The sequence below is a fragment of the Rhodococcus sp. NJ-530 genome, assembly GCF_003860625.1.
GTDB classification, from domain to species: Bacteria; Actinomycetota; Actinomycetes; order Mycobacteriales; family Mycobacteriaceae; genus Rhodococcus_F; species Rhodococcus_F qingshengii.
Window position 1 is genome coordinate 5,462,273 of the sequence record NZ_CP034152.1, and the last position, 57,219, is coordinate 5,519,491.

At 62.8% G+C, this 57,219-nt stretch carries 54 protein-coding genes and 1 pseudogene (1 of these 55 running past the window's edge); 26 read left to right on the forward strand and 29 right to left on the reverse strand.

Annotated elements, in window-relative coordinates; genetic code table 11:
- Positions 1-875 carry the 5' portion of a DUF5938 domain-containing protein gene (locus EHW12_RS25415; RefSeq protein WP_003940189.1) on the reverse strand. Its footprint begins 247 nt before the window's first position, so 875 of the gene's 1,122 nt are visible here — the first part of the coding sequence; the start codon lies at positions 873-875; its stop codon lies off the left edge, out of view.
- A 55-nt stretch (positions 876-930) separates the two neighbouring features.
- Positions 931-1,733: pseudogene (locus EHW12_RS25420) on the reverse strand (SDR family oxidoreductase).
- 325 nt (positions 1,734-2,058) lie between these two features.
- On the opposite strand from EHW12_RS25420, the gene EHW12_RS25425 reads away from it, so the two are divergent.
- A complete protein-coding gene (locus EHW12_RS25425) occupies positions 2,059-2,661 on the forward strand; it encodes a TetR/AcrR family transcriptional regulator (protein ID WP_042448650.1) in 603 nt (200 codons plus the stop codon).
- Here the strand turns inward: EHW12_RS25425 and EHW12_RS25430 are convergent, their stop codons facing one another.
- On the reverse strand, positions 2,662-3,255 hold the full coding sequence (locus EHW12_RS25430; RefSeq protein ID WP_003940428.1) for a TetR/AcrR family transcriptional regulator: 594 nt from the start codon (positions 3,253-3,255) through the stop codon (positions 2,662-2,664).
- A gap of 117 nt (positions 3,256-3,372) precedes the next feature.
- Here EHW12_RS25430 and EHW12_RS25435 point away from each other — a divergent pair, with 117 nt between their 5' ends.
- The 3 genes from EHW12_RS25435 to EHW12_RS25445 all read left to right on the forward strand — a co-directional run bounded on the left by EHW12_RS25435 (position 3,373) and on the right by EHW12_RS25445 (position 6,242).
- Positions 3,373-4,134, forward strand: coding sequence for an enoyl-CoA hydratase-related protein (locus EHW12_RS25435; RefSeq protein ID WP_003940058.1), 762 nt, complete (start codon positions 3,373-3,375; stop codon positions 4,132-4,134).
- Between the two features lie 241 nt (positions 4,135-4,375).
- Positions 4,376-4,891, forward strand: coding sequence for an OsmC family protein (locus EHW12_RS25440; RefSeq protein ID WP_007732784.1), 516 nt, complete (start codon positions 4,376-4,378; stop codon positions 4,889-4,891).
- Positions 4,892-4,928: 37 nt separating this feature from the next.
- Positions 4,929-6,242, forward strand: a complete 1,314-nt coding sequence (locus tag EHW12_RS25445) for a bifunctional o-acetylhomoserine/o-acetylserine sulfhydrylase (RefSeq protein ID WP_003939848.1) — start codon at positions 4,929-4,931, stop codon at positions 6,240-6,242.
- Positions 6,243-6,307: 65 nt separating this feature from the next.
- Here EHW12_RS25445 and bphC read toward each other — a convergent pair whose 3' ends face one another.
- From bphC to EHW12_RS25465, 4 genes are all read right to left on the reverse strand, one after another.
- Positions 6,308-7,228 carry a biphenyl-2,3-diol 1,2-dioxygenase gene (gene bphC, locus EHW12_RS25450; protein WP_003940493.1) on the reverse strand — a complete coding sequence of 307 codons (921 nt, stop codon included), beginning with the start codon at positions 7,226-7,228 and terminating at the stop codon, positions 6,308-6,310.
- A 34-nt stretch (positions 7,229-7,262) separates the two neighbouring features.
- Entirely contained in the window at positions 7,263-8,441 is a 1,179-nt protein-coding gene (locus tag EHW12_RS25455) for an acyl-CoA dehydrogenase family protein (protein WP_125052032.1), read from the reverse strand.
- A 171-nt stretch (positions 8,442-8,612) separates the two neighbouring features.
- On the reverse strand, positions 8,613-9,482 hold the full coding sequence (locus tag EHW12_RS25460; protein ID WP_125052034.1) for an alpha/beta fold hydrolase: 870 nt from the start codon (positions 9,480-9,482) through the stop codon (positions 8,613-8,615).
- Positions 9,483-9,558: 76 nt separating this feature from the next.
- The gene (locus EHW12_RS25465; protein ID WP_003940451.1) at positions 9,559-10,467 is read right to left on the reverse strand and encodes an IclR family transcriptional regulator; all 909 of its coding nucleotides are present in this window, start codon (positions 10,465-10,467) and stop codon (positions 9,559-9,561) included.
- A gap of 138 nt (positions 10,468-10,605) precedes the next feature.
- On the opposite strand from EHW12_RS25465, the gene EHW12_RS25470 reads away from it, so the two are divergent.
- The 3 genes from EHW12_RS25470 (at position 10,606) to EHW12_RS25480 (ending at position 13,382) form a co-directional block, all read left to right on the forward strand.
- On the forward strand, positions 10,606-11,481 hold the full coding sequence (locus tag EHW12_RS25470) for a TIGR03619 family F420-dependent LLM class oxidoreductase (RefSeq protein ID WP_083056640.1): 876 nt from the start codon (positions 10,606-10,608) through the stop codon (positions 11,479-11,481).
- A 32-nt stretch (positions 11,482-11,513) separates the two neighbouring features.
- Positions 11,514-12,005 (forward strand): nuclear transport factor 2 family protein, encoded by a 492-nt coding sequence (locus tag EHW12_RS25475; RefSeq protein WP_003939809.1) that lies wholly within the window; start codon positions 11,514-11,516, stop codon positions 12,003-12,005.
- Between the two features lie 129 nt (positions 12,006-12,134).
- Complete coding sequence (locus tag EHW12_RS25480) at positions 12,135-13,382, forward strand: Nramp family divalent metal transporter (protein WP_007729446.1); 1,248 nt, start codon at positions 12,135-12,137, stop codon at positions 13,380-13,382.
- A 56-nt stretch (positions 13,383-13,438) separates the two neighbouring features.
- Here EHW12_RS25480 and EHW12_RS25485 read toward each other — a convergent pair whose 3' ends face one another.
- On the reverse strand, positions 13,439-15,034 hold the full coding sequence (locus EHW12_RS25485) for an acyl-CoA synthetase (RefSeq protein WP_007729448.1): 1,596 nt from the start codon (positions 15,032-15,034) through the stop codon (positions 13,439-13,441).
- A gap of 370 nt (positions 15,035-15,404) precedes the next feature.
- Here EHW12_RS25485 and EHW12_RS25490 point away from each other — a divergent pair, with 370 nt between their 5' ends.
- Together EHW12_RS25490 and EHW12_RS25495 are read left to right on the forward strand one after the other, a co-directional pair.
- A complete protein-coding gene (locus tag EHW12_RS25490) occupies positions 15,405-16,343 on the forward strand; it encodes a 3-oxoacyl-ACP reductase (RefSeq protein ID WP_007729451.1) in 939 nt (312 codons plus the stop codon).
- Between the two features lie 27 nt (positions 16,344-16,370).
- The gene (locus EHW12_RS25495; RefSeq protein ID WP_019745385.1) at positions 16,371-17,114 is read left to right on the forward strand and encodes an SDR family oxidoreductase; all 744 of its coding nucleotides are present in this window, start codon (positions 16,371-16,373) and stop codon (positions 17,112-17,114) included.
- A gap of 21 nt (positions 17,115-17,135) precedes the next feature.
- On the opposite strand, the gene EHW12_RS25500 is transcribed toward EHW12_RS25495, so the two are convergent.
- The gene (locus EHW12_RS25500; protein ID WP_020970853.1) at positions 17,136-18,071 is read right to left on the reverse strand and encodes an amidohydrolase family protein; all 936 of its coding nucleotides are present in this window, start codon (positions 18,069-18,071) and stop codon (positions 17,136-17,138) included.
- 95 nt (positions 18,072-18,166) lie between these two features.
- Here EHW12_RS25500 and EHW12_RS25505 point away from each other — a divergent pair, with 95 nt between their 5' ends.
- The 3 genes from EHW12_RS25505 to EHW12_RS25515 all read left to right on the forward strand — a co-directional run bounded on the left by EHW12_RS25505 (position 18,167) and on the right by EHW12_RS25515 (position 20,911).
- Entirely contained in the window at positions 18,167-18,694 is a 528-nt protein-coding gene (locus EHW12_RS25505; protein WP_003939692.1) for a nuclear transport factor 2 family protein, read from the forward strand.
- Between the two features lie 4 nt (positions 18,695-18,698).
- Positions 18,699-19,832, forward strand: coding sequence for a 12-oxophytodienoate reductase (locus EHW12_RS25510; protein WP_003940612.1), 1,134 nt, complete (start codon positions 18,699-18,701; stop codon positions 19,830-19,832).
- A gap of 80 nt (positions 19,833-19,912) precedes the next feature.
- On the forward strand, positions 19,913-20,911 hold the full coding sequence (locus tag EHW12_RS25515) for an MDR family oxidoreductase (protein WP_042923998.1): 999 nt from the start codon (positions 19,913-19,915) through the stop codon (positions 20,909-20,911).
- Between the two features lie 5 nt (positions 20,912-20,916).
- Here EHW12_RS25515 and EHW12_RS25520 read toward each other — a convergent pair whose 3' ends face one another.
- Positions 20,917-21,468, reverse strand: coding sequence for a ribonuclease H (locus EHW12_RS25520; RefSeq protein ID WP_054188389.1), 552 nt, complete (start codon positions 21,466-21,468; stop codon positions 20,917-20,919).
- Between the two features lie 45 nt (positions 21,469-21,513).
- On the opposite strand from EHW12_RS25520, the gene EHW12_RS25525 reads away from it, so the two are divergent.
- The 3 genes from EHW12_RS25525 to EHW12_RS25535 all read left to right on the forward strand — a co-directional run bounded on the left by EHW12_RS25525 (position 21,514) and on the right by EHW12_RS25535 (position 23,744).
- Entirely contained in the window at positions 21,514-22,467 is a 954-nt protein-coding gene (locus EHW12_RS25525) for a DNA-3-methyladenine glycosylase (protein WP_125052036.1), read from the forward strand.
- Positions 22,468-22,484: 17 nt separating this feature from the next.
- Positions 22,485-23,135 carry a pyridoxamine 5'-phosphate oxidase family protein gene (locus EHW12_RS25530; RefSeq protein ID WP_003940212.1) on the forward strand — a complete coding sequence of 217 codons (651 nt, stop codon included), beginning with the start codon at positions 22,485-22,487 and terminating at the stop codon, positions 23,133-23,135.
- A 111-nt stretch (positions 23,136-23,246) separates the two neighbouring features.
- Positions 23,247-23,744, forward strand: a complete 498-nt coding sequence (locus EHW12_RS25535; protein WP_003940625.1) for a hypothetical protein — start codon at positions 23,247-23,249, stop codon at positions 23,742-23,744.
- Positions 23,745-23,751: 7 nt separating this feature from the next.
- Here EHW12_RS25535 and EHW12_RS25540 read toward each other — a convergent pair whose 3' ends face one another.
- The 5 genes from EHW12_RS25540 to EHW12_RS25560 all read right to left on the reverse strand — a co-directional run bounded on the left by EHW12_RS25540 (position 23,752) and on the right by EHW12_RS25560 (position 27,888).
- The gene (locus EHW12_RS25540) at positions 23,752-24,141 is read right to left on the reverse strand and encodes a metalloregulator ArsR/SmtB family transcription factor (RefSeq protein ID WP_003940184.1); all 390 of its coding nucleotides are present in this window, start codon (positions 24,139-24,141) and stop codon (positions 23,752-23,754) included.
- A gap of 60 nt (positions 24,142-24,201) precedes the next feature.
- Entirely contained in the window at positions 24,202-25,398 is a 1,197-nt protein-coding gene (locus tag EHW12_RS25545; RefSeq protein ID WP_125052038.1) for an acetyl-CoA C-acetyltransferase, read from the reverse strand.
- Between the two features lie 40 nt (positions 25,399-25,438).
- On the reverse strand, positions 25,439-25,891 hold the full coding sequence (locus tag EHW12_RS25550; RefSeq protein WP_003940415.1) for a MaoC family dehydratase: 453 nt from the start codon (positions 25,889-25,891) through the stop codon (positions 25,439-25,441).
- A 67-nt stretch (positions 25,892-25,958) separates the two neighbouring features.
- On the reverse strand, positions 25,959-26,705 hold the full coding sequence (locus EHW12_RS25555; RefSeq protein ID WP_003940169.1) for a GntR family transcriptional regulator: 747 nt from the start codon (positions 26,703-26,705) through the stop codon (positions 25,959-25,961).
- 31 nt (positions 26,706-26,736) lie between these two features.
- On the reverse strand, positions 26,737-27,888 hold the full coding sequence (locus tag EHW12_RS25560; RefSeq protein ID WP_003940468.1) for an acyl-CoA dehydrogenase family protein: 1,152 nt from the start codon (positions 27,886-27,888) through the stop codon (positions 26,737-26,739).
- Between the two features lie 200 nt (positions 27,889-28,088).
- On the opposite strand from EHW12_RS25560, the gene EHW12_RS25565 reads away from it, so the two are divergent.
- From EHW12_RS25565 to EHW12_RS25575, 3 genes are read left to right on the forward strand one after another with little or no spacing between them, the layout of a single operon-like run.
- Positions 28,089-28,964, forward strand: coding sequence for a CoA ester lyase (locus tag EHW12_RS25565; RefSeq protein WP_125052040.1), 876 nt, complete (start codon positions 28,089-28,091; stop codon positions 28,962-28,964).
- Complete coding sequence (locus tag EHW12_RS25570; protein ID WP_073513349.1) at positions 28,961-29,959, forward strand: MaoC family dehydratase; 999 nt, start codon at positions 28,961-28,963, stop codon at positions 29,957-29,959. The genes EHW12_RS25565 and EHW12_RS25570 overlap by 4 nt, the downstream gene beginning before the upstream one ends.
- Positions 29,960-29,990: 31 nt before the next feature.
- Positions 29,991-31,211: a CoA transferase gene (locus tag EHW12_RS25575; protein WP_054188392.1), complete on the forward strand. Its 1,221-nt coding sequence runs from the start codon at positions 29,991-29,993 to the stop codon at positions 31,209-31,211.
- Positions 31,212-31,277: 66 nt separating this feature from the next.
- Here EHW12_RS25575 and EHW12_RS25580 read toward each other — a convergent pair whose 3' ends face one another.
- Positions 31,278-32,435 (reverse strand): acyl-CoA dehydrogenase family protein, encoded by a 1,158-nt coding sequence (locus tag EHW12_RS25580; protein ID WP_003940617.1) that lies wholly within the window; start codon positions 32,433-32,435, stop codon positions 31,278-31,280.
- 195 nt (positions 32,436-32,630) lie between these two features.
- Here EHW12_RS25580 and EHW12_RS25585 point away from each other — a divergent pair, with 195 nt between their 5' ends.
- The 5 genes from EHW12_RS25585 (at position 32,631) to EHW12_RS25605 (ending at position 38,834) form a co-directional block, all read left to right on the forward strand.
- Positions 32,631-34,094, forward strand: coding sequence for an MFS transporter (locus tag EHW12_RS25585; protein ID WP_174519483.1), 1,464 nt, complete (start codon positions 32,631-32,633; stop codon positions 34,092-34,094).
- Between the two features lie 134 nt (positions 34,095-34,228).
- Positions 34,229-35,359, forward strand: a complete 1,131-nt coding sequence (locus EHW12_RS25590; protein WP_003939840.1) for a thiolase family protein — start codon at positions 34,229-34,231, stop codon at positions 35,357-35,359.
- A gap of 54 nt (positions 35,360-35,413) precedes the next feature.
- On the forward strand, positions 35,414-36,178 hold the full coding sequence (locus EHW12_RS25595) for an SDR family NAD(P)-dependent oxidoreductase (RefSeq protein WP_125052042.1): 765 nt from the start codon (positions 35,414-35,416) through the stop codon (positions 36,176-36,178).
- A 41-nt stretch (positions 36,179-36,219) separates the two neighbouring features.
- A complete protein-coding gene (locus EHW12_RS25600; RefSeq protein WP_164490636.1) occupies positions 36,220-37,875 on the forward strand; it encodes an AMP-binding protein in 1,656 nt (551 codons plus the stop codon).
- Positions 37,872-38,834, forward strand: coding sequence for a nitronate monooxygenase family protein (locus tag EHW12_RS25605; RefSeq protein WP_125052046.1), 963 nt, complete (start codon positions 37,872-37,874; stop codon positions 38,832-38,834). The genes EHW12_RS25600 and EHW12_RS25605 overlap by 4 nt, the downstream gene beginning before the upstream one ends.
- On the opposite strand, the gene EHW12_RS25610 is transcribed toward EHW12_RS25605, so the two are convergent.
- The 6 genes from EHW12_RS25610 to EHW12_RS25635 are packed head-to-tail and all read right to left on the reverse strand — an operon-like array spanning position 38,831 to position 44,874.
- Positions 38,831-39,727 (reverse strand): LysR family transcriptional regulator, encoded by an 897-nt coding sequence (locus EHW12_RS25610; RefSeq protein WP_003939949.1) that lies wholly within the window; start codon positions 39,725-39,727, stop codon positions 38,831-38,833. The two genes, EHW12_RS25605 and EHW12_RS25610, sit on opposite strands and share 4 nt — an antisense overlap.
- A 3-nt stretch (positions 39,728-39,730) precedes the next feature.
- A complete protein-coding gene (locus EHW12_RS25615) occupies positions 39,731-40,633 on the reverse strand; it encodes a LysR family transcriptional regulator (protein WP_007729501.1) in 903 nt (300 codons plus the stop codon).
- A gap of 30 nt (positions 40,634-40,663) precedes the next feature.
- Positions 40,664-41,476 carry an enoyl-CoA hydratase-related protein gene (locus EHW12_RS25620; RefSeq protein ID WP_030537193.1) on the reverse strand — a complete coding sequence of 271 codons (813 nt, stop codon included), beginning with the start codon at positions 41,474-41,476 and terminating at the stop codon, positions 40,664-40,666.
- Positions 41,473-42,234: a crotonase/enoyl-CoA hydratase family protein gene (locus tag EHW12_RS25625; protein WP_065351440.1), complete on the reverse strand. Its 762-nt coding sequence runs from the start codon at positions 42,232-42,234 to the stop codon at positions 41,473-41,475. The genes EHW12_RS25620 and EHW12_RS25625 overlap by 4 nt, the downstream gene beginning before the upstream one ends.
- A gap of 37 nt (positions 42,235-42,271) precedes the next feature.
- On the reverse strand, positions 42,272-43,318 hold the full coding sequence (locus tag EHW12_RS25630) for an MBL fold metallo-hydrolase (protein WP_003940131.1): 1,047 nt from the start codon (positions 43,316-43,318) through the stop codon (positions 42,272-42,274).
- Positions 43,315-44,874 carry a long-chain-fatty-acid--CoA ligase gene (locus EHW12_RS25635; protein ID WP_125052048.1) on the reverse strand — a complete coding sequence of 520 codons (1,560 nt, stop codon included), beginning with the start codon at positions 44,872-44,874 and terminating at the stop codon, positions 43,315-43,317. The genes EHW12_RS25630 and EHW12_RS25635 overlap by 4 nt, the downstream gene beginning before the upstream one ends.
- Before the next feature lie 187 nt (positions 44,875-45,061).
- Between EHW12_RS25635 and EHW12_RS25640 the strand changes: the two genes are divergently transcribed.
- Entirely contained in the window at positions 45,062-46,006 is a 945-nt protein-coding gene (locus EHW12_RS25640; RefSeq protein WP_042923979.1) for a LysR family transcriptional regulator, read from the forward strand.
- On the opposite strand, the gene EHW12_RS25645 is transcribed toward EHW12_RS25640, so the two are convergent.
- Positions 45,940-46,830 (reverse strand): LysR family transcriptional regulator, encoded by an 891-nt coding sequence (locus EHW12_RS25645; RefSeq protein ID WP_030537198.1) that lies wholly within the window; start codon positions 46,828-46,830, stop codon positions 45,940-45,942. The genes EHW12_RS25640 and EHW12_RS25645 overlap by 67 nt on opposite strands.
- 182 nt (positions 46,831-47,012) lie before the next feature.
- On the opposite strand from EHW12_RS25645, the gene EHW12_RS25650 reads away from it, so the two are divergent.
- Positions 47,013-48,683 carry a chitobiase/beta-hexosaminidase C-terminal domain-containing protein gene (locus tag EHW12_RS25650; protein WP_007729525.1) on the forward strand — a complete coding sequence of 557 codons (1,671 nt, stop codon included), beginning with the start codon at positions 47,013-47,015 and terminating at the stop codon, positions 48,681-48,683.
- Between the two features lie 50 nt (positions 48,684-48,733).
- Here the strand turns inward: EHW12_RS25650 and EHW12_RS25655 are convergent, their stop codons facing one another.
- On the reverse strand, positions 48,734-49,924 hold the full coding sequence (locus EHW12_RS25655) for an acyl-CoA dehydrogenase family protein (RefSeq protein WP_007729528.1): 1,191 nt from the start codon (positions 49,922-49,924) through the stop codon (positions 48,734-48,736).
- A gap of 310 nt (positions 49,925-50,234) precedes the next feature.
- On the opposite strand from EHW12_RS25655, the gene EHW12_RS25660 reads away from it, so the two are divergent.
- Complete coding sequence (locus EHW12_RS25660; RefSeq protein WP_007729531.1) at positions 50,235-51,455, forward strand: acetyl-CoA C-acetyltransferase; 1,221 nt, start codon at positions 50,235-50,237, stop codon at positions 51,453-51,455.
- A gap of 5 nt (positions 51,456-51,460) precedes the next feature.
- Here EHW12_RS25660 and EHW12_RS25665 read toward each other — a convergent pair whose 3' ends face one another.
- The 5 genes from EHW12_RS25665 to EHW12_RS25685 all read right to left on the reverse strand — a co-directional run bounded on the left by EHW12_RS25665 (position 51,461) and on the right by EHW12_RS25685 (position 57,163).
- A complete protein-coding gene (locus EHW12_RS25665; RefSeq protein WP_007729534.1) occupies positions 51,461-52,657 on the reverse strand; it encodes a CaiB/BaiF CoA-transferase family protein in 1,197 nt (398 codons plus the stop codon).
- Between the two features lie 72 nt (positions 52,658-52,729).
- Positions 52,730-53,470 carry a 3-oxoacyl-ACP reductase FabG gene (gene fabG, locus EHW12_RS25670; RefSeq protein WP_003940214.1) on the reverse strand — a complete coding sequence of 247 codons (741 nt, stop codon included), beginning with the start codon at positions 53,468-53,470 and terminating at the stop codon, positions 52,730-52,732.
- Between the two features lie 42 nt (positions 53,471-53,512).
- A complete protein-coding gene (locus tag EHW12_RS25675) occupies positions 53,513-54,679 on the reverse strand; it encodes an acyl-CoA dehydrogenase family protein (RefSeq protein ID WP_007729538.1) in 1,167 nt (388 codons plus the stop codon).
- A gap of 120 nt (positions 54,680-54,799) precedes the next feature.
- On the reverse strand, positions 54,800-56,320 hold the full coding sequence (locus tag EHW12_RS25680) for an acyl-CoA synthetase (protein WP_003940405.1): 1,521 nt from the start codon (positions 56,318-56,320) through the stop codon (positions 54,800-54,802).
- A gap of 45 nt (positions 56,321-56,365) precedes the next feature.
- Positions 56,366-57,163, reverse strand: coding sequence for an enoyl-CoA hydratase (locus EHW12_RS25685; protein WP_003939812.1), 798 nt, complete (start codon positions 57,161-57,163; stop codon positions 56,366-56,368).
- Positions 57,164-57,219 lie beyond the last annotated feature (56 nt).

Consider the following 57,219-nt stretch of genomic DNA (forward strand, 5'->3'; position numbering starts at 1 on the left):
ATGCGCGGATTTTCACGAGGGGGCATACCGGCCTGAACCGATCCGGCGATCTCGGCCAAGGCGGCTTCCTGCTCGTCGGCGGGCAGGGTCTTGATCTGCTCCTCCACGATCTTCTGCGTCGCGACAACGCCTTCCATCACGGTGCGGTCGAACACTCCGCCCGCAGCCTTGACGTTGGAAACTCGCGGATCGTTCTTGAACCACACCGGGTGGCACGTTCCGCCCCACGGCAATGCAAGCGCAGTTTCGTGCTGGCCCGGAACGACGACGTCGAAAGTCTGGCCGGGCGCCCACTGCACGTACTTGTTCTGCTCGAGGTAGTACCAGTTTGCCTTGAGGATGGTGAAGATCGTCTGAGTGGACGCGTAGGTGGGAAATCCCTTCCACAGCACGAGGATGTCGAGCGTATCGAGGCCCGGCGTTTCCAGTGCGATATTGGCCGCGATCTCACCGGTGGTGTACATCTGCGCGATACCGGGCGAGAGAAGCAGGCCCTTCTCCTGATACTTGTCGCTGAACTTCTCCTGGACGTCGAGTACCCAGTCCTGCTCACCGGTGGTATCCATGTAGTGGCAACCGGCATTCAACGCGGCCTCGACGACGGTGCCGCCGAGCTTGATGAACGGGCCGACCATATTACTGACAACCTGTGCGCCGGTGAACAATTCGGTGAGAGCCTCGACCGTGTGCTCGACCTCGACGACTTCGTGATCGACGGTGTCCAAACCAGGGATCTTGTCGAGGACCTCTTGGATGCGAGCGGCGTCGCGGCCGGCTGCGATGAACGGGATGTTGAACTCGCGCAGGTATTCACACACCAGACGGCCGGTGTACCCGGAGACGCCGTAAACGATGACGGGCTTCTTTTCGGACATGTTCGTGGAACCTTTCGAAGACGTGAGAAGGGTGTACGTACGAATGAAGGGCGAGTTACATGCCCATGCCACCGTCGACGGGGAGGCCGATACCGGTGATGAATCGCGCGGCGTCGGAGGACAAGAACACAACGGCGTCAGCCATGTCGTTCACTTCACCGAGGCGGCCGAGCGGGGTGAGGCCGATGACGTCTCCGACTGCTGCTTCGGCGCTGGGCCAGAGACCGAGCTTCTCCATGTCCGCCGCGAGTCCGAGACCCATCTCCGTGGCGACAAGACCCGGGTAGATGCAGTTGACGCGGACTCCGTAGCCGAGCTTGCCCGACTCGGCGGCGGCAACTCTGGTGAAGCGATCGACCGCGGACTTGGTCGCGGAGTATCCACTGATCCCGGGAAACGGAATGGTTGCGGCCACTGAAGAGATGTTGATGACGGAACCGCCGGTTCCGGCTACGCCACCCGGACGCATGCTGCGCAGTCCGTGTTTGGTTCCGAGCGCTGTTCCGAGGATGTTGACCTCACACATACGGCGGATGTCATTCGGATCGAGGTCGACCACCAGCGAGGAAATCTCGATGCCTGCGTTGTTGACGAGGATGTCGAAGCCGCCGAGGGTCTCCGCGGTGGCGGCGACTGCCTCTTCCCAGTTGGCGTCGTCGGTGACGTCCAGCTTTACGAAGCCGGTTTTGACTCCGCCCGAACCAACAGCCTCTGCGGTGGCACGACCCTCGTCTTCGAGAACGTCGCCGATCATCACTGACGCCCCGCCTTCGCCAACGCCTCAGCCATTCCGGCTCCGAGCCCCTTGGCACCACCTGTGACCAGTGCTTTTCGTCCCTCGAGATCAAACACGCTCATTTTCGACTGCCTCCATGACTGAAACGACTCTCGCGATGCCACCGTTCACAGCGACGCTGCCAAGTGGTGTGAGTCACAGAGTATTCAACTTTGGACGAGTGTCAAGAGAAATCTTGACGACTGTCAAGATTTTGTTACACGCTCGTCAAAGACCAGGGGTTACACTGATTCGGACGCGGTGATCGTGCCGCTGTGGAAACCGCAGGGAACAGGACGTGCCATCGTGACCACGACAGTCGAGAAGCCTAGTGAGGCAGGGAAAAAGGCTGCACCTAGCTCACCGGGCCAGCAGTCCGACTCCGCCAAGCGGTCCAACGCAGACAAAGTGTCGCGTCGCCAGGTCGACAAATTCTCCGAGCGACGTGATCAACTCGCCGAGGCCGCACTGCAAACCCTGGCCGAATTGGGCTACGCACGCACGAGCCTGCGCGAAATCGCCCAGAATTCGGAGTTCTCCCACGGCGTCCTGCACTACTACTTCAGCGACAAGGTCGATCTCATCACCCACTGCGTGCGCCACTACAAGGCACGCTGCGTCACCCGCTACGACGGCATCGTCGCCACCGCGAAGACACCGGAGGAACTGAAAACCGGTTTCGGCGCACTGCTCGCCGAGACCATGATCGAAGAACCCACGATGCACCGCCTCTGGTACGACCTGCGCGCGCAGTCGATGTTCGAGGAGTCGTTCCGAGCCGACGTCGCCGCGATCGACGAGAGTCTCGAAAACATGATCTGGCGCATCGTTTCTCGCTACGCCGAGCTTCTCGACGTAGAGGCATCGGTCACCTCGGCGGCGATGTACGCAATCTTCGACGGCCTGTTCCAGCAGAGCCTGCTGCGCCATCTGTCCGGCGATCAGACTGCCGCAAACTATCTTTCGGAGAGCGTCCAGCAGATGCTGCCTCTGGTAGTGCCCACTCCCTGATCAGCGAGCAGCGATGCCTTCCGCGACGTACCTGGCTCCGCGATCGAATTCTCCGACCACGTCGTAATCGGCGTCTTGCCGCCAGAAGCGGACCAACGCTCCGTACGTACCACCGATCATCTGTGCGAGAAAGAGCGGCGGGTAGTCCGATCTCACTTCGCCGGCTTCGATACCGGCAGTGACGATCCGCAGAAGTTCCACGTGGAACCGATGATCGTGGGCCGCCCCCGCTCCGGAGGAGGCGAAGTCGCGCTCGAGTTCTGCAGTCACCATGCGCAGATAGCGCGGGTGCATGATCGCTTGCTGCGCAAAGTCCTGAAAAATCCGGGAGATCCGATCAGAAGTCGGCATCGGCGATTCCATGAGCTGATCCACCAGTGCCGCAAGCTGATCGAGATGATCACTGTGCAACGCCTCGAGAACCGAGTCCTTGCCCTGGAAGTAATTGAAGAAGGTGGCTCGCGACACCTCGGCTCGCTCGGCGATGTCGTCGACGGTCGTGCTGGCGAAACCCTGCGCCGAGAACAGAATTCGAGCAGCCGAGAGCAACCTGTCGTTGGTGTCGCGCTTGTTCTGTTCTCGTTTGGAAATCACGTCGACCTGCCCTTCTCCGCCTCAGAACACAGTCTTCGCCACAGTCCGGAATGTGTCCAATGTCCGTCCCGTCAGGTGACGCACCTCCGCCTCCGATAGGTGGACTACAGTCCAATTATGTCGACTGTTTCCACCGAACGCCATGACCGCGTTCTCATCGTCAGGATCGAACGCGAAGAACGCCGTAACGCGATCAACCGTGAGACTGCCGAGGGAATCGAAGCCGCGCTGAATCTTCTCGACGACGACCCTGATCTGTGGGTCGGCATCATCACCGGAACCCCCAATATCTTTTGCGCCGGAACCGATATCCGAGAGCGGGCCGACCTTCGCATGCCTCGCGGCGGTGAGTACGGCGTCATTCGGCGCCGGCGGAACAAGCCCCTGATCGCTGCAGTCGAGGGCTACGCGCTTGGTGGCGGTTTCGAAATCGCACTGGCCTGCGATCTGATCGTCGCCTCTGCCACAGCGCAATTCGGCCTTCCCGAAACCAAACGCGGTCTGGTTGCGACGTCCGGCGCACTCTTTCGGGCTCCTCGCGCGCTTCCGATCAACGTCGCCCGTGAACTCTTGATCACCGGCCGCACACTCGATCCCGAACGGGCAAAGGACCTCGGCGTCGTCAATGCAGTCACTGCCCCTGGTAAGGCACTCGACGAGGCACTGGTGATGGCAGCGGAGATCTGCGAGTCCTCCCCCACCTCCGTGAGTCTGAGTCTGAAGGCCATCGAGGCTCTCTACGCCGACGCCGACGCCGACGGATGGAAGGTCACCGACGACGCCAAGGACGCAGTGTTGCGCTCTCCGGACATCGCCGAAGGACTCGACGCTTTCGCCACTCGTCGGACACCCCGGTGGAGCGGACTGCCGCCCGCATGACAGACCACAATCCGAGACAGATTTCCTATACGTCTGGTCGGAAAGGGTATGAACCGGTTACAGTCTCTCCTGTGACGGGAATCGGCGCATACGAGACGGGCACGCTGCTGACGCGGCGGCGCCATGTCGACTTTGCGCATGTCTGTACATCCGGGTGTCCGATCTACTGATCGGACCTACGACGTGAGCGCCGCTCACGTCGATACTCGTATGTACACCCAGATCAGGGGACATTTCTGTCATGACCACCGCCTCCATCTCACACCTGAGTTCCGTCGTAGCAGCCAACGCCGACGCCATCGACAAAGACGCGAGCAAAGCGCACGTCGTCTTCAAGGCTTCCGCCCAGGCGCACGACGCCGTTGCCAGCACTATTTCTCTCGGTAAGTACAGCGTCGAGGTCGACGAGCCGCCGGCCCTCGGCGGCGAGAACACCGCAGCCAATCCTGTCGAGTACTACCTTGCTTCCCTGCTCTCGTGCCAGGTGGTCACCTACCGCGTCTGGGCGGACAAACTCGGTATCGCTCTCGACGACATCTCGGCCAGAGCCGAAGGTGACCTCGACGTTCGTGGATTCTTCGGCTTCGACGACGCCGTCCGTCCGGGATTCTCCGAGGTCCGCGTGGTCGTCACCCTGACCGGCCCCGAAACCCGCGAGCGCTACCTGGAACTGCAGGAAACGGTCGACGCACACTGCCCCGTACTCGATCTCACCCGCAATCCCGTCCCAGTGCATACAGTCGTCGAAACCGCCTGACCCGCACCAACCCACCTTCACCACGGAGTATGAATTCATGAGCGAGAACACCCCCGTCGATACCGATCCGACCGCCGATTGGTCGTTCGAAACCAAGCAGGTCCACGCCGGACAGGGCCCGGACAGCGCCACCAACGCTCGGGCGCTTCCGATCTACCAGACCACCAGCTACGTCTTCGACAACACCGACCATGCGGCGGCGCTCTTCGGCCTCGCCGAGCCGGGCAACATCTACACCCGCATCATGAACCCGACGCAGGACGCCGTCGAGCAGCGCATCGCCGCCCTCGAAGGCGGAGTCGCGGCTCTGCTGGTTGCGTCCGGTCAGGCCGCCGAATCCTTCGCGATCCTCAACCTCGCCGAGGCCGGGGACCACATCGTCTCAAGCCCTCGCCTGTACGGCGGCACGTACAACCTCTTCCACTACACGCTGCCCAAGCTCGGTATCACCGTCGACTTCGTCGAGGACCCGGACAACCTCGATCACTGGCGTGAGGCAATCCGTCCGAACACCAAGGCGTTCTACGGCGAAACCATCTCCAACCCCAAGAACGACGTGTTCGACATCCCCGGCATCAGCGCAGTCGCCCATGAGCACGGCATCCCACTGATCGTGGACAACACGGTCGCAACTCCGTATCTCATTCAGCCGCTGAAGCACGGCGCCGACATCGTCGTCCACTCCGCCACCAAATACCTTGGCGGACACGGCACCGCGATCGCCGGCGTCATCGTCGACGGTGGCACCTTCGACTGGACCCAGGGACGCCACACCAACTTCACGACCCCCGACCCCAGCTACCACGGCGTCACCTTCGCCGATCTCGGCGCACCCGCCTACGCCCTCAAGGCACGCGTTCAGCTTCTGCGCGACCTCGGCTCGGCCATCGCACCGTTCAACGCCTTCCTCATCTCGCAGGGTATCGAGACACTGAGCCTGCGCATCGAGCGCCACGTGTCCAACGCCCAGAAGGTCGCGGAATTCCTCGAGGGCCGCGCCGAGGTCACGTCGGTCGCGTACGCCGGACTGGAATCCTCGCCCTGGCACGAGCGCGGAAAGCAGCTGGCTCCCAAGGGAACCGGCGCCATCGTCGCGTTCGAGCTCGCCGGTGGAGTCGACGCAGGCAAGAAGTTCGTCAACGCACTGACGTTGCACAGCCACGTCGCCAACATCGGTGACGTTCGCTCACTCGTCATCCACCCCGCGTCGACGACGCACTCGCAGCTCACCCCCGAGGAGCAGCTCGCTTCGGGCGTCACCCCGGGGCTCGTCCGCCTTGCGGTCGGCATCGAAGGGATCGACGACATTCTCGCCGACCTCGAAACCGGTTTGGCCGCAGCAGCTTCCTGATCTATCGCACGAAAAAGCTCGGCCCCGATATGCCATTGGGACCGAGCTTTTTCGTTGCGTAAGAGCTAGCTCTTGGGAGTGAACGCGGCCAGCGGTTCACTCTCGGACCAGTCATGGCCCCAGTAGCTGTCGGCCGTGATTTCCTCAGCGGTGTAGAAGGCTTCGTCGACAAGCATGCCTTCGCAACCGAACTCCAGATCCCATCCACCCGGTGCGCGCACGTAGAACGACACCATCTTGTCGTTCGTGTGGCGACCCAACGTCGAGGAGATCGAGAAGCCGAGCTTGGCAACACGATCGAGAGCCTGACCGACGGCGTCGAGAGTCTCGGCTTCCATCATCAGGTGCACGAGACCGGGCTCGTCAACCGGCGGCGCCGGGCACAACGCCAGGCTGTGGTGGCGCTGGTTGACACCCATGAAGCGAACGCGGCGAGCCGGCGGCGGCGCATCGATACCGCCGAGACGGATGGAACCGCGCGGGAGGAATCCGAGCACCTCGGTGTAGAAGGTGTATGCCTCGTCGAAACGCGTAACCGGAAGCACCACATGGCCGAGGCCCTGATCGCCGGTGACGAAACGGCCGCCGTGCGGGGTGACCAACGGGCTGTGGTCGAGTACCGGTCCGAAGAAGACCTCGACTCGGTTGCCGTTGGGATCGTCGAATGCGATGACCTGCTCGGCATCGCGGTAGCTGGCGTCGACCTCGGAGAGAACCTCGACCTCGACTCCGGCCTTCTCCACTGCTTCACGAACACGCTGGAGCGCGAACTGATCTCGCACTTCCCAACCCACTGCGAGAGCCTTGTCCGTCTCACCGGGCAGGACGATCAGTCGCGCACGACGCTCGTCCAGGCGCAAGTAGAGGCCGTCGGCTTCCGGGCCACTACCGACCGCGAGGCCGAGTCCGTCGACCACGAGCTCGCGCCAGCGAGCCACGTCCTGCGTTTGGATCCTGAGATACCCCAGGCCCCTAATTTCAGTCATGCCTAACCGTCCTTGCTTCGAAAGTATTTGTGGACTAGATCATCGAGCGGTGGATACCCTGCGGTTCGCCGCCGAGCTGCGAGAGCGTCGACGCATGGAAGATGGAGCCAGGCACATGAATCGCATGTGCCAAACCGGCATGAGCATCACGCCAGAACCGCTGCATCGGCGTGCTCAACTGCAAAGCCCCACCACCGGAACGAGCAAAGATCTCGTCCACCGCACGCACCGCACGCCACGCGGCAGCAGTCTGCGTACGGCGACCGATCGCACGAAGCTCGAACGAAACTTCCTGCCCCTTCTCGGTCATGTCCCAGAAACGATCCACCGTCTCCAAGATCGCAGCCCGAGAAGCAGCGATCTCGGCCGCCGCCTCACCGATCGCGAACAGCACGTACGGATCTTCCTTGATCGGAACACCACTGACCGTCACACGCTCACGCTGCGCCGCCATATTGCACGCCAACGCACCTTCGGCGATACCGATCAACGACGAGGTGATCCCCAACGGGAAAATGCACGAGAACGGGAACTTGTACAACGTCTCCGTACGGCCCGCTTCCTTCCACGCCGTCCCGTCGTACACCTTTCCGGCGTCGATCGTGCGGTAGGTGGGCAGGAATGCGTCCTTGACGATCAGGTCCTTCGACCCGGTTCCGCGCAGGCCCACGACATTCCAGCTGTCCTGGTCGATGTCGTAATCGGAGCGCGGCAGCAGTACGTGCAGGTGCTTCGGCGGCATCAACGGCTTACCGGACTCGTCACCGACCATCGCGCCGATCATGATCCAGTCACAGTGATCGGTACCGGACGAGAACGACCAACGACCGTTGAGGATGTACCCACCCTCGACCGGCCTCGCCACACCCATCGGCGCATACGGCGACGCCATCCACGTATCGGGATCGGTTCCCCACACCTCTTCCTGAGCCTTGCGGTCGAAGAACGCAAGCTCCCACGGATGCACACCGACGATGCCGCTGACCCAGCCCGTGGCACCGTCCATCGCGCCGATAGCCATTGCCGTCTCGGCGAATTCACGCGGATGCGCCTCGAGGCCTCCGAACTCCTTCGGCTGGAACATCCGGATGACGCCGGAGTCGCGCAAGCGCTTCGCGCTGCCGTCCGTCAAGCGCATCAGCTTGTCACCCTCGACTCCGTCGGCGCGGATCTCGTCGGCGAACTGTGAGATGTTGTCCAGAACCTGACCCATGATTTTTCCGGCTTTCTGGTTTCGCTACCCGGCGAGTGCCTGGGCAGAATGAAAATCTGTTGGTGAAACGGTGGCAGGTAGCCCACCGAAGTGCAGAAACGCTTCCCGGTGAGTGGGAGCACCCCTGTGCGCCTTTTTGGTAGTGGGGGCTACCAAAAAGGCGCACGGGCCTTACTTGCCTTCTGGACGCGTCAGAAATGCCAGAACGGACGCGACCCAGGCGTCGCGAGCTTCGATCATCGTCCAGTGTCCGCAGTTGGGGAAGATGTGAACTTCGCCGTTGGGGATGTCGCGCATCGGCAGAATCGCCATGTCCACGGGGCTGACGCGGTCATCGCGTCCCCAGGTCAACAGCGTCGGCGCCTTGATCTTGTTCAGCTGCGCCCAGTACGGCACGGCGGTCGACGCAGCGGCAGCCGCGCCCATGGCGGCCATGGCCTTGCTGCTGTACATACGACGGGCGATCTCGAGCGTCGTCGGCTCGGTGGCCAGGGCCCAACGCTCTTCGATGAGCTGCTCGGTGACGACGGCACGGTCGAAGACCATCGAATGCAACCAGCGGACCAGGGCTTCGCGGGTGGGGTTGTCGGTGAACTCCATGAGAAGTTTGATGCCTTCACCGGGCCCCGGCGAGAAGGTGTTCTTTCCCATGCCGCCGATGGTGACGAGCTTGCTCACCCGGTGCGGCTCGTCGATCGCGACCTTGGTGGCGACGATGCCGCCCATGGAGTTACCGATCATGTGGACCGGGCCGAGGCCGAGGCCGTCGAGGAACATCCCGACCGACGCCTGCGCCATCATCATCGGATGGTCGGGGCCGGGATCGCTGACGCCGAATCCGGGAAACTCGAGAACGTAGCAGTGGAAGTGCTCCGCGAAGTGCGCGAGAACGCCGCGGTAGTTACGCCAACCGGTGACGCCGGGGCCCGATCCGTGCAGCAGCAGGAGCGGCGGGCCGTCGCCGGCTTCGTGGTACCGGAGCGCACCGAGATCGGTCTGCAGTTCCTTCAGAGTTCCCTCGTAGCTCAGTTCAGTCGTCATGGTCCGAACGGTGCCATCAGTACCGCTGAGCTGCTATGACTCGTCCCGATCAGCGAGACAAGTCGATCAAAATACGTCAGATCCAGTGGTCGGACGACGCTGCCAGCAGGCGATCCATCGTCTCCGCCGAGAACGTATTGGTCGGAACGGGAGGCGTTTTGCGGCCGCGGCGAGGAGCACCCAGTTCGGGGTACAGCGTCCGTGAGACCTCGCGAGCCGCGTCGACGACCAGCGGAGCAACTCGCTCGAGCTGAGCGGTCCGCATGTCACCACACAACGCGATGCTGCCGACGGGACCCTCGTGTCCGCGAATTGCCGAAGCCACACAAGCGACTCCACGCGCCGACTCCCCGCGTTCGAAGGCCAGTCCCCGACGCTGACGGATGCGGTTCAGTTCCTGGTGGAGCACAGCGACGTCGGTGATCGTGTTCTCGGTACAGCGGGGAAGAGAAGACCCGAACAGAGCGTCGACGCGCTCGGGGTCGATCCACGCCAGCATCGCCTTGCCACCAGCCGTCGAATGAGCGAGCACTCTGCCGCCGACGCGGGACGGGAGCGCCGCGGCGAATCGTCCGCCGACCTTGTCGAGATAGACGCTCTCGCGTCCGTCGAGCACCGACAGGTGAACGACCATGCCGGTCTGCAGGTGCAGTTCGTGCAGAAGCGGTGCAGCGGCTTCGCGGATCTGGCTGTGGCCGCCGTCGCCACCACCGAGGCCGAGCGCGCGACGCCCGAGGCAGTAGCCGAACGATGCGTGATCGACCCAGTCCAGCTTGACCAGCTGATCGAGAATGCGGTGGACCGTGGAGCGCGGCAACTGAGTACGGCACGCGACCTCTTCCAGCGTCAGCCGCGCGGCGCGGCCGTCGAAGGCGTCGAGAATCAGTGTCATCCGCTCGACCATCGACGGCGGCAGATCCTTCTTGGGTTGCCCACCGGCAGTCTGGACGGTGGACAGTGTGTCGTTCATGTCAACAATGGTCATGGACGCCTCCCGAAAACTGGAATTGATTCTACCGACTATAACCCAGGTCACAGTTTCTGGAAAGTGAATCGATCTTTTCGATCCCGATCAGCGGTAATTCACCTGCCACCGGGCGAGTGGGGACGCTATAAACGCCCGATGCACCTGGGAATCGTCACACCGGTCCTGATTCAGCACCCGAGCACGCGCTCGGAGTGGGAGGCAAGTGCTGACATCGGCGAGATCGCCACAGTGGCCGCCACGGCGGATCGACTCGGTTTCCATCATCTGACCTGCAGTGAACACGTGGCGGTCCCCGAGGAGATTGCCGCCGAGCGCGGCGGAACCTACTGGGATCCGCTCGCCACCCTTGGTTTTCTCGCCGCGCGTACATCACGAATCCTGCTGGCGACCCAGGTGCTGGTGTTGGGCTACCACCACCCCCTCGAGATCGCCAAGCGTTACGGAACGCTTGATCGCGTCAGCAATGGACGCCTGATACTCGGCCTCGGGGTGGGGACTCTGAAACAAGAATTCGATCTCATAAATGCTCCATTTGCCGACCGAGGAGCGCGCGCTGACGATGCCTTGGCCGCACTTCGGGCATCACTGTCGACGCCGACTCCGGAGTATCACGGCGAGTTCTACGACTACTCCGGATTTGTCGTCGAACCCCACGCCGTCCAGAAACGGGTGCCGCTGTGGATCGGCGGCCGGACCAAGAGATCGCTGCGCCGGGCCACCACACACGGCGACGGGTGGGTGCCGTTCGGGCTGCGATTCTCCGAACTGAAGGAAATGCTCGACGCCACGACGCTCCCCGACGGATTCGACGTGGTGCTTCCCGCCGGTGCGCCGCTCGATCCTCTCGGCAATCGCGAATCCACCCTTCGCGCCTTGACTCGCGTCCGTGACGCCGGGGCGACCATCGCCAGCTGCTCGGTCGGCGCTCGAAGCGTCGAGCACTACTGCGAACAACTCGAAGAACTTCACCGAATCGCCCTCACCGAGGGCTTCTCTTTCACCACTTCCTGATTCCCCGACAATCCAATGCAAAGGACGTACCGATGACCGACTCGACCGCCCTGATCGAATCCCTGCTCGCCCGAGTGGAATTGCTCGAGGACAAGCTCGCGATCACCGAACTGCTGACCACATACAGCCCTGCCGTCGACAGCGGATCAGCCGACGAGGTCGCGAACCTGTGGCTCGAGGACGGCGTCTACGACGTCGATACCGGTGCGATGCACGGCCGCGGCGAACTGCGCGCGATGGTTCACAGCGCCTCACACCAGAACTGGATCATGAACGGCGCGGCCCACATGATGACACCCGCGCACATCCGCATCGACGGCAACAAGGCCGTCGCGACCTGCCATTCGCAGTTGGTCATCAAAGACCCCGAGAACCCGACGGGATTCAAGGTCCTCCGCATCACCGCGAACCGCTGGGAACTGATCAAGACGGACGGCGAGTGGAAGGTCGAACTGCGTACCAACGCCCTCCTCGACGGCCGACCCGAGGCTCGCGCTCTCCTGGCTGCCGGCGTGACGGCCTAACCGGCCTGTGCGCGGTTAGGGACCCTCTGCGGTCGCTAACCGCGCACAGCTGTTGAAAGTTCGGCTCCCCGAACTCTATAGTTCACTTATTCGAACCAACAGGTCCGAGTACGTGTGACCAGGAGACCGATGAGCACCAGTACGCAAGAGCCGACGACTCCGCGCCGACGACCCACGGGGAGATCCATCGCCCTGCTCGGTCCGGCGTTCGTCGCGGCAATCGCGTACGTCGATCCGGGCAACGTCGCCGCCAACCTCACCGCCGGCGCCAAGTACGGCTACCTCCTCATCTGGGTACTCGTACTCGCCAACGCGATGGCCGTCCTCGTGCAGTATCTGTCCGCGAAACTCGGTCTCGTCTCCGGCAGATCCCTGCCCGAAATGCTGGGTCAGCGCCTGCGTAAGAACAACCGCCGCGCCTTCTGGCTCCAGGCCGAGATGATGGCGATCGCGACCGACGTCGCCGAAGTCATCGGCGGCGCCATCGCACTCAACCTGCTCTTCAACATCCCGCTCTTCCTCGGCGGGCTGATCACCGGATGCGTGTCGATGGTGATCCTGACGATCCAAAGTCGGCGCGGACAGCGCACTTTCGAGTTCGTGGTGATGGGATTGCTGGCCATCATCACCATCGGCTTCCTGACCGGGCTCGCCTTCACCGACGTCTCCGGCAGCGAAGCGGTCGCCGGACTGGTCCCCCGCTTCGAAGGAACCGAGACCGTACTGCTCGCCGCCAGCATGCTCGGAGCAACGGTCATGCCGCACGCGATCTACCTTCACTCCGCATTGGCACGTGATCGCCACGGCCACATCAAACCCGGCCCACGGTTGCAGCGATTACTCAAAGTCACCCGTTGGGATGTCGTCGTCGCGTTGATCATCGCCGGTGGCGTGAACATCGGCATGCTGCTGCTGGCCGCTTCGGCGCTGCGCGGAGTACCCGGCACCGACACCATCGACGGCGCGCATGCCGCGATCGAGAATTCGCTCGGCCCGGGCGTAGCCGTGGTGTTCGCGATCGGCCTCCTCGCCTCCGGACTCGCGTCGACCTCCGTGGGATGCGCGGCCGGCGCCGAGATCATGCATGGCCTTCTGGCCATTCGGATTCCGGTGATCACACGCCGGATCGTCACGCTCGTCCCGGCGCTGATCGTGCTCGGACTCGGCGTCGACCCGACGCTGGCGCTCGTGCTCAGCCAAGTGGTCTTGAGCCTGTGCATCCCCTTCGCGATCATCCCACTGGTGCGAATGACCTCGGACCCCGAACTCATGGGCGACGCTCGCAATGCCCCGCTCACGACCGTCGCGGCGTGGATTGCGGCGGGCTTGATCGTTGCACTCAACGTCGCTCTGCTGGTTCTGACGGTGACAGGCTAGAGCACCGGAGCCACCCAACGCGTCCCTCACAAACGCGCTGGACGGCTCCGGCCGGACTAGGAGACTTGCTCGGCGAGAGTGGCCTTGGCCCAGCGATAGTCGGCCTTTCCGCTGGGAGAACGCCTGATCGACGGAACGTTCATGACGGTGCGCGGCACTTTGTACCGAGCGACCTGCGACGCGCAATGCTCACCGATCTCGGCAGCGTCCGGGACGTCGAAGCCTTCGCGGGTCGTGATGACCGCAGCGACGCGCTCACCGAACTTCGCATCCGGAATTCCCGCGACCAAAGCGTCGAGCACCGCCGGGTGACTCTTGAGCGCCTGCTCGACCTCTTCCGGATACACCTTCTCCCCGCCGGTGTTGATGCACTGAGAACCACGTCCCAGCAGGACGATCGAGCCGTCGGCTTCCACGCGTCCGACGTCGCCGAGCACCGACATCCGCACCCCGTCGATCACCGGGAACGTAGCCGCGGTCTTGACCGGATCATTGAAGTAGCCGACCGGCACGTGACCGCTGCGAGCGATGTAGCCGGTCTCGGGCGATCCCGGCTCCAGCGGCCGCATCCTTTCGTCCACGACGCGGGTCTCGTCGCGAGCGGCGATGCGCATCAGGCCGTCTTCGCCGATCTCCAGATTGCCGTCGACGCCCGACTCCGAGGAGCCGAATCCGTCGCGGATCACCAGGTTCGGAAGCATCGACTTGAGCTGCTCCCGCAGTGAGAGCGAGAACAAGGCTCCGCCGGACGAGACCATTCCGACCGTGCTGAGGTCGTAATCTGCTGCGTTTGCTGCCAATTCGTCTGCGAGCGGACGTGCCATCGCGTCTCCGACGACGGTGATGGAGACGGCCTTCTCACTTCCGGCGAGCTGCAGCGTCGCCTTCGCGTCGAACCGCGCCATGAGAATTGCGTTGGCGCCCATGAAGAATCCGGTGAACAGCGAGTACGACGCCGCACCGTGCATCAGGGGTGCGGTACTGAGCATGTTCATCGCGGGAACGTTCGGCACCGCGGCGAACAGAGCCTCAGCGGTCGTATGCGGCGGACCGAACGGATTTCCGCCGGTGAGCGCCGCGAAGTAGAAGTCTTCATGACGCCACATGACACCCTTGGGCATCCCCGTCGTGCCGCCGGTGTAGATGACGAAGAGGTCGTCGTTGCTGCGGGGCGCGAAGTCACGAGTAGCGGGCTGCTCCGCGGCAGCGTCGGCGTATCCAACGACGTCGACACCTTCGATATCGCGGACCACGGACTTGCCGACGACAACGACGTGTTTGATGCCGGGCGCGGCCGGGAGAACCGTCTCCACGACGGAAACGAACTCCTCGTCCACGATCAGTGCCACCGACTGCGAATCGTTGTACAGATAGGTCAGTTCGGCGTCGACGTAGCGATAGTTGACGTTGATCGGGACCGCACGAATCTTGAGGCAGCCGAGCAAACTCTCGACGAACTCGATGCTGTTGCGCATGTGCAGAGCAACGTGATCGCCGGGCCCGACACCGACGCTCGCCAGGTGGCGGGCGATGCGATTCGAGCCCTCGTCCAGCTCGACGTAGGTGCGACGACGACCATCGCACACGAGCGCCGTGCGGTCCGGAATCAGATCCGAGATGCCCTCGTACAGATCTGCCAAATTCAGTGACACTGCTGGTGCCTTCCTTGATGTCCGGCCCGGTGAATTCGGGGCCGACCGTACTGCGTTTTCGGTGGGAACTATCCGACCCTGGAGCCGACGAATGCGGCCGAGACCTGAGCGGATCGGTGGTGACGCAAACGCGTACGCGGTGGGATCGCCGCGTCGCCCCAAGGTGGCATGCAGCGCTCGTGACCCAGATCACCGCTCCCGCTGAGTGAGACTCCTCCTCAGTCGGCCAAACTTCTGTTCAAAACTAGAACTAATTCTGATTTCGCTCGAATGATTTTTTCGGAACCGACTACCGAACTCTCGACTTCAAATTAGAATGAATACTAATTCTGCAAGACGTACCCGACCGCCCGGATCGAAGGAGCACGACATGACGCAATCACTGAGCTTGGAAGGCAAAGTTGCCGCCGTCACCGGCGCCGGCGCCGGCCTGGGTCGCGCCGAAGCACTCGGACTCGCGGCTGCCGGTGCAGCCGTCATCGTCAACGACATGGGTGCAGCGGCCAACGACGTGGTCGACGAGATCAAGGCCGCAGGTGGACAGGCACTCGCCATCACCGGCGACGTCTCCGACTGGTCGCTCGGCGGGCGCATCATCGAAGAGGCTGTCAAGAACTTCGGATCCTTCGACATCCTCGTCAACAATGCAGGCATCCTGCGCGACAAGATGATCTTCAACCTGACCGAATCCGATTGGGACGACGTCATCCGTGTGCACCTCAAGGGCCACGCCGCCACCTCGCACGCAGCCGCAGTCCACTGGCGCGCAGCCAGCAAGGCAGCCGACGCACCGGTCTACGGCCGCATCATCAACACCTCTTCCGAGGCCTTCCTCTTCGGCAGCGCCGGACAGCCCAACTACTCGGCAGCCAAGGCCGGCATCACCGCTCTGACGCTCTCGAGCGCAGCAGGTCTCTCCCGCTACGGCGTCCGCACCAACGCGATCTGCCCCCGCGCGCGCACCGCCATGACGGCAGAAGCCTTCGGCGAGAACAACACCGGCGTCGTCGGCCTCGATCCGCTTGCACCCGAGCGCGTCGCGACCCTGGTCAGCTACCTCGCATCCCCCGATTCCGACGAGATCAACGGACAGGTCTTCGTCGTCTACGGCAAGATGGTGGCGTTGATGGAAGCACCCAAGGTCGAGAACCGTTTCGACGCAGCCGGATCCGCGTTCACCGTCGAAGAGCTCGGTGGCCAGCTCTCGTCTTACTTCTCCGGCCGTGGGCCGTACGAGACCTACGCCGCCTACAGCATCGCCGGCCTCGAAAAGATTGCACTTGCAGTCGACGAGACCGCAACAGTTTGAGCAGCACTTACGAAGAGGAGCGTTTTCATGAGGTTGAACGGCAAGGTAGCGATCGTCACCGGCGGCGCCGGTGGAATCGGTCGCGCTATCACCCGAGTCTTCGCCCGTGAAGGCGCGAAGGTCCTGTTCGTCGACATCAACGACGAGCAGGGCCAGGCCCTCGAACAAGAACTGGCCGGCTCCGGCAAGTTCCTGAACGTCGACCTTGCTGCCGCCGGTTCGGCCGAGCAGATCCGTGACGCCGCACTCGAGGCTTTCGGCAAGCTCGACATCCTGGTGAACAACGCTCACGCGTCCCGTCAGGCTCCGTTGCTCGAAACCACGCAGGACATGTTCGACCTGTCCTTCAACACCGGTTTCTACCCCGTTGTCCACCTCATGCAGGCGTGCCACGACGAACTCGCGAAGACCAAGGGTTCGGTCGTCAACTTCGCATCGGGTTCAGGTTTGGACGGAATGCCCACCCAGACGTCCTACGCTGCGGCCAAGGAAGCTGTGCGAGGCCTGACGCGCGTCGTCGCCAACGAGTGGGCGCCGGAAGGCATTCGGGTCAACGTGGTCTGCCCGTTCGCCGCCACCGAAGGCGTCGTCAAGTGGCAGGAAGCCTTCCCCGAGCGCGCAGCCGCATCGGTTGCCAAGGTACCTCTCGGACGCATCGGTGATCCCGAAACCGACATCGCTCCCGTCGTGGTATTCCTGGCGAGCGAGGATTCCAAGTACATGACCGGACAGACGTTGATGGCCGACGGCGGCAGCATCAAATTGCGCTGAGCGAAATACTTCTCGGTGGGCTCAGCTCACCGAGAAGAGTTTCGCAGCGTTGTCGTGCACGACGGCTCGCAACCATTCGTCTCCGAGATCGAAACGCGTAACCGCTTGCAAAGCCGTGAGATACGGGTACGGAATGTTCGGGAAGTCGCTACCGAACAGAATCCGGTCCTGCATGTCGACGAGCCGTGAAACGTCCGCCTTCGGGAAGGCACACTGCTCTTCCGTGAAATCGGTGAACGCCATGGTCGTATCCAGGCGGACGTTGCCGTAAGCCTCTGCCAGATCGAGGAATTCGCTGTACTCGGGCATCCCCATGTGGGCGACGATCAACGACAGGCGCGGGTACCGTGCGAGCAGCGAAGCAATGCGATCAGGTCCCGTGTACTCCCCCGGCGCCGGTCCCGAACCACAGTGGATCACGATGGGCGTCTCGGAGTCCTCGAGTTGCCCCCAGACCTTGTCGAGCAGAGGGTCGTTCGGATCGTAGTTTCCGACCTGAATGTGGGACTTGAAGATTCGCGCGCCCGACTCCAATGCCTTGCCGACGTACGACGCCGCCGACTCCTCGGGATAGAACGTGGCCGTGTGCAGGCAATCGGGCGTTTGCGCGGCAAATTCGACGGCCCACTGATTGAGCCACTCGGCCATCGCGTGCTTGTGCGGGTAGATCATCGACGTGAAAGCCCGGACACCGAACTCGCGGAGACGGTGTACCCGCTCCTCCTCGGCAAGTCGGTACGCGATCGGCCAAGGTCGACCGATCATCGGTCCCGCCGAATCGAAGTAGCCCCACACCTTGTCCATGACGCTCTTCGGCATGAAATGGGTATGGACGTCGATCACGCCAGGAACACCCAACTCGCGCCAAAAAGCCCGAACCTCGGCGATCTCCTCCGGTCCAGTCGATGGGACCTCTTCGGTACACACGTCTGACACCCCTTTCGTTCGCTCGACCATACCGAGTGCCGTCGCGCTCACCGGGACAGGTCGTTGACGGCCCGCCCGGAGCACCCGAATGTGAACCCATCTTGCCGATCACCGTTGGAGGTTGAATGTCTCAGGCCGAGTCCGAAGTGGGGTCGATCAGTGCCGTCGAGGAACTGCTCGCAATCGAGGAAATCAAGCGTGTGTTCGCCGCGCGCCTACGCTGCATGGACACCAAGCAGTGGCACGTCTACCCAACCCTGCACACCGCAGACGTCGTCAGCGAGACGTGGGGCGGACTCCCGACAGATAAGCAACCCAAGACCGGCGACACCTCGAACCAGGTAGTGGGCATCGACAAACTCACCGCGGCAATTCGGAACATGCTCGACGGCGACATCCCCCTCACCACGGCGCACCACGCACACACTCCCGAAATCGTGCTGACCTCGCCCACCACCGCAACCGGCATCTGGGCGATGGAGGACATGCTGTGGTGGAACGACGGCGAAAAAGAACTGCACCTACACGGCTACGGCCACTACCACGAGAAATACCGCAAAGAAGACGGCAAGTGGCTGATCAGCTACCGAACCCTCACCCGGCTCCGTGTCGACCAGGACCCCGGATTCTTCCGATTCATGAAAGCGCTGTGACGAAGTGACCAACCCGCTGTTCCAACCGCTCCGCATCCGTTCGCTCGAACTGTCCAACCGCATAGTCATGTCGCCGATGACGCGCACGTACTCTATCGAAGGTGTGCCCGGCCGCGACGTTGCCGACTACTACCGCCGACGAGCTGAGGGCGGCACCGGACTGATCGTCACCGAAGGCGTCGCGATCGATCACGAGACTGCTGTCGACCACGCCAACGTCCCCAACCTCCACACTCCCGCTGCTCAGGCCGGATGGCGGAAGGTAGTCGACGACGTGCACGCTGCGGGCGGCAAGATCGTGCCTCAGCTCTGGCACGTCGGACCTCTGTGGGGCGCGATGACGCAGATGGACCCCTCACTCAAGCCGATGCGCCCCTCTGGCGAATGGGGCCCGCTCGGCGTCACCTCGTACTCCGCTGCCTACGTCGAACGCGCACAGGCCAGCACCGAAGCGATGACCGAGCAGGACATCCAGGACGTCATCGACGCGTACGTCCGTAGCGCGAAGCACGCCGTCGAACTCGGCTTCGACGGCATCGCGATCCACGGCGGTCACGGCTACCTCCTCGATTCCTTCTTCTGGGAGGGCACCAACCAGCGCGACGACGCGTGGGGAGGCGACCTGGAGCGTCGTACCAGGTTCCCGGCCGCCGTCGTCGCCGCGATCCGCGCGGCCATCGGACCGGATCTGCCGATCATCTACCGTTTCTCACAGCACAAGCAGCAAGATTTCACCGCGAAGATCGCCGAAACCCCCGAAGAGTTGGGCGTCATCCTGGGCGCGCTGGTCGACGCCGGAGTCGACGTTCTCGACGCCAGCATCAGGCGTTTCGACGTGCCGGCCTTCGAAGGCAGCGATCTCTCGTTGGCGGGTTGGGCGAAGAAGCTGACCGGCGCCGTCACGATGGCCGTCGGCAGCGTCGGTATCGGAAAGTCGCTGCGGGACAGCCGCATCGAAGGCGTCGCACCTGTAGTCGACAACATCCCACAGCTCGAGGAGCGCATCGGCAGCGGAGAGTTCGATCTGATCGCGATCGGCCGTCTCCATCTCGCCGATCCTGCATTGGCAACTACCCTGCGCGCCGGTGGCCCGCTACCGGCGTTCGATCGAGCGGTGCATGAGGGCAGCTTGATCTAGGGGCTCCGCCCCTGTGCGCCTTTTCGGTAGTGCGCACTACCGAAAAGGCGCACAGGGCCGAAGGCCTTTATGTTCGACCCATGACTACTTTCAACGCCTGGGTCGCCCGCGACAGCGACGGCACCATCGACTTCGCCCCCGAAACCGTCGACGAATCCTTCCTCCCGGCAGGTGAGGTCACCATTCGCGTCGAGTATTCGAGCGTCAACTACAAGGACGCGCTCGCGGTCACGCCGAAAGGCGGGGTGGTTCGCGAGTACCCGATCGTCCCCGGCATCGACGTCGCCGGCGAGGTCATTGCCTCCGAGTCCGACGCATTCGCCCCGGGAGACAAGGTCGTCGCACATGGCTACGAGATCGGGACCGCCCGCAACGGCGGCTACGCCGAGATCGCCCGTTTGCCTGCCGAGTGGGTCGTGAAGCTCGACGGCATTTCCACCGCCGACGCTGCCGCGATCGGCACGGCAGGATTCACCGCAGCCATGAGCGTCCAAGCCATTCTGGCCAGCGGAGTGAAGCCAGCCGACGGTCCCGTCCTGGTGACGGGTGCGAGCGGCGGAGTCGGCACCGTCAGCGTCGACCTTCTGGCAAGCGCAGGCTTCGACGTGGTCGCCTCCAGCGGTAAGCCAGGCGCGGCAGACCTTCTGACGTCACTCGGTGCGTCTTCGGTGATCGGCCGGCTCCCCGAAGATCCCGACGCCAAGCCTCGCCCGCTCGGAAAATCTCAGTGGGCGGCGGCCGTCGACTGCGTCGGTGGAAAGACCCTCGCTCACGTTCTGAGCACGATCAACTACGGCGGTGTTGTCGCTGCCAGCGGATTGACCGGCGGCGCCGCGCTGCCTACGACCGTGCTGCCGTTCATTCTCCGCGGAGTCTCACTGCTGGGCATGGACTCGGTATTGATGCCGATCGAACCCCGTCGCGCGCTGTGGGCCCGTCTGGGCTCCGACTTGGCCCCACGTCATCTGAAGGAGATCACGAACCTCGTTGCCGTCCGCGACGTCGTCTCGGTGATCGATCAGGTACGCGAAGGCAAGTACACCGGCCGGGCGCTGGTTCAGGTTGCCGACGGATTCTGAACCGCTCAGAAAAGTGTGAACAGATCTGCCGGTTCTTCGACCGTCGTGGACTTCTCCTTGTAAGGAGAGTTCACGGCGGTCGGTTCCTTCTTCACCGGGGCAGCAAGCGGGACCGATGCGATGTCCCCCGAGACGATGGCGCGTGCGGCTTCGCCGGCCAGCTTGTCTGCCATTTCGTTGTAGTGGTTGCCGACGTGCCCGCGCACCCAGCGAAAGCGCACCGGACCGACTCGATCGGTGATGGCTCGATCGATACTCTGCACCAGTTCGAGGTTCTTGACCGCCCCGCCGCTCGCGGTCTTCCAGCCCTTGCGCTTCCAACTGGGCAACCATTCGGAAGCGCACTTGATGGCGTACTGCGAGTCGGATTCGATGAGCAGAGGATCAGCACCGGGATGGGCGACGACGGCCTCGAACAGAGCACGCAACTCTGCAATCTGGTTGGTGCCGGACGCTTCTCCGCCGGACATGCTCGGACCCTCGTGATTGACCCACGCCCAGCCGATAGCCCCACCGGGGTTTCGCAGACAGGATCCGTCGGTGCTCACGATGATCATGGCTCGGACAATACGTTGCGCCACCGACACACGCCTTAACGGAGGATGGACGGTGGCGATACGCTGACCTCGATGACGCCGCTATCTCCGGTCGACGAAGTCACGGTGACTTCTCAGCGACCGCTCGATGCCGCGCTGACGCTCAGCCCGCATCAGCGCGGACCCGGCGACCCCGCACATCGACGGTCAGCCGACGGAGCGATCTGGCGAGTTTCCCGCCAACTTTCGGGTCCTGTGACCTACCGCATCACCCAGTCGGATCGCCATACGGTCCGGGTACAGGCCTGGGGTCCCGGCGCCACGGAATTCCTGAACGGCGCCGAAGCGCTGCTCGGTCTCGACGACGAAGCCGAAGATTTTGCCCCCGAACATCCCAAGCTCGCCGAAGCTCATCGACGCTTCCCTCATCTGCGCATCGGCCGCACCGGCCGCGTCATGGAAGCTCTCGTTCCCGCGATCCTCGAGCAACGAGTCCACGGCATCGACGCATTCGCCGCGTGGCGCCGCCTGCTGACCAAGTTCGGGGAGCGCCCACCCGGCCCCGCGCCCGACGGAATGCGGGTTCCACTCACCGCGGACCAATGGCGTCGAATGCCGTCATGGGAATTCCATCGCGCGAACGTCGATCCAGCGAGGTCCAAGACGATCGTTCAGTGCGCTCGCGTCGCCGACCGCCTCGAGCAGGCATCCGCGTTCCCCAGGACCGAGGCGACCAAACGGTTGCGAGCGGTACCCGGCGTCGGGATCTGGACTGCCGCCGAAGTGGCTCAGCGTGCATTCGGCGATTCAGATGCACTCTCGGTCGGCGACTACCACCTCGCTGCCGTCGTCGGGTGGTCACTGCTGGGTGAACCGATCGACGACGCCGAGATGGTGCAGTACCTCGCTCCCCTTCAACCGCATCGATACCGCGCCGTGAGGCTCCTGCAGGTCAGCGGGCAAGCCGTCAAACCCAAGTTCGGTCCGCGAACTGCCGTTGCCGACCACCGTTGGCACTGAGCATCAGGAGTTGGAAAATGTCGACCCGATACGCACACATCGCCTTCTCCCCCGCTGCGGTGGAGCGTCAGCGGTCGACCGGAAGTTTCACCGTGTACGGTTCGAAACTCGATCAGCCCGACGAAGGCCCGATGGAATTCGATTTCCGCGCGCAGGGATTCGTGAAATCCGTGGATTCCTTCTTCATGTCCACGGTGACGCCCGACGGTTGGCCGTACGTCCAACATCGCGGCGGCCCGCGCGGATTCCTGCATGTGTTGGGCCCGAATCGAATCGGATTCGCCGATCTCCCCGGCAATCAGCAATTCGTGACGCTCGGCAATCTGGAAGAGAACAATCGCATCTCGCTGTTCGTCATCGATTACCCGACGCGAACGAGATTGAAGATCTACGGGCGTGCGCAGGTGATCGAAGCGGACGAGGACCCTGCACTACTGCAACAGCTCTTGCAAGTCCCCGGCGGCACCATGACGGCAAAAGCCCAGCGTTCCATCGTCATCGACGTCGAAGCGTTCGACTGGAACTGCAGTCGAAACATCACGCCACGCTTCGACAAGGAGCGCATGGACGAATCCCTCGCTCTGGCACGCCAACCCCTGCAAGCCGAGGTAGATCGGCTTACTGCCGAGGTCGAAGAATTGCGTGCGCGGTTGTCGAAAAACGAATGAGACTAGGCGGTTTCAGGGCACTCGGAGTCGGGTAGCCACCAAACACGGCCCGTCGCGCGGAGACGACGGGTCCCGTTGTGCCCGAGGAGGTCCGCACGATCGATCCAGACGGTGGAGTTCTGGTTAACGAACTGCACCGCCACCATTCACGACTGGTTCCACACAGACAGATTGGCCGTCCCCATGAAACTGTCCCGAACTCTCACCATGTCCGTTCTCGTCGTCGCCGCAGTCGGCGCCGGAGCCGGCACCGCGGTCGCAGCGCCCCCGAATGCGGGCTTCGATCCGTCCCAACCCCTACTGACACCGACCGCAGAGTCGAACAGCCAGGCGGCGTTGATGCTCTTCCCCGGTAACGATCCGAAGCAGGCCGCGTTCGACACGATGGCCAACGAGGTCAATATCGGCTGGAACAACGGTGGTCTGCAGTCGACCCTGATCGGAGCCAACCTCGGCGTCGGAATCGGCTGCCTGTCGATCTTCCCGAACTTCATCGCCGGCTGCATCGTCGGTGGAGTCATCGGCACGGTTGCCGGAGTCGGCGCAGGAATCACCAACGGAAACCCGAACGCTGCGCCGGCCGTCGAGAAGTTCTTCGCGACTCCTTGAGTAGCGCTCAGCTGTGCGTGTGCCCGGGGGTGGGTGTCTCGTCGTGAAAATGTGTGGCGCCGATCGAATGCAGCAGCTGGTGAACGGTGTCGTCCGCCAGTTGGTATCGCATCGATCGGCCGTCGCGGGTCGCGCTCACCCACCCCTGGCTACGCAGTAGCCGCAGCGCATGTGAGACGGCTGTGCCGCTCATCCCCAGCGCCACGGACAAATCCGTGACGCAGATACCCGGTGCGTGATGAAGGCAGAGCAACAGACGCAGACGATTGGTGTCGGAGAGAAGCTCGAAGCGACCGGACCAACTGGTGACGTCCAAACCCTCGAGTGCGGCCCTGGCGCGACGAACATCCTCGACGCTCAGCGCGCCACTGGTGTCTGCTGCGCCTGCATTCGTCAACCGACTGCCTCCGTAGAACTTCCGATCCCCCGCCGCAAGTGTACCCAGAAGCGAACCTCGTCAGGCAGACTCCACCACGGCCGCCATACCCTGGCCACCGCCGATACACATGGTCAACAGCGCTTTTCCGCCGCCGCGTCGGCCGAGTTCGTGAAGCGCGGTTGTTGCCATACGCGCACCCGTCGCTCCCACGGGGTGCCCGAGCGAGATGCCGGAACCGTTGACGTTCAGGCGATCGAGGTCCTCGAATCCCCATTCCTTCACGACGCCGAGAACCTGGCACGCAAACGCCTCGTTCAGCTCGACCAGATCGAAATCGGCAAAGCCTGCCCCGGTGCGAGCAAACAGTTTCGAGACGGCGGCAACCGGCCCGAGGCCCATCAGCGCCGGTTCACAACCGGCCGCGGCCCAACTGTCGAGGAACCCGATGGGTTCCAGCCCCAGCTCGTCCAGACGATCCTCGGCGACAACCAACATCGCTGCCGCAGCGTCGTTCTGCTGGCTGGCGTTACCGGCGGTCACGACGCCTCCCTCGGTTACCGCACGCAGCCGTGCCAGGGTTTCGAGTGAGGTATCCGGACGGATCCCCTCGTCAGCACGAAACTGTGTGACGTTCCCTTTTCGATCCGTCTGTTCGACGGCGACGATTTCGGCATCGAAGCGGCCGGATTCTCTTGCCAGTGTTGCCTTTCGGTGGCTGTCGACGGCGAAGGTGTCCGACTCTTCCCGCGTGATCCCGCAGCGTGTCGCGACGTTCTCGGCCGTTTCGATCATTCCGCTGATCCGACCGAATCGCCACTCGGGTTGCGAGCGCTCGCGGCCACGATCGAGGCGGTCGAACAGTTGCAGCCCACCGGATCTGGTGCCCCACCGCGCTCCGGTGGTGTAGTGCTCGATCCCGCTCATCGATTCGACGCCACCCGCGAGAACCACGTCGGCCGCACCCGTCTGGACCATCATGGCCGCGGTAACGATGGCCTGCAGACCCGTTCCACATCGGCGATCCGTCTGGAAGCCGGCTACCGAAATCGGCAACCCGGCCTCGAGCGCCGCCCACCTTCCGATGCACGGCGCCTCCGAATTGGCATACGACTGCCCCATCGCGACGTCGTCGATGCGGGACGGATCGATTCCGCTACGACGCACGGTCTCCTTGACGACAGTGGCAGCCAAACTTTCCGCAGGCACGTCACGAAGTGCCCCTCCGAAACGGCCCACCGCGGTTCTGACCGGCGCGACCAATGCTGCTCGTTTCACAACTGACCTCGAATCTCGTTCTGGAAGAATGGAAAAGGATTCAGGAGACCAACAGGCGCACGGTATCCGCTACCAGCGCAGGTTTACCCGCTCCTTCGATTTCGATCGTGTACCGCACGACTATCGTCGCGCCCTTCGCGGTGCGCTCGAAGGAAAGAATCTCCGCACCTGCCCGCACCGAAGAACCGACCTTGACCGGTTCGGGGAATCGCACCTTGTTGCTTCCGTAGTTCACGGTCATGGAGATTCCGTCGACACGCATCACCTGAGCGCCGAGCACCGGCAACAACGAAAGAGTCAGATAGCCGTGGGCGATGGTGCCGCCGTACGGACCCTGCGCTGCGCGCTCGGGATCCACGTGAATCCACTGGTGATCCTCGGTGGCGTCGGCGAACTTGTCGATCCGATCCTGTGTGACCGGGAACCACGCGCTGTAGCCCAAGTGCTCACCGACAGCCGTCTCTACTTCGTCGATTCCGTTGAAAATTCGCATAGTTCTCTCCTGAAAGGTGTTGAACAGCAAAGAAAAGTGCAGCGCTAATGTGCGCCGCGGCGCAGCGTCAATGTGCGCCGCGGCGCAGCGTGACCCGATACGTGTACTGCTCCGGCAAGAAATAGCTCACCGACAACTCGTTGGCAACGCCCTGCGCGTTGGAGTACAAACGGTCCACCCGCAACATGGCGTGGCCGATTTCGCAATCGACGTCCCTGGCAACGTCCGCCGTGGCCGGGGACACCGTGATCGATTGTGCTGCTTCGACAATCGGACTGTCGATCAGCGGTTCCAGCAAGCCGATCACCGTATTGGCGCTCACCGCACCGGCCGCCATGGCGGGCAGGTCGATGATCTGCCGCGCGATCGCCTCCGGCAGATGCGCCGTCGTCTGCACGAACGGAACTCCCTCGTGTATCCGCCGGAAGACCACGGTGTACACGACGTCGGTGTCGAGCCGAAGCCGACTGGCCGCCTCGATGTCCACGCGCCGTTGCAGCGGTGACACAACTTCCATCGTCGTGTCCCGCGAAAGGTTCATGAGATCTTCGATGGATCCGAGATGACGGAGATAGCGGCCGCTGTTCTCGGTCACGAACGTTCCGCGCCCGGGTACTCGGTACACGATGCCCTCGGCAACCAGATCGTGAAAGGCTCGGCGGACCGTCTGCCGACTCACGCCGTGATGCTGCGCCAGTTCGGATTCGGTGGGCAGTTGAATGCCGTCGCGGTAGGTACCGGCAGAGATCTGCTGACGAAGCTCACGAGAGAGGCGTTGGTACGCCGGCTCCGTCTCTCTTTCCTTACCGCTCATAGCGACATGATCCTACTTGCTCACCGGTCCGTCACAGACCGCCGCGGGCAACCAGCTGCGAAACGATCACGTTGCGCTGAATTTCGTTGGTTCCCTCCCCGACGATCATCAGTGGTGCATCACGGAAATACCGCTCGACGTCGTACTCCGTCGAGTAGCCGTAACCGCCGTGGATGCGGACGGCGGACAAAGCGATTTCCATCGCCACCTCGGAGGCGTACAGCTTGGCCATGCCCGCCTCCATGTCGCACCGCTCCCCACTGTCGTACATCTGCGCCGCGTGCCACGTCAGCTGCCGTGCGGCCGTCAGCTTCGTTGCCATGTCGGCGAGGTAATTGCCGATCGACTGGTGCTTCCAGATCGGCTGGCCGAAGCTCTCGCGCTGCTGCGCGTACGCAAGTGAATCTTCGAGTGCGGCCGTGGCGACGCCCAGTGCGCGGCAAGCCACCTGGATACGGCCGGTCTCGAGCCCCTTCATCATCTGCCCGAAACCCTTTCCGGGAGTACCGCCCAGAATGGCCGACTCGGAGATGCGGTAATTGTCGAAGGACAGTTCACAACTCTCGACGCCCTTGTATCCGAGCTTCGGGAGGTCGCGGGAGACGGTCAGCCCTTCGCCGTGCTCGACGAGAACGATCGAGATGCCCGCATGACGAGGGCTTGCGCTTGGATCGGTCTTGCACAGCAAGGCGATCACGCCGGATCGGCGGGCATTGGTGATCCATGTCTTGGCGCCGTTGACGACCAGATCTGTGCCGTCGCTCTTGGCGTTGGTTGTCATGGCCTGCAGATCGGAACCTCCGCCGGGCTCGGTGAGGGCCATCGTTGCCCGGATCTCGCCGGTTGCCATTCGCGGCAGGTACTTCACCTTCTGCTCTTCGGTACCGAACAGCGAGATGAGTTTCGCGACCACCGTGTGACCGCCCATCGCCCCCGCCAGGGACATCCATCCGCGTGACAGTTCCTGCGTCACCTGCGCATAACAGGGCATGGACACCGGCGATCCGCCGTACTCCTCGGGAATCGCGAGCCCGTAGATCCCGATCTGCTTCATCTGATCGATCCACTTCTCGGGATACTCGTTCGCGTGCTCCACCTCCTGGACCGTGGGCTTGACCTCTCGGTCGACGAACCGGCGCACGGTTTCGATCAGGAATGTTTCTTCGTCGTTGAGCTTGAGCATGAATCCGCCTCGACTTGAAATAAGTTTGTACGGCCATATTTCGATATTGTTCGCGTAATGTCAATACCGCGCCTTGACATCGATACGCAGCAACTGCCAGCATCGAGGCAGTTCCGTGCACATCAACGCCGTTCACGGCAGCTCATCCACTTCACAACTGGCCGTACATTTGATTTCCAGATCGAGGTAATCGACACACTATGGACGAGAACCACTACCGCGCCACCAGACGTCGCGCGTCCCTGGTCGCGCCGGGTTCAGACGAGCGCAAGGCACGCAAAGCACTCTTCTCGAACGCAGACGAGGTGATTCTCGACCTCGAAGATGCCGTCACTTCGGCGAACAAGGACCTGGCGCGAACCCTCGTGAGCACCTTGGTGCACGAGTTCGGTAGGGCGCGCACCATCTCGGTCCGAATCAACGGCCTGACCACACCATGGGCCCGCGACGACCTGATCGCCTGCGGCGCCCTCGGAGAATCGCTGACGAGCGTGATCGTCCCGAAGGTCGAGTCCGCCGACGAACTACTCGAGGCCGAGCACATCCTCTTCACTGCCGGTGGGCACCACACCACCCTGCAAGCCCTGATCGAAACTCCGCTCGGCGTCCAGAATGCCGACTCCATCGCCCGCGCGACTCCTCGTCTCCAAGCCGCGATCATCGGATACGCCGATCTCGGTGCAGCGCTCGGCCGTTCACGCTCGGCACTGCCTGAACACTGGCTTGCCGTCCAGGACAGAATCCTGATCGCCTGCCGCGCAGCCGGCGTCGCAGCCATCGACGGGCCCTTTCTCGGCATCACCGACGACGACGCTTTCCGCTGCGCCGCGCACTGGACCAACGCTCTCGGGTTCGACGGCAAATGGGTCATCCACCCGGCGCAGATCGACTCGGCCACTACCGCATTCACTCCTTCGGACGACGCCGTCAATGACGCCCGACGGGTACTGACCGCACTCGAAGAAGCCGAAACCCTGGGTTCGGGTGCCGCCCAACTCGACGGCCAGATGCTCGACGAAGCTGTGGCCGTGGCAGCGCGTCGTACGCTTGCCCGAGCCGAAGGAGTCACCGTATGAGCGAGCACTACGTGGGAGGCCCGTACTTCGACGAGCTCACCCATGGACAGATCTTCGACGAAGCCCCCGCGGTGACGTTGACCAGTGGACTCGCCGCCTCCCATCAGGCGATCCTCGGTGACCGCATGCGCCTGCCTCTCGACGCACACTTGTCGTCGAGCGTCACGGGTTCCGGTGCACCAGTGGCAAATCCAGGACTGGTCACCGACATCGCCATCGGCCAGTCAACCGTGGTCACACACCACGTCAAGGCGAACCTCTTCTACCGTGGACTGCGATTCCACCGTTTCCCGGTACTCGGTGACACCCTGTACACGCGCACCGAGGTTGTCGGTCTACGCGAGAACTCGGCCAAGCCGGGACGCGGCGCCACCGGACTTGCCGCGCTACGGATGACGTCTGCTGATCAGAACGGCAACACGGTCCTCGACTTCTACCGCTGCGCCATGCTCCCCCTGAGCCCCGACCCGATCGAGGCGAGAACTCGCCACGCCGACGACCTCGGGGCGATCGGTCCGTCCGAACCGGCTCCGTACGTATCACCTGACGGTTGGGACCTCGACACGTATCGAGAGCGGGTACCCGGCAGGCACTTCGATTCCGATTTGGTGGGCTCCGTCTTCCACAGTAGCGGCGACGTCGTCTCCAGCGCACCCGAACTTGCCCGGCTGAGCTTGAACATCGCAGCGACGCACCACGACGATCGCGTCGGCGCCCACGGTCGCCTCGTCTACGGCGGCCACACCATCGGGATCGCACTCGCCCAGGCGACTCGCGCTCTGCCCAACGTGGTGACGGTTCTCGGGTGGCACTCGTGCAATCACACCGGACCCGTTCACGAGGGCGATACCCTCACGAGCGAACTGCACGTCGAAAACTCGTCGCCCCTCGAACACGGAACCGCAGTGCAACTGCGTTCGCTCGTGTTCTCCCACAATGCTTCTGCAACACAAACTCCGGTTCTCGACTGGCGTTTCACCGTGTTGATGGCATGAGCACACACTCTTCTATCACGGAGGACCACACATGACTCAGAGCCCAGGCCCGCTGTCCGGGCTTCGCATCGTCGAGGTCTCGAGCTTTGTCGCCGCGCCGCTGTGCGGACTGACGCTCTCCCAACTCGGCGCCGAGGTGATCCGGATCGACCCGATCGGAGGTGCCTCCGATTACAATCGCTGGCCCGTCACAGACAAGGGCGAGAGCATCTACTGGACCGGACTCAACAAAGGCAAACGGTCACTGTCAGTGGACATGCGCGCCGAACGCGGCCAAGAACTGATACGCCAACTGGTCACGGCGCCGGGACCTGGCGGCGGAATCCTGGTCACCAACGCCGGCGGCCGTAAGTGGATGAGCCACGACTCCCTGGCCCAGTTGCGTAGCGACGTCATCACCCTCGAGATCCTCGGACGCCGCGACGGCAGCCCCGGAGTCGACTACACGGTCAACGCCGCCTTGGGATTTCCACAGATCACCGGCCCCGCCGACTACGCCGGAGTTGTCAACCACGCACTGCCCGCCTGGGACGTCGCATGCGGGCTCTACGCCGCCCTGTCGATCACTGCCGCAGTGCGCCAACGTGACTCGACCGGACATGGATCTCGGATCACGCTCCCACTCGAAGACGTCGCATTGGCCACCGCGGGAACCCTCGGTTACCTCACCGAGGTACAAGTGAACGGTCGCAGTCGCGAGTCCGGCGGAAACGCCGTCTACGGCACGTACGGAATCGATTTCGTCTCCAGCGACAACGAACGGTTCATGATCGTTGCACTCACTACCCGCCATTTCCGCGACCTTGCGTCGGTCACCGGCACCACGGCGGCTGTCGACGCTGTCGAAGCTGCGCTCGGAGCCGACTTCTCCACCGAAGCGGATCGCTACCGTCATCGAGAGGTACTCACTGCTCTGTTCTCACATTGGTTCCGGGAACACAGCGGCGCCGAGATCGCTGCAGCGCTGGACACATCGTCGGTTCTGTTCGAGAGGTACCGCAGTTTCGAGGAAGTGGTGAAATCTGGCGAACTGGAGAACAACCCGATGTTCTCCGCACTCGATCAACCTCGAATCGGAAGCTACCTGGCTGCCGCCAATCCTGCCTCGTTCGACGGCGCACACCTGGGTACCGGACCCGCCTCCGAGGTCGGCGGCGATTCGATCGCGGTGCTCGCCGACATCCTCGGAACCAACGCCGATCACGCCTCGACGCTGATCGCGGACGGCGTGGTCGGGGTTCCGGCGAACTGACCTACCCGGAAGATGTTTTCGGCCTCGGAACACTTGTTCCGAGGCCGACAACATGTCGAGAGTGCGTCAGAGACCAAGATCCTTCGCGATGATGGTCTTCATGACTTCACTTGTGCCACCGTAGATTCGTGTGACACGCGTGTCTGCGTAAAGACGCGCGATGGGATACTCGGTGATGTAGCCGTACCCGCCGTGCAATTGGAGGCACTTGTCGATCACTCGACCTGCCGCCTCGGTGCAGAACAGTTTCGCCTTCGCTGCGTCGGGAATCGTCAGAGTGCCGCGGTCATGACATTCGAGTGCGTTGTCGGACACCAGCTGGATGGCATCAACCTCGGTAGCGCATTCGGCCAGAACGAATTTGGTGTTCTGGAAGGCCGCGACCGGCTTGCCGAACACCTTGCGGTCCTTGACGTAGTCGATGGCAAAGCGAAGCGCTGCACTGGCAGTGGCGGCCGCTCCGAACGCGATGGTCAACCGCTCCTGAGCCAGGTTGTGGGTCAGATAGCTGAAGCCGTCGCCCTCTTCTCCGAGTCGGTCCTCGACGGGCACCTTGACGTCGACAAACGAAAGCTCCGCAGTGTCGGAGGTCTTGAGCCCGATCTTGTTGATCTTGCGCCCCACCGAGTATCCGGGCGACGACGTATCGATCACCAGAATCGACAACCCCGTGCGCCGGTTCTCCGCTGTGCTGGGCGCGGTACGGCACACCACCAGGACGCGGTCGGCAAGTACTCCACCGGTGATGAACGTCTTGGAACCATTGACCACGTAGTGCGTACCGTCCTCCGACAGCTTGGCCGTGGTCGCGATGTTCGCCAGATCCGATCCTGTTCCCGGTTCGGTCATCGCAATCGCGAACATCAGATCTCCGGAAGCGAAGCCCGGCAACCAGCGGCTCTTCTGTTCTTCGTTCGCGTACTCGAGCAGGTAGGGCAGGATCAGGTTCGTATGCACCGACTGCGAGCCGAATGACGCCCCGGCGGCAGCAACTTCCTCGGCGACGACGACGTTGAACTTGAGCGACTTCTCGCCGCCTCCGCCGTATTCTTCCGGCACCTGAATTCCGAGTACGCCCAGCTCTCCGAGTCGTCGGTAGAAGTCACGGGGCGGGTGACCGTCCTCTTCCCACTTCTCGTGGACCGGGGTTACTTCCTTCGCGATGAAATCGCGAACGGTTGCCCGGAATGCCTCGTGATCCTCGTTGAACACGGTGCGCTGCATGTATGAACTCCAGTCGGTCAAGGGGACAGGGTGATCCTGATCTCACCTTGCCTCAATGTTCCGCATTCGATCCAACACTCATCGGCTATGCGTCCGATAGGGCGTACCAATATGGCCTGACCTGCGATACATAGGCAACCGCTATCGTTCCGATCATCGACGCGACATTGCTCAAAGTGATCCAGAACACGTTGAATGAGTCAGCCGGCAAACACACCACCATCGATCGCTTCGAGGCCGCGCTTCGAGCACGATCGCATCCGCCCACCAGTCTCGAAGGGACGCCACGTGACCCCCATCGCGCCACAGCGTAACGACGTCCAGCCCGAAGCAACAGCAACGCCAGATTCGTCAGCAGTTCCCGTCTTCGGTACCCGCAAGCGTGCGTGGACGATGACCGGGCTCGTCGTTTTCCTCTACATCGTCAACTACGCGGACAAGGCAGTCCTCGGAATCATCGCTCAGCCCCTCGCTCGTGAGCTCGGACTGAAGTCTTCGCAAATCGGCATGGTCGGCTCGCTCTTCTTCCTGATGTTCTGCATCGGTGGATTCCTCGCCGGACCGCTCAACAAGTACCTGACCCTGCGTTGGGCGCTGTTGATCCTGGCCGCAATCTGGTCCGTGGTCATGCTCCCCCTCGTTCTCGGCGCCAGCCTCGCGATGTTGATCGTCTCGCGCATGCTCCTCGGATTTGCCGAAGGCCCCAGTTCGGCGCTGATGCACACCGCGGCGTACTCGTGGCACCCGCCGGCCAAGCGCGGCCTTCCCGGCGCAATGCTCGCCGGATCCGCCTCTGTCGCAAAGATCGCCCTCGCGCCGGTACTGACCTTCATCGCCGTTCATTACGGCTGGCGCGCAGCAGTTCTCTCGCTCTCCGTTCTCGGTCTCGTGTGGATGGGTTGCTGGCTGGCCGGTTGGTCCGAGGGCCCGTACACGAGCAAGGCCGTCAAGGCGACCAAGACTGCAGATACAGAAGCAACCGAGGCAGCCGGGACAGCCACGAAGGCGGTCACCGAGCCCAACGTTCCGTGGCGCAAGATCCTGCTCTCCCGCACCTTCGTCAGCTGCTGCTTCCTCATCGCGACCATCTACGCGCTGACCACCGTCGTTCTCACCTGGTTGCCGTCGTACTTCGAGGTCGGCCTCGGATACAGTGCGATGCAAGCCGGTTCGATGTTCGCGCTGCCCTCGATCGTCGGTCTCGTCCTCATGATCACCTCCGGTTCCGTCACGGACAAGTTGATCGGCCGCGGCTTCACCTCTCGTACGGTTCGCGTCATCGTTCCCTGTGTCGGCGTTCTGATCTGCGGATCGATTCTCCTGTTCCTGCCACAGATCTCCACCCCCATCGTCGCTGTCGCCATGGTCTCGATCGGCTACGGGTTCTCGGCAATCACCTTCCCGCTCATCAACGCTGCGATCTCGGAGCTGTGCCCGCCGCAGCAGACTGCCGGAACGATGGGATTCTTCCTCGCCATCATGTCGATCGGTGGCCTGATTGCTCCTTACGCAACGGGAGTCATCGTGGACAACGCTGCAACCCCGGCCGACGGCTACGCCCAGTCCTTCCAGGCAATCGGCGTCATCGGAGTGATCGCCGCGGTTCTGGTCCTCGTCTTCGCCAATCCCGAGCGCGATCGCAAGCTCATCCGAGGCTGAGTACTCCACGTATAGCCATTCGCTAACAAAGCCATTCACCGAAAGACATTGCCGGGTCGACCCGCTCGTGATCGACTCGAGACACGCCCCGACCGCACAGTCGCAGAACCGGGCACGAACAGCAGGAGAGATACATGCGAGATGCCGTCATCGTCGACGCAGTACGTACACCGATCGGCCGTCGCGGCCGCGCCCTCTCGGAGATCCATCCGGCCGAGTTGTCCGCCCATGTACTGCGTGCGCTCGCTGAACGGACCGGACTCGACGCGGCGACGGTCGACGACGTGATCTGGGGTTGCGTCAGTCAGGTCGGCGAGCAGGCCGGAAGCATCGCCCGCACAGCGGCACTCGCTGCCGGCTGGCCCGACAGCGTTCCCGGCGTCACACTGACCCGGGCCTGCGGATCGAGCCAGCAGGCAGTTTCCTTTGCTGCGGCCACCGTCATCTCCGGTCAGAACGACGTGGTCGTAGCCGGAGGCGTCGAATCGATGTCACGAGTACCGATGGGTACCGCCAGCAAGAACGGTGAGCATTTTCCGGCTTCGGTACTCGAACGCTACGGGGTGGACGGTTTCAGCCAGGGGACCGGCGCCGAGATGATGGCCCGGAAATGGGCACTCACACGAACAGCTCTGGACGAATACTCCCTCCGCTCACACGAACTCGCGGCCCGTGCCACCGATGAAGGGGCATTCACCGGGCAGATCACTCCGATCGCGGGCTTGTCCCAGGACGAAGGCATTCGGCGAGGCGGAAGTGTGGAGTCGCTCGCGAAGTTGCCCCCGGCCTTCGACGCCGACGGTGCCATCCACGCCGGCAACTCTTCTCAGATCTCCGACGGGGCGGGCGCCACACTCGTCACGACCAGCGAGTACGCCCGGGCACGTGGGTGGAAGCCGCTCGTTCGTATTCACACCGCAGTGGTCGCAGCCGACGACCCGGTCATCATGCTCACCGGTCCGATTGCCGCCACCGCAAAGGCATTGGATCGCTCCGGATTGTCCATCGACGACATCGGCGCCTTCGAGATCAACGAGGCATTCGCCCCCGTCCCGCTTGCCTGGCAGGCTGAAACCGGCGCAGCCATCGATCGTGTGAATCCGCTCGGCGGCGCTATCGCGGTCGGCCACCCACTCGGCGGATCAGGTGCGATCTTGATGACTCGCCTGGCACATCACATGCGCGACAACGGAATTCGCTACGGTCTCCAGTCGATGTGCGAGGCCGGCGGCATGGCCAATGCGACCATTCTCGAATTGATCTGACCCGACAACGCTTTCGGGCCGACACGTCATCCAGCAGGAAAGAAGAATTGATCCATGAAACTCGAGGGACTTTCCACCGCGATCACCGGCGGCGCTTCAGGCCTCGGCCTGGCAACCGCTCGACGGCTGCTCGACGCCGGAGCGCAGGTCACGTTGATCGATCTGCCTTCGTCCGACGGTAAGCAGGTGGCGGCCGATCTCGGTGCTGCCGCACAATTCGCCCCGGCCGACGTCACCGACAGCGAACAATTCGCCGAAGCACTCGACGCGGCGCACGAGCGCAGCGGCCTCCGCGGCGTCGTCCACTGCGCGGGCGCCGGGCGTCGTATGCGCATTCTCGACAAGGACGGAAAAGCCGGATCGGTCGAAGATTTCGAGTTCGTCGTCAAGCTGAATCTTGTCGGTTCGTTCAACGCACTCCGTCTCGGCGCCGAGCGGATGGCGGAACTCGACGCCGTGGACGGTGAGCGAGGTGCCATCGTCATGACGGCGTCGGTCGCAGCATTCGAAGGTCAGATCGGTCAGATAAACTACACAGCGTCCAAAGCCGGCATCGTCGGTATGACGGTCACCGCTGCCCGCGATCTCGCCAGCCGCGGAATTCGCGTCAACACCATTGCTCCCGGCATCATGGACACTCCCCTCCTGGCGCGCCTACGCGAAGACGTGCGCACGGCCCTCGAAGCCTCTGTTCCCAATCCCTCACGACTGGGTCGTCCGGACGAGTTCGGCCAGCTCGCCGTCTCGATGCTCGAGAACGGCTACCTCAACGGCGAGACCATCAGACTCGACGGCGCTATCCGAATGGCTCCCCGGTGACGGGCACCAGCGTGATCGCCAATCCACAACTGCGGCACAACATGCAATACCCGGATACCACCATGGCGTACTGGGCGCCCAGCATGGCGGCGCTCTACGGTGACCGCCTCGCCGTCGTGGACGGCGAGCGTACGTGCACCTTCCGCGAACTCGGCCAGCGCAGTGCGCAATTCGCCGGCGCATTGCGGCAAGCCGGGGTGGGCGTCGGCGACGTGGTGTTGATGCACCTCGGGAACTGCGTCGAGTTCCTCCAGGCTTACTACGGATGCCTACAGGCCGGGGCGACAGTCACATTGGTCAACCCACTGCAGCCAGAGCTCGGCCTGCGCAAGCAGATCGAAGAGACGTCCGCCGTTGCTGCAGTGACTCAGAGTTCGCAGCTGCACGTACTGCTCGCGGCCGCTTCAGGAAGCTCCGTGCGTACGATCGTGATGGTCCAGGACACCGAGGGCGCGCTCGACACACCGGAGTCGGTCGTCGCATTCGACTCCTTCATCGCCGATCTACCCACCGAATTCACCCCTGCCTCGGTTCGTAGCGACGACATCGCACACATCGCGTTCACCGGCGGAACCACCGGAGTCTCCAAAGGTGTTCGTGTTCTTCACCGCAACGTCGTCGGCAACATCACGCAGATGTGTGGGTGGAGAACCGGTCACGAGTTGGAAGCAGGTCCTGACGGTCTCGTCACGCCTCGACGCATCGACGGCCTCGACGTGCTCGGTCCGACGCCCGGGACCGGGGCGACCATCGTGGTCTCCCCTCTCTTCCACGCACATTCGTTGCTCAACACGTCGTTCCTGTTGATTTCCGGTCTCACCCAGGTGTTCGCCGGTCGGTTCGAACCCGGCCGGATGCTCGAGCTGATCGAAAAGCACGAGGCCACCTATCTCACCGGGTCTCCCGCCATGTGGCACGCACTGTCGGTTCATCCCGACGCTACGGTGCGCAACACCGACAGCGTGTGCGTCGTCTCTTCGGGTGCCGCCCCGATCGACAGTGTCACGCTCGCCGCACTCCGCCGGGCATTTCCCAAAGCGCTCGTCGTCGAAGGGTACGGGCTGACCGAGGCCACCTGTGTGGTCACGGCCGCTCCGCTGATCAACGGCTCGGAATATCGGCAGAGCAGCGTCGGCCTCCCGATCTTCGACACCGAAATCCAGATTCGCGATCAGCTCGACCGGAAGACCGTTCTGGGCGAGAACGAACGCGGCGAACTCTGGGTGCGTGGACCTCAGGTCACCGACGGCTATCTCGGACACCCGGAAACCACCGCAGAACAGTTCGTCGACGGCTGGTTGGACACGGGAGACATCGCGTACCTGGACTCGGACGGATACCTCTTCATCTGTGACCGGGCCAAGGACATGCTCATCTACAAGGGATACAACGTCTATCCGCGGGAACTCGAAGAGATTCTGGTCTCGCACCCGGCGATCTCGACTGCCGCGGTCGTCGGCCGCGAAGTGGGGAGCAACGGCCAGGAACCCGTAGCCTTCGTCGTGATGATTCCGGGCGCCGAGTTCGACGCCGAGCAGATCAAGGCGTTCGTCGCCGAGCAGGTGCTGCCGTACAAGAAGATTCGCGAAGTCGTCGAGGTAGAACTCCTTCCGACATCGGCTGCCGGTAAGGTCCTCAAGACCGACCTCCGCTCGAGACTTCTCGAATCCGTCGATCAGAAAGGCGGTTCCAGGTGACGACCTTCGCAGACCTGACGTCGCAACTGCGTGTCCCGGTTCTCGCTTCACCGATGTTCATCATCTCGACTCCTGACCTCGTCATCGCGCAGTGCACCTCTGGCATCATCGGATCCTTCCCGGCACTGAATGCTCGTCCGCAGTCGGCACTTCGGGATTGGCTCAAACTGATCACCGTGGCTCGTGAGGAACATGATCGTGAGCACCCGGAGAATCCGTCGGCGCCATTTGCCGTCAACCTCATCGTCCACCGGTCCAACAACCGCCTGGAAGAGGATCTGGCGACCATCGCCGAGTTCGAGGTTCCGATCGTCATCACGTCCCTCGGCGCTCGCACCGACATCAACGACGCAGTCCACGCATACGGCGGAATCGTTCTCCATGACGTCATCGACAATCGCTTTGCACGCAAGGCGATCGAGAAGGGTGCCGACGGACTGATCGCGGTAGCTGCCGGGGCCGGTGGTCATGCCGGTAGGCAGTCGCCGTTTGCCCTGATTCGGGAGATTCGTGAGTGGTTCGCCGGTCCACTGCTGTTGTCAGGTGCCATCGCTCATGGTGATTCGATTCTCGCTGCGCTCGCGGCCGGGGCCGATTTGGCATACGTCGGATCAGCTTTCATCGCAACCGAAGAGGCTAACGCGGATCCTGCGTACAAGGAGATGATCGTGGGTTCAGGGGCCTCCGACATCGTCTATTCCAACCTGTTCACCGGAGTACACGGAAACTACCTGCGGGGCAGCATCGTTGCCGCCGGCTTGGACCCCGACAACCTGGCCGAATCCGATCCATCCGCAATGAGTTTCGCGACCAACGACACCGATACCAAGGCCTGGCGTGACGTCTGGGGCGCCGGACAGGGCATCGGAGCGATCGATGCAGTCCTTCCGACGCATGCAGTAGTAGAGCGTCTCGCCGCCGAGTACTCTGCCGCGCGAGAACGTATCTGCCGACTCTAGTGCTGTGACCGGCGTTCGTCGGACAGGTACTCGTGGATCAGGTTCACGAATACCTGTCCCACCGGCGACAACGTCGAGGGGTCGAAGGCGAGACCGTACGCACGCAGGAATCTCGGCTCGCAGGCCCGTTCCACCACCTGACCAGGCATCGATTTCGCCACCGAGCGCTCGACCAACGAGCCGCCGAGTCCGGCGATGACCATCGGGAGCCGCGACTCCCGTTGCTCGGTCACCACCGCGAGTTCCGTTCTGGTACCGGCCTTTCGGATCGAATCTTCGATCGCGTCACCCATCGCTGCCCCGCGAGGAACGAATACCATGGGAATGTCCGGCATTTCCGAAAGGCGTACCGGCCCCTCGGGTAGTTCCGTTCCCGCCGGGTAGACCAGGCGGTATTCCTGCTCCCCCAATTCGACGATTTCGAGCCCTTCGCCCGCCTCGAGCGGCAGATGAGCCACCGCGAATTCGCAGTGGCCGTCCCGGATGAGACTTTCCAGATTGTCCTCACGCTCGAGTTCCGAGAATCTGACTCGCGCTTGCGGATACCGTCGACAGAACTCCGCAATCAGATCGACGATCGTCCCCGAGGTCAGTGCAGGGAAAGCCATGATGTCGAGGCGACCGACGATGGCGCCATCGGATGCCGTCAACTGTTCAGCCGCCGCAGCTACGTCTCGCAAAACCTGTCGACTCGGGCCGACCAGACTGCGACCGGCAGCACTGAGCACCATGCCGCGCCCGATGCGGTGGAACAGCCTCACTCCCAGTTCACGTTCGAGCCCGCGCAACGCTTGTGACACGGTCGGCTGAGCAACGCCGAGAGCCGCTGCGGCGCCGTTGATCCCCTTGTTCTCGACCACTGCGAGGAAGTACTCCATCTGCCGGAACTCCACAGTTCACTCCTCTTCCGTGGACGGAACGGCGGAGGTGGCCATTTCCGCAGCCGTCGCGATGAATGCAGCGGCCGCCGGGGATTGCTCGCCCGAGCGATAGACGATACCGACGTCGCGTGTCAGCGGCGGATCGAAGGAGAAGGCGCAGACGTCTGTCATCTGCTGTTGTGCAACCCTTCTCGGCACTACAGTGGCGCCGATTCCTCGACGCACGAGTTCCCACGTGGTCACAGGGTGGACACAGTCCACGACTACGTTCTCGGCGCCTTCGCTGAGCAAGCCCCGGAACTGATTCGATTGATCACCGAGATCGACCACAAGCGGCAAACTGTGCAAGAGCGCTCGCGGAACCGGATCCGCCAACGGCGTTGCAAGTCGGCCGGACAACGACGCATGGGTGGCGAGCACCAACTCCTGAGTGGCAATCGGAGCCGTGACCAAACCTTCGTACCCGATACTCAGATCGGTGACGCCGACCTCGGCCGACCCTCGCCGCAACGCATTGTCGACCCCGGCCGGGCCGTACGTGTCGAGAACACGCACGACGATCTTCGGGAAGTTGGCCCGGAATCGCCGGACCAACTCGACCATCGGATCGATCGAGAACGCCGAGTACGAGACGACGTCGACACGACCGAACTCGAGTTCGCGAACGGCGGTCACTTTCGCCTTCGCGCGCTCGACGTCGGCAAGGATTCTCCTGGCCGCGAGATCGAACGTGCGGCCCGCGTCGGTAAGAACCAACCGCCTGCCCGTCCGGTCGAACAGCGTGGCGCCGAGTCGACGCTCGAGCGTACGAATTGCCTGTGACAGCGAGGGCTGCGAAATGTAGAGAGCCTGAGCGGCCTTCGTTATCCCACCGTGGTCGACAACAGCGACGAAGTAGGTGACGAAGTGCAGATCCACTCATCCATCATACGACCAGCGATCCGTCGCTCACTCCACCCGAGTTGCCCCTGGTACGGCCCACTCTCCGGTGAAGATCGGCTCCCGCTTTTCCACGAAGGCACGAACCGCGTCGGTGGCATCCGTCGCAAAATTGACCGCTTGCGCCCTCGCCTCGTTGTCCAAGGCCTCCCGCAACGAGAGGGAGGTGTGACGTTCGAGCATGGCGGCAGACTGACTCAGTGCGGCCGGCGGGCCGGCGGCGAGCCGCTGCGCCAGTGTTGACGTGTGTTCGTCCAGCTCGGCCGGTTCGACCAGATAAGTCACCAACCCGAGCTCGTAGGCTTCCTGTGCGTCGATCGTCTCGGCAAGCATCACCAGTCGCTTGGCTTGTTGGAGGCCGACCAGTCTCGGCAGGATCCACGAACCACCGAAGTCGACAGACAACCCCCGTTTGGCAAAGATCTGGCTGAACTTCGCACCCTTGGCCGCCACGACGAAGTCGCAGAGCAACGCCATGTTCCATCCGGCTCCGACGGCAAACCCGTCGACCTTCGCCACCAGAGGTTTGGGAAACTCACTCAGTGCGATTGCCGTTGCGTTGATGACACGCATGCGATCGAGCGGGTGCGACGAGCCACGCTTGTCCAGATCGGAGCCCGCGCAGAAGGTCCCATCCGCGCCGGTCAGGATCACCGAGCGAATCTGCGCGTCCTCTTGAAGTTCGAGGACTGCTTCACGTAGAGCGATCCAGGCGTCGAGATCGAGAGCGTTGCGGCGGTGCGGCCGACAGAGAACAATCGTCGCGACAGCACCGTCTCGTTCGATGCTTACGGCCGCACGCTCGATCGTCTCGGCACTCATGAACCACTCCACACGGGAGAGCGCTTCTCGGCAAATGCCGTGGCGCCCTCCTTGGCATCACGAGAGGTGAAGACCGGATCGATGAATTCGCGTTGCGCGACAAAGGCATCCGGATCGGTGTACTTGGCGGACATTGCCAGTACCTGCTTGGTCGCGCGAACAGCCAGTGGACCGTTAGCCGCTACTCGGGCCGCAAGCTCGCGTGCGACGGTCAGCGCGTGTCCCGGTTCGGCGAGCCGATTGACCAAGCCGTGATGATGCGCCACGGTGGCACTGAGCGGATCCCCCGTGATCGCGATTTCCATGGCCAACTGATACGGAAGAATTTTCGGCAGACGTAGGAGTCCGCCGGCGGCCGCGGCAAGTCCCCGCTTCACTTCGGGCAGGCCGAATTTCGCGTCCGTGGACGCCACGATCAAGTCGGCCGCCAAGGCCAGTTCGCAACCGCCGGCGAGTGCCCAACCTTCGACGGCTGCGATCAGCGGCTTCGACGGCGGTGCCTCGGTCAGACCGGCAAAACCACGACCCGGTAGCGATGGCCGCTCTCCGCGCGCAAATCCCTTCAGATCCATACCGGCGCAGAAGGTTCCACCAGATCCGGTCAGAATGCCGATGGTGAGATCGGCCCGTTCCTCGAACTCGTCGATGGCCGCAGCCAAGGCTTCGGCAAGTTCGAGATTGACCGCGTTCTTGGCCTCGGGACGATTGAGGGTGATGACGGCAACGCCGTCGGCGAAGTCGGTGAGCACGACGCTCATGTTCGGTTCCTACTTCCGTGATGAGATTCTTGAAAGGTCACTGCGCGCGAATGCTCCAGCGCACGGGTGTGCCGCCGGACGGTGTCACGATCTCCCGCTTGGCCAAAACAACAAGATGAGCATGGGTTTCGCGGACTGCCAAGCGAAGTAGTCGCGGCGACATCTGTTCGAACGGGCGAGACCAGGAGATCGTGCGTGAGAGTTCCCAGGCCGTGGATTCAGGCTCATCCTGCACCGCAGCCACGATCTCCGCCAATCGCTCCTCGTGGTGCCCCATCAATTGACGTGCACGATCGGCGATCCCACGGAATCGATATTCATGTGCCGGAAGCACTTCGCACTCGCCCAGTGTTGTCGTCGCCTCGAGCGAGAGAAGATAACGATGAAGCGGGTTCTCGAGTTCACCGGGAATCGTGGAGATGTTCGGGCTGATCCTCGGCAGCATGTGATCGCCGCTGAACAACAAGCCTCTGTCCTCTTCCACGAAGCAGAGATGTCCGGGAGTGTGCCCCGGTGTCCACTGGGCCCGGAGATTCCACCCGGGAAGATCGAGTGAATCACCATCTCCCAGAACAATGTCGATGGTTTCATGCTCGGCGAACCGCACCAGGTCGACCCGAGACGCGTCGAGCACTTCGGCCGGTGCGCCGAGTTCGGACAATTGCAGGTTCCAGCCACTGATGTCGTCGCGGGTCTGTTCGGGCCCGTGGTACCCGAGGAGCGTCGCGTCGGCCACGTGCATCGCAAGCGTTGCGCCGCTGACCTGCCGAAGACGCGGCGCCAGACCGAAGTGATCCGGATGCAGGTGCGTGATTGCCGCATAGCGCACTTCGGAAACGTGGTATCCGATCGATGCTATGCCGTCGACGAGAGCCTGCCAGGACTGTTCGTGATCCCAACCGACGTCGATGAGGGCAAGTCCGTCGTCGAGCGCGAGTGCGTAGACGAGTACGTAGCGCAAAGGGTTGTCCGGCATGGGAACAGGGATCGACCACAATCCGTCCCGCACCTGTTCCACTGGTGGAAGAACTTTGTTCGCCCACGCCTCACGCTGTGCGACACCGACATCTTCGGTCACGATCATGATGCTTCTCCGCTCGCGTTCAGCATGGTCCGCAGGCTCGACTTGAGCAGTTTCCCGCTCGCGTTGCGAGGTAAGGAGTCCACGAAATGGATCTGGCGAGGTTTCTTGTACGACGCCAACTTCGCTGTGCTGAACGCGATCAACTCGTCGACGCTCGGCACGTCGGCACCGTCGACCAGTTTGACCACTGCGGTGACGGATTCACCCCAGCGCTTGTCCGGAACCCCGACCACCGCGACCTCGGCAACCGAGGGGTGTTCGGCCAGAATGGATTCCACCTCGATCGGATAGACGTTCTCACCGCCGGTGATGATCATGTCCTTGAGGCGATCGGTGACGAACAGATACCCCTCGTCGTCCAGATGGCCGGCGTCGCCTGTTCGGAGAAAGCCGTCCTTAGTGAACAATTCTGCGGTCTCTCGGTCACGTCGCCAGTACCCGCGAGTGTTGTTTCTGCTGCGTGCAACGATCTCACCGGATTTGTTGGGCGGCAATACCTCACCAGTTGTGACGTCTCGAATGGAGATCTCGACGCCGATCATCGGTTTTCCCGCAGATCGGAGCAACTCCGAACGCGGACCGCTCACATGATGGTCGAAGGCACGAAGGACGGATACCGAACCCGTTGTCTCGGTCATCCCGTATCGCTGGACGAATTTGCAGTTCAAGACAGTCATCGCATGAGCGAGGAGTGCCGGAGTGATCGGCGACGCCCCATAGGCGACCACCTCCAGGCTGGTCAGATCGAAACTGTCGAGAGTCGGCAGATCTACCAGCGTCTGAATGACTGCAGGCACCAGAAATGCGTGGGTGACGCGGTGGGTCGCGATGGCATCAGCGACCCGAGCAGGCGCCATGTCTCCGAGCAGCACCAAAGGCACTCCGGCCGACAAGCATGTACTCATCCAGCCGGCACCGGCGATGTGAAAGAGGGGAAGTGCATCGAGTGCGACTGCATTCGAACCGAATTCGTAGACATCGAACCCCTCGGGCTCGTTGTACAGATTCCGGTGCGTGGCCACGACGCCCTTGGGCCGGCCGGTTGTCCCGGACGTGTACAGCTGCAGAACTGCTGCGTCCGGATCGTGCCCGTGTCCGGGGTCGACACCGGTCCCTGATGCCACGAACTCCGCCCAGGTTCGCGAATCCGGCAGGCCCCCTGCAGCTCCCACGGTTATGACCTCGATGTCCGGCAACGCTGCGGACATCGCCGCCGCCCCCGCGGCGAACTCGTCATCGACGATCAAGACGTCGAGCTCCGCGTCCTCGGCGATGTCGACGAGTTCGAGTGGGTTGAGCCGCCAGTTCAACGGTATGAACACAGCGCCTGCCTTCGCACATGCGATGAAGGTTTCCGCACCTTCGAGCCCCATACGCAGTAGCGCACCGACACGAGCACCCGTTGTGGTCACTTCTGCCAGCGCACTCGCCAAGGTGCTGGTCTCGCCATCCAGCTCAGCCCAAGTCAACGTTCGGTCGCCGCACGTGATTGCCGGATCGGACGGCCGTGTCGACGCCGAGTGGCGTATCCGGTTGGGTAGGTGAAGCTCGCTCACATCACGCTCCTGTGTTCCAGGTACTCACCGAGCACGAACCGCGGTCGGTGGTACTGGAACAGTCGACCATCGCTATGGCCTGCGCCACAAAGACGAGAAGGCGCACAGAGCCATAGCTCAGACCTATGTCCGCAGGTCGCAGCAAGTCACCGCCGCCAAGGCTCCGTCATCTGGGAGAATTCGTCAGATGCAGGCACCCGGCATGGACATACGCAGCGCGCAGTATCTCGTCGCGGTCGTCGATCACGGCAGCGTCACTGCCGCCGCGGACGTCCTGCGTATCTCGCAACCGTCCCTCTCGCAGGCCGTGCGCAACCTCGAACGAGCTCTCGGAGCCACACTCTTCGAGCGCACCACTCGCGGTCTGGCTCCCACCACGGTCGGACTGGCAGTTGCCGATTCTGCCCGTACGTTGCTCGCCGACGTTGCTCGGGCCGAGGCCGCGGTGGCTGCGGTAACCGCTTTGCGCGCCGGGGAACTCGCCATAGCAGTTCAGTCCGATCTCGCCATCGACCCTGTTGCAGAGGTCGCCGGACGCCTCCATCTGACGGCACCCGGAATTCGGTTCTCCACGAACGCCTCCGCCAACGCACAGGACGTGCGCGCGCTCGTCAGAGCAGGTACGTGTGAACTCGGGTTTCTCGAGACCCACCCGGGTGCCGAAGTCTCCGACGGGCTTCGAGAAATTGCCGTGAGCACCCAGGAAACGGTCTTGTCGATCCCCATTCGCCTGGCCACAGACCTCCCCGATCCGGTTCCGCGCACCGTGGTCGCGCGCCTGCCGATGGTGGTCGAGGCATCCGCAGTTCGGCGCGGGCACTCGATCGACGACGATCTGGAACTCACCGACGTCGTCGTGGAAGTGCCAGATCGCCTTGCTGTCCGGGAAATGGTCGGGCAAGGTGTAGGCGCCGCGCTGCTGCCCAGATCGATCGCCGAACAAGACTCCCCGGCATCTGAGGTTCGCTCGCTTTTCCCACCGATCACCCGGCAGACGATCTTGGTCTACCGCGACGGCCCGCTCTCACCGGCCGGGTCTGCGTACATCGAGAACATCTCCCCACGTCACAAGCCCTCCACGAACAGCCTGCCCAACGGCGAGAGCGTCTCCGGATCGAACTCGACGCCGTAATTCAGTGAGATCGCCGGCTCCACCGGAAATATCTCCGCGCCGGACGCGACCGACCTCTCGGCCAACGAACGCTCCATGAATGCCATGCCCAAACCAGCAAAGACGAACGCGCCGACGGTCTCCCGCTGCGCCAACTCCGTCGACATCCGAGTCCGGGCCCCGGCGGCCTGCAGAGACGACTCGATGGCAAGGCGAGCCCGCGAGTGTTTGAGCACACCCACCACGGGGAGATCGGGCAATGCCGTCAATGACACCGGCTCTCCCGCAGCGGGTTTCACACCATTCGGCCAGACGTCAGGATGAACCCCCGACGGCACTGCCAGCCAGTACTCGTTCACCCCCAACACTTTCGTGGACAGCGCCGACATGTCGGGTGGCCAGTAACTGAAGACCACCTCGCACGCGCCGTCTGCCAACACCTGCTCAGACGTTGCACCCTGCGGCAACTCACCGACCCGAACGGTCACAGCAGGCCACCGCTCACGAAAGTCTGCCACGATGCGTGCGATCGGACCTTCGAGACCATGTGCCGCGGAGCAGATGTCGAGCCGGCCACGAGGCTCGTCGGCCGTACCGATCGCGACGTCGAACGCGGCCGCGCTGCTGCGAGTCATCTGCCTCGCCGGCCCTACCAACGCCCGACCTGCTGCCGTCAGCACCAAACCGCGACCGACGCGGTGAAACAGTTCGACTCCGAGTTCACGCTCGAGGCCACGAATACCCTGCGACAGCGACGGCTTGGTGACCGACAGATTCTGCGCAGCCGTCGACAAGGACTCACCACCGGCAACGGCAAGGAAGTACTCGATCTGACGTAGGTCCACTCCATCGACTTTGCCATAAACGCAGCCGGGTATACCGGTACCAAGCACTGCAGGGTGTTCACACACGCTTCATTAATCGGACATTCAGGACACACCTTCTTCTACCCGGCGCCACCTACCGTAATTGGTCCAGACCAATTACGGATAGGTCTGAACCACCGCGTCGAAGACAAGGAATCCTCGTGAGACGTACGACCATCGCGATAGCAGCCGTGACAGCGGCTCTCGCCGTTCCCGGCATCGCCCCCGCCGAATCCCACGCCGAACCCGGCTGGGGGAGTTCGTCCTTCGAATGGGGCAGCTCTTCGGGCGAGAACAACACGCCGCCCGCAGCGCCCGGCGTCAGCGTCCCCGGCGGACGGTACGAGCACCCCGTCGACCTGACCTTCACCGCCGAGCGCGGCGCCACCGTCCGCTACACCGTGGACGGAACGACACCCACCACCGACAGCCAAGCTGCCACGCCGGGACGTCCGCTGCACATCGCGCAGGACACCAACGTCACTGTCGCAGCTTTCCGAGGCGATCACGCGAGCGCGGCCGTCTCGTTCGGCTACCTGATCAAGACGTCGGAAAAGCCGCTGGCTCAGGTCGTCGTGATGTCCGACGTCCACGTCGGCGATCACGCGAACAACGACAAGAAGTACGAAAGCTTCTTCGACACAATCGGTTCCATCTTCCCGAAACCCGACGCTATCCTCTCCAACGGGGACATGATCAACGACAACGGAGACGGCAAGGGGCCCGACCACAAGATCGTCGCAGAAATCTTCCAGGCAAACCTCGCCCGGAAGGGCATGAACGACACACAACTCCTGATCTCCAACGGCAATCACGATGCAAGTCTCGCGGCGATCAGAGCCGGGTACCCGGCGGAGTGGTTCCCGGATTCCGGTGGCGGATACTACGAATCCGACGTCAATGGTGTCCATCTCTTCACGGTCAACACCGAAACCTACAACAATGATTCAGCGCAACGCAATTGGCTGAAGTCCCGCCTGACCGAAATCACCGCGGAGTCCGGGAACCTGACCAAGCCGATCCTGGTCCAGGGACACCGGCCGGCAAGCAACACAGCCATGGACGGGCAGCAGGCGTCGAACCCTCGATTGACCGAAGACCTGAGTGCCTTCCCTCAGGCAATCTTCTTCTCCGGGCACTCACATCTGAACAACAACGACGACCGGTCGATCCATCAGCGTGACTTCACGTCGGTCAACGACGGCTCGATGTCGTACATCGAAATCGATCACGGCTACCAGATGGTGACCGAGTCCGGTCTCGCGAACCGTTTCGAATCACCCACTGCCCAAGCGCTCTTCGTCGAGGTCTACCAGGACCGCACGGAAATCAACCGAATCAACATGGCGGCAGACAAGCACGACATCTACGCCGGTGGCGCGTGGTCAGCCAACTGGCAGCCGCCGTACTCGAGCGCGGGCACGCTGAGCGGTTCGGGGTGGACGGTCGAACTCGACGGGTCGACCAACCAGCAGATCAAGGACAACTTCCGCTACACCTCGGGCGCACGGAACACGCACGCGCCGGAGTTCACCTCGAGCACTCCGCTCTCGGTGACGACCGGCGAAAACGGTGCGACCGCACTGAGGATCGCGCAGGCCAAGGACGATCAGATGGTGCACCACTACGCCGTCGAGGTCACGGACACAGCCACCGGAGCGAAGGTGGTCTCGTCGAAGGTGCTCTCGGACTTCTACTTCATGCCGCGGCCGAACAGCCTCGACATTCCGATTCCCGACGCCGCAGCGGGCACCGCATACGAAGCCCGCGTCGAAGCCGTTGACGCATACGGCAACCGGTCACCGGTGACAACCCTGGCCTTCACCCGCTGACCCGACACGACAAAGCGGCACCGCGCATATTCGCGGTGCCGCTTCTCGGCTCAGTTGTACGTGCGAAGCAGGCCCTTGCTGATGATCTGCTTCTGGATGTCGCTGGTGCCTTCACCGATCAGAAGGAACGGCGCCTCACGCATCAACCGCTCGATCTCGTATTCCTTGGAATAGCCGTATCCGCCGTGGATACGGAAGCTGTCCTGGGTGACCTCCGAGCAGAATTCACTCGCCAGATACTTCGCCATACCCGCTGCGACATCGTTGCGCTCACCCGAGTCCTTGAGCCTGGCAGCGTTGACCATCATCAGATGCGCCGCTTCGACTTTGGTGCCCATCTCGGCGATCCGGAACGCGATGGCCTGATGCTCGGCGATCGGCTTGCCGAAAGTCTCGCGTTGCTTGGCGTAGGTGACAGCCAGTTCGAAAGCGCGCTGGGCAATTCCGCAGGCACGCGCGGCGACGTTGACCCGGCCGACCTCGACGCCGTCCATCATGTGCCGGAATCCCGAGCCAGGGGTGCCACCGAGAACCTCCTCGGCTCCGATCTCGAAACCGTCGAAGATCATCTCCGTGGTGTCGATTCCCTTATACCCCATCTTCTCGAGCTTGCCCGGAATGGTCAGGCCCGGGAGTACCTCGCCGAAACCTGCGGGCTTCTCGATCAATATCGTCGTCAGATTGTTGTGCGGCTTCTCCGCGCCCTCGTCCGTCTTGACCAGGACTGCCACCAAGGTCGAGGAACCTCCGTTGGTCAGCCACATCTTCTGGCCGGTGATCACGTAATCGCCGGAGTCCGTCCGCTTCGCCTTGGTCGATATGGCAGCAACATCGGAACCGAGGGCAGGCTCCGACATGGAAAATGCACCGGTGAGTTCCCCGGACGCCAGACGCGGCAGGTACTTCGCCTTCTGTTCCGGCGTCCCGTGCGCCGAAATCATGTGAGCCACGATGAAATGCGTGTTGATGACACCGGACACGCTCATCCATCCACGGGCCAATTCTTCGACGCACAGCGCGTAGGTGAGCAATGATTCGCCGATACCCCCGTACTCGGGGTCGATGGTCAGTCCGAACAGACCCATGTCCTTCATCTGCTTGACGATGTCGGTCGGGTACGTATCCGAGTGTTCGAGTTCCTGCGCCGCGGGGATGACCACACGATCGACGAACTCGCGTACCGCCCCGACGATATCGGTCTGGGTTTCGGTCAATCCCGCCGTCTGCGCCAAACGAGTCACTGTTCCACCTGTCAGTCGGTACTTCGTGCCCTCCCGGTCGACGAAATTGATTCGACTCCAGGAACTTTCATCCCGCCGCGACGTGTGTGCGGCAGAGACGCTGTATCCATTCAATCCCCGAAGGGTATATGTGTCAAAGTCGATTTCGCATACGAACCGTATGGCGGAAACTATGTCCGAACAGGTCGTTCCTGCTGTTGACAACCGCGCCACGCGTGCTGGATATTCGAGTGGCCAGGTCGCGACGGGCCCTTGGATCGGCCCGTTCACGCGACGCATTCCCCACCTCTCCTCAAGACAGGCGCATTCCATGCACGACGCAGTCATCTGTGAACCCGTTCGCACCCCGGTGGGCGGATTCGGCGGAGTCTTCAAGGACGTTCCCGTCACCACTCTCGCCGGCACTGTTGTGCGTGGCCTCGTCGAACGAACCGGCATTGCGTCCACCGATGTCGACGACGTCATCTTCGGTCAGGGTTACGCCAACGGAGAGGCCGCGGCCATCGGGCGAATCGCGGCACTCGACGCCGGTCTCGACGTGTCCGTTCCCGGAATACAACTCGATCGCCGTTGCGGTTCGGGATTGCAGGCGATCATCTACGCCGCGATGCAGGTACAGACCGGGATGAGTGATCTGGTCATCGCCGGCGGCGCCGAGAGCATGAGCGGAACCGAGTTCTACTCCACCGACATGCGTTGGGGCACAAAGCGCCCTTCCGTCGAGTTCCACGACCGATTGGCCAAACCGCGCACGAACTCCGGCGGAGTCAACTTTCCGGTGGAAGGCGGCATGATCGAGACCGCCGAGAACTTGCGCCGGGAGTACTCGATCACCCGCGACGAGCAGGACCGATACGCGGTGCGATCGCACGAACGGGCCGTTCACGCCCAAGACAGTGGGTACTTCGACGACGAGACGATTCCCGTTTCGGTGCCCGGACGCCGTGGTGAGCAGACAGTCGTCACCCAAGACGAGCATCCGCGCCGAGGGATACAACTGTCCGATCTTGCTGCACTGCGCCCCATTCGAGGTCGCGTCGACCCTGAAGCAACAGTCACCGCCGGAAACGCCTGCGGCCAGAACGACGCCGGAGCCGCGGCCATCGTCACCACTGCGGCCAACGCCGAACGGCTGGGCCTGCGGCCGTTCGCGAAACTGGTCAGCTGGGGTGTGGCCGGTGTGGAGCCGAACCGGATGGGCATCGGACCGGTGCCTGCCGTGGCGAAGGCTCTCTCCCGTGTCGATCTGTCGCTGGACGACATCGACCTCATCGAAGTCAACGAGGCCTTCGCCGCCCAGGTTCTCGCGTGCGCCAAGGCTTGGGGATTGAGCGCGCAGGACATCGAGGAGCGCTTCAACGTCAACGGTTCCGGGATCTCGCTCGGACATCCTGTCGGCGCTACCGGTGGGCGGATCCTCGCCAATCTGCTGCGCGAACTCGACCGGCGCCAGGCACGGTACGGGATCGAGACCATGTGTATCGGTGGCGGACAAGGGATTGCCGCGGTGTTCGAGAACCTGCGACGCTAGAAGCGTTAACCGATCGATCCGTCGCGGCGAAGTTCCGCGATCCGGTCGCCCGTAAGTCCCAACTCGGCCAGCAGAGAATCCGTCTGCTGGCCGAGTGCCGGAACGTCACCCATGCGCATTTCGACATCCGAATACGTCATCGGAGGCAGCACGGCATCGATCGGACCGTTCTCGGTGCCCACGGACCGCCATCTGGCACGCTTCTCCAGCTGCGGATGTTCCAGCAGACCGGCCATGTCGTTGAGTGCCGCGGCCGGAACACCAGCGGCGGCCAGACGCTGATCCAGATCTGTCGTCGAGTACAGACGCGTCAGAGAGCCCACCAATTCGTCTACCTCGCCACGGTTTTCGACGCGCACGATGTTGGTGCGGTAACGCGGATGATCGACCAGATCCTCTCGCTCGAACACGTCCACCATCAGCGCTCGCCATCCACGATCGTTCTGGACGCCGATCAGGATTTCGCCGTCGGCCGTGGGATACGAATCGTAGGGAACGATCGCCGCATGGCCGAGACCGACACGTGGAATCTGCTTGTCCGCATACATTTTCATGTACATCGGATGGCCCAGCCACTCGACGGTGGAATCGAACATCGAGACCTCGACGAGCGCTCCCTTGCCCGTTCGCTCTCTACGGAACAGGGCGCTCAGAATCGAAGTCAGCGCGTACATTCCTGCCGCGATGTCGGAGACCGGGATGCCGGTCTTGGTGGCCGTCTCCGGTGTGCCTGTCACGGAGATCATTCCGGTCTCGGCTTGGACCAACATGTCGTAGGCCTTACGCTCGCGCCGCGGGCCGGCACTGCCGTAGCCGGACATGTCGATCACGATGAGCCGTGGGTATTTATCGCGCAGTTCCTCCGCGCCGAACCCCAGTCTCGCGGCTGCGTCGGGAGCCAGGTTCTGCAGGAACACATCGGCTCGCGCGACCAGATCGAGAAGGATCTGCCGGCCGGCTTCCGACTTCACATCGACGGCGATCGATTCCTTGGAACGGTTGAGCCACACGAAGTGTGATGCCTGACCGTGAACCGCCTGGTCGTAGTGACGCGCGAAGTCACCCTCGCCGACGCGTTCTATCTTGATCACCCGCGCACCCATGTCCGCGAGATGTCTGGTGGCGAGCGGTGCCGCCACCGCCTGTTCGAGTGCAACTACGGTGATTCCGTCGAGCGGAAGATCCGAGTTCGGCTGTCCCATGTCAGTAGTCACCCCAGAAGTTTTACACCCAGAATTCTCACACTCTGAATTCTTGCACTCGAACAGGACGGATCAGATGTGGCGGCCGCCGGTGATCTCGAGAACCGTGCCGGTCATGTAGCTCGAGAGGTCGCTCGCGAGGAACAGCACAACCGAGGCAACTTCCGAAGGCTCGGCTGCGCGCCCCATCGGAATCTCGGCAAGCTTCTCGTTCCAGATCCGTTCGGGCATCGCCTCGGTCATCGCCGTGCGGACCAGTCCGGGCTGAACGGCGTTGACGCGAACGTTCTTGAACGCGACCTCTTTTGCCGCGGCCTTCGTCAGACCGACGATCCCGGCCTTCGCGGCCGAGTAGTTGGTCTGCCCGAGCATGCCCACCTTGCCGGAGATGGACGAGATGTTCACGATCGCGCCCGTCTCACGCTCGCGCATGCGGGCGGCGGCAGCGCGTGTTCCGTTCCAGGCGCCCTTGAGGTGAACGGCGATCACGTCGTCGAAGTCCTGCTCGGTCATCTTCCGCATCGTGGCGTCGCGCGTCATGCCGGCGTTGTTGACCATGACATCGACTGGACCGAAAGCGCTTTCGGCCAGATCGAGCATGGCCTCGACCTGTCCGGAGTCACGCACGTCGCAGGAAGCGAAACGGGCGACCGACTCTCCACCGAGTTCGGCGACCGCAGCCGTTCCCACGGTTTCGTTGATGTCGCCGAGAACGACGGTCGCGCCTTCCTTGATGAAGGTGCGCGCAATTTCGAGCCCGATGCCCTGGGCTCCGCCGGTCACTACCGCAACCTTGCCGTCCAACAATCCCATGTCCACTCCGTTCGTGAGGTTAAAGCTCGTCTGGAAAATGTGTCAGCGCTGGTTTTGCTTTTTCGCTTGCGCCACGAGCCCACCACCGAGAATCAGACGCTGGATCTCGCTGGTTCCCTCGTACAGGCGCAACAGGCGAACTTCACGGTAGATGCGTTCGACCGGAACACCGCGCATGTACCCGTTGCCCCCGTGGATCTGCACGGCGAGATCTGCGACCTTGCCCACCATCTCGGTGCAGAAAAGCTTTGCCGCCGAAGGCCCGAGACGGCGATCCTCACCGCTGACGTACCGCGCGGCCACCTCGCGCACCATCGCGCGCCCTGCCATCACACCGGCTTGCTGGTCTGCCAGCATCGCTTGAACCAGCTGGAAGTCGCCGATCGCGGTGCCGCCCTGTTCCGTGACCACGGAGAACGCGACAGATTCGTCGAGCGCTCGCTGTGCTGCTCCCACCGAGAGCGCCGCGATATGGACTCGTCCGCGCGCGAGAGACGTCATCGCTGCGCGGTATCCGGTGTCCTGGTCGCCACCGACGAGGGCCGACTCGGGAACTCGGACGTTGTCGAAGGTGACCTCGGAGGTCCAAGCACCTTCCTGACCCATCTTCTTGTCCTTGGGACCGACCGTGACACCTGGCGTGTCAGCCGGAACCAGGAACACTGCAATTCCCGGACCATCGGAATCCGCCGGGCGAGTGCGCGCGAACACCACGAACAGCTGCGCCAGTGGAGCATTGGTGATGAACCGCTTGTTGCCGTCGATCACCCAGTCGGATCCGTCCAGCACTGCCTTGGTCCGAAGGCCGGCCGGGTTGGAGCCCGCGCCCGGTTCGGTGAGAGCAAAGGAAGCCACGACATCACCGGAGGCGATGCGCTCGAGCCACTGAGCCTTCTGCTCGTCGGTACCGAAGCCGACCAGCACCTGTCCGGCAATTCCGTTGTTGGTACCGAACATCGAACGCAGCGCCAGAGACGTGTAGCCGAATTCCATTGCCAGTTCGACGTCTTGGGTGAGATCGAGTCCGAGCCCACCCCATTCCTGAGGGATCGCGTAACCGAAGAGCCCGATAGCTGCGGCCTTCTTGCGTATGTCCTCAGGAATGGCGTCGGTGTCGGCTATCTCCTGCTCACGCGGAACTACTTCCTTACGGATGAACTCCCGCGCAGTCGCCAAGATATCTGCGAAGTCATCTGCGTCGACCTGCATTCCCACCACTCACCTTGCTGTTTCCGAAGTCCATGCCGTCCCCCGAAGTCAATACCGTGAGGCAATCGGAGTCAAAGACCTGAAAACGAACCGAAGGTAAGGCAGAACCTATAGCAAGCTTCAGACGGTGCGCAGTTCCCGCTTCAGTAGCTTGCCGCTCTGGTTGCGCGGAAGCTCGGCCACGAAACGGACATGCTTGGGCACCTTGAACGGAGCGATTCGCTCCTTGACGTGGGCAATCAACGCCTCGGGCGTCAACTCGTCGTTGCCGTCCTTGAGCACGACGATCGCGGTGACGGCCTCGATCCACTTCTCGTCGGGCGTACCGATCACGGCAACTTCTGCCACGGCGGGGTGCGTGTAGACCGCATCTTCGACCTCGCGTGACGCCACCAGGATGCCGCCGGTGTTGATGACGTCCTTGATCCGGTCGACGACCGTGATGAACCCTTCTTCGTCCCGCACGACCAGATCGCCCGAATGGAACCAGCCGTCACGGAAGGCCTCGGCGGTGGCTTCCGGATTCTCCCAGTAGCCGTTGCACAGCTGCGGTGAGCGGTAGAGAACCTCGCCGGACTCACCGTCGGCAACATCGTTTCCGTCGGCGTCGACGACGCGGGTTTCGACGAAGAACACCGCGCGACCACAGGAAGACGGGCGATCAGCATGCTCGCTGGGCTGGAGAACTGTTGCCAGTGGGCCGATTTCGGACTGGCCGAAGCAGTTGTAGAAACCGATGTCCGGGTAGCGCTCGCGCAGACGATTGAGCACGGTGACCGGCATGATCGAGGCGCCGTACTGCGCCTTCTTCAGCGACGACAGATCGCGGGTCTCGAGGTCCGGATGGTTGGCCAGCGGTACCCACACGGTCGGCGCCAGGAACAGCGATCCGATCTTTTCGGCTTCGACACGGCGCAGGATTTCCGGGATGTCCGGCGCCTGCATCAGACTGACCGTCGCGCCGACGGACAGGTACGGCAGCATGAAGACGTGCATGCCCGCGGAGTGGTACATCGGCATGCAGATCAGCGGGTTGTCGTTCTTGTCGAGGCCGAGCGCGATCACCGAGGACACGTACTCGTGAACCAGTGCACCGTGAGACATCATGGCGCCCTTGGGCTTCGAGGTGGTGCCCGAGGTGTACAGGAGTTGCGCCAGATCGGTCGACGTCGCACGCGGTTCGAAGACCGGCACCTCGCCTGCCTCACCGATCGTGACGACGGACAGTTCCGCGTCCCGCAGTGCGATCACGTGATCGAGATCGAGGTCGGAGCGTACCGAGTCGAGTGTCGGCGCCAATGCCGGATCCACCAACACCGCGCGGGCGCCTGACTGCGCCACGAGGTACCGGAGTTCCTCCCCCTTCAGTGCGTAATTGACGGGAACATGCACCAAACCTGCTCGTGCACAGGCAAGAAATCCGATTGCATAGGCGTCGGAGTTGGTTCCGTATGCCGCGACGCGGTCGCCGTGTTCGAGCCCCAGACCGAGCAAGTAGGCGGCGACCCGCGTCACCGCGTCGTCGAGTTCGCGGTAGGTGCGAGTGCGATCTTCGAATACGACGGCTACACGGTCGGGGTACTTGGCTGCCGAGCGCCGAAGCACTCCGTCGACAGTGTTGGTGCGTGGATCCAGGCTCATGCGCCTCAGGTTATAGGACGTCCAACTAAACCGGAAGAGCGATCGTTACTTATTGCGCCATTCGGGCTTTCGCTTGTCCACAAAGGCCTGCATACCTTCCTGAGCGTCGCAGGTCACGGCGTTGGTTGCCATAGTTTCCGCCATCGCCTCGTACGCCTGCGCTTGCGGCAGATCGATCTGGCGATAGAACGCCTGCTTACCGATCTTCACCGTCAAGGGGCTGGCCGTCGTGATCTTGGCGGCCAGTTCGCGCACCTCTCGGTCCAGGTCTTCGGGCGCGACGACGAAGTTCACCAGACCCCAGTCCGCAGCGGTGTCGGCGTCGATCGTCTGCCCGGTGAGCAACATCTGCATCGAGCGCTTGCGCCCTACTGCCCTGCTCAGCGCCACCATGGGCGTCGAGCAGAACAGTCCGATCTTGACGCCCGGCGTGCCGAAGACAGCATTCGACGCAGCAACAACCAGATCACACGACGCGGCCAGTTGGCAGCCCGCCGCGATAGCCGGGCCCTGTACTGCGGCAATCACCGGCTGCGGAATCCGCTGTACGGTCTCCATCATCTCGGTACAGCCGTCGAAGATCGCCCGCTCGTCCTCGAGGGTTCTCCCGATCATCTCCGTCAGATCGTGTCCGGCGGAGAACACCGGGCCTTCGGCGCGCACGATCACGACCCGCACGCGCTCGTCTACAGACAATTCGACAAGGGCAGCCGTCACCTCACGCATGGTCTCCGCCGAGAGCGGATTGCGCCGCGCCGGCCGATCGAGCGTCAGGAAACCGAGTCCCACCGATTCCTCGACGGAAATCTTCACTGCAGTGTCTTCTACCTGTGTCTGCGACATGTGTTCTCTCTACCAATCGAATCCGTCCCGGTCAACGAGACGAAAAGGGCATCCAC

What these genes read in the sequence shown, in the direction of transcription:
- EHW12_RS25435 (WP_003940058.1), top strand. Translation starts at nt 3,373, where the DNA reads ATGTCGACTGTTTCCACCGAACGCCATGACCGCGTTCTCATCGTCAGG.
- EHW12_RS25440 (WP_007732784.1), top strand. Translation starts at nt 4,376, where the DNA reads ATGACCACCGCCTCCATCTCACACCTGAGTTCCGTCGTAGCAGCCAAC.
- EHW12_RS25445 (WP_003939848.1), top strand. Translation starts at nt 4,929, where the DNA reads ATGAGCGAGAACACCCCCGTCGATACCGATCCGACCGCCGATTGGTCG.
- bphC (WP_003940493.1), bottom strand. Translation starts at nt 7,228, where the DNA reads ATGACTGAAATTAGGGGCCTGGGGTATCTCAGGATCCAAACGCAGGAC.
- EHW12_RS25455 (WP_125052032.1), bottom strand. Translation starts at nt 8,441, where the DNA reads ATGGGTCAGGTTCTGGACAACATCTCACAGTTCGCCGACGAGATCCGC.
- EHW12_RS25460 (WP_125052034.1), bottom strand. Translation starts at nt 9,482, where the DNA reads ATGACGACTGAACTGAGCTACGAGGGAACTCTGAAGGAACTGCAGACC.
- EHW12_RS25465 (WP_003940451.1), bottom strand. Translation starts at nt 10,467, where the DNA reads ATGACCATTGTTGACATGAACGACACACTGTCCACCGTCCAGACTGCC.
- EHW12_RS25470 (WP_083056640.1), top strand. Translation starts at nt 10,606, where the DNA reads ATGCACCTGGGAATCGTCACACCGGTCCTGATTCAGCACCCGAGCACG.
- EHW12_RS25475 (WP_003939809.1), top strand. Translation starts at nt 11,514, where the DNA reads ATGACCGACTCGACCGCCCTGATCGAATCCCTGCTCGCCCGAGTGGAA.
- EHW12_RS25480 (WP_007729446.1), top strand. Translation starts at nt 12,135, where the DNA reads ATGAGCACCAGTACGCAAGAGCCGACGACTCCGCGCCGACGACCCACG.
- EHW12_RS25490 (WP_007729451.1), top strand. Translation starts at nt 15,405, where the DNA reads ATGACGCAATCACTGAGCTTGGAAGGCAAAGTTGCCGCCGTCACCGGC.
- EHW12_RS25495 (WP_019745385.1), top strand. Translation starts at nt 16,371, where the DNA reads ATGAGGTTGAACGGCAAGGTAGCGATCGTCACCGGCGGCGCCGGTGGA.
- EHW12_RS25500 (WP_020970853.1), bottom strand. Translation starts at nt 18,071, where the DNA reads ATGGTCGAGCGAACGAAAGGGGTGTCAGACGTGTGTACCGAAGAGGTC.
- EHW12_RS25505 (WP_003939692.1), top strand. Translation starts at nt 18,167, where the DNA reads ATGTCTCAGGCCGAGTCCGAAGTGGGGTCGATCAGTGCCGTCGAGGAA.
- EHW12_RS25515 (WP_042923998.1), top strand. Translation starts at nt 19,913, where the DNA reads ATGACTACTTTCAACGCCTGGGTCGCCCGCGACAGCGACGGCACCATC.
- EHW12_RS25520 (WP_054188389.1), bottom strand. Translation starts at nt 21,468, where the DNA reads ATGATCATCGTGAGCACCGACGGATCCTGTCTGCGAAACCCCGGTGGG.
- EHW12_RS25525 (WP_125052036.1), top strand. Translation starts at nt 21,514, where the DNA reads ATGGACGGTGGCGATACGCTGACCTCGATGACGCCGCTATCTCCGGTC.
- EHW12_RS25530 (WP_003940212.1), top strand. Translation starts at nt 22,485, where the DNA reads ATGTCGACCCGATACGCACACATCGCCTTCTCCCCCGCTGCGGTGGAG.
- EHW12_RS25550 (WP_003940415.1), bottom strand. Translation starts at nt 25,891, where the DNA reads ATGCGAATTTTCAACGGAATCGACGAAGTAGAGACGGCTGTCGGTGAG.
- EHW12_RS25555 (WP_003940169.1), bottom strand. Translation starts at nt 26,705, where the DNA reads ATGAGCGGTAAGGAAAGAGAGACGGAGCCGGCGTACCAACGCCTCTCT.
- EHW12_RS25560 (WP_003940468.1), bottom strand. Translation starts at nt 27,888, where the DNA reads ATGCTCAAGCTCAACGACGAAGAAACATTCCTGATCGAAACCGTGCGC.
- EHW12_RS25565 (WP_125052040.1), top strand. Translation starts at nt 28,089, where the DNA reads ATGGACGAGAACCACTACCGCGCCACCAGACGTCGCGCGTCCCTGGTC.
- EHW12_RS25570 (WP_073513349.1), top strand. Translation starts at nt 28,961, where the DNA reads ATGAGCGAGCACTACGTGGGAGGCCCGTACTTCGACGAGCTCACCCAT.
- EHW12_RS25575 (WP_054188392.1), top strand. Translation starts at nt 29,991, where the DNA reads ATGACTCAGAGCCCAGGCCCGCTGTCCGGGCTTCGCATCGTCGAGGTC.
- EHW12_RS25580 (WP_003940617.1), bottom strand. Translation starts at nt 32,435, where the DNA reads ATGCAGCGCACCGTGTTCAACGAGGATCACGAGGCATTCCGGGCAACC.
- EHW12_RS25585 (WP_174519483.1), top strand. Translation starts at nt 32,631, where the DNA reads ATGAGTCAGCCGGCAAACACACCACCATCGATCGCTTCGAGGCCGCGC.
- EHW12_RS25590 (WP_003939840.1), top strand. Translation starts at nt 34,229, where the DNA reads ATGCGAGATGCCGTCATCGTCGACGCAGTACGTACACCGATCGGCCGT.
- EHW12_RS25595 (WP_125052042.1), top strand. Translation starts at nt 35,414, where the DNA reads ATGAAACTCGAGGGACTTTCCACCGCGATCACCGGCGGCGCTTCAGGC.
- EHW12_RS25600 (WP_164490636.1), top strand. Translation starts at nt 36,220, where the DNA reads ATGCAATACCCGGATACCACCATGGCGTACTGGGCGCCCAGCATGGCG.
- EHW12_RS25620 (WP_030537193.1), bottom strand. Translation starts at nt 41,476, where the DNA reads ATGAGTGCCGAGACGATCGAGCGTGCGGCCGTAAGCATCGAACGAGAC.
- EHW12_RS25625 (WP_065351440.1), bottom strand. Translation starts at nt 42,234, where the DNA reads ATGAGCGTCGTGCTCACCGACTTCGCCGACGGCGTTGCCGTCATCACC.
- EHW12_RS25630 (WP_003940131.1), bottom strand. Translation starts at nt 43,318, where the DNA reads ATGATCGTGACCGAAGATGTCGGTGTCGCACAGCGTGAGGCGTGGGCG.
- EHW12_RS25640 (WP_042923979.1), top strand. Translation starts at nt 45,062, where the DNA reads ATGCAGGCACCCGGCATGGACATACGCAGCGCGCAGTATCTCGTCGCG.
- EHW12_RS25660 (WP_007729531.1), top strand. Translation starts at nt 50,235, where the DNA reads ATGCACGACGCAGTCATCTGTGAACCCGTTCGCACCCCGGTGGGCGGA.
- EHW12_RS25665 (WP_007729534.1), bottom strand. Translation starts at nt 52,657, where the DNA reads ATGGGACAGCCGAACTCGGATCTTCCGCTCGACGGAATCACCGTAGTT.
- fabG (WP_003940214.1), bottom strand. Translation starts at nt 53,470, where the DNA reads ATGGGATTGTTGGACGGCAAGGTTGCGGTAGTGACCGGCGGAGCCCAG.
- EHW12_RS25675 (WP_007729538.1), bottom strand. Translation starts at nt 54,679, where the DNA reads ATGCAGGTCGACGCAGATGACTTCGCAGATATCTTGGCGACTGCGCGG.
- EHW12_RS25680 (WP_003940405.1), bottom strand. Translation starts at nt 56,320, where the DNA reads ATGAGCCTGGATCCACGCACCAACACTGTCGACGGAGTGCTTCGGCGC.
- EHW12_RS25685 (WP_003939812.1), bottom strand. Translation starts at nt 57,163, where the DNA reads ATGTCGCAGACACAGGTAGAAGACACTGCAGTGAAGATTTCCGTCGAG.